The following is a 57,671-nucleotide window of genomic DNA, read 5'->3' as shown; positions in this document are numbered from 1 at the left end:
CGGCATGCCCGCGCCCAGTTCGGCCACGTGCAACGCGATTTCCCGCGCCAGGGCATCGAGGTAACGCGCGGCGCGATCGTGATGGCGCGTGATGACCTTGTTACAGGCACAGTAGTAACAGACGGAATCACAGAACGGAATGTGTACGTAGAGCGACAAGGGCTCGTTCGTACAGGCCTCGCGCCGTTGCCGCAAGGCCTGGCGGTATTCGGCTTCGGCAAAACCGGGGTGGTAGCGGTCGGCCGTGGGATAGGAGGTGTAGCGAGGACCGTTCTTGTCCAGCCGGGCCAGCAACTGGGGCGGAAAGAACGGTTCGGCCGCGGTGGCCGGCGGTTCGGCGGAGAGTGGGCGTAGGACGGCTTGCATACCCTTGATTATTCGCCTGAGGCTCCCCCCAGGCCTTGATCTTGCGCAAACGGGCTCGCAGGCAGGCAAAGGGGCGCAACAACCGAAACTGCCGGTCCCGGCGCGTGGCGGCGCCCCGCCCCGTAAAATGCGGGGATTCCCCCCATCACAAGGACCTTCCCCGTGGACACCGAACTCGACGGCCGCCTGCTCGCGCTGCGCCAGGCGCTGGCGATCGCCATCGCCCTTTCCACCCGCGGTAGCCCGCAAGCCACCGATATGGCGCTGGAGCTGCTGGACGACCTGAAGGCCAATCTGGACGACACGCCATCGGACAGCCCTTTCGACAAGCCCGAATGGGCGACCGGCGCGCACGACGAACTGGACGGCATTGCGCGCCTGGTGCGCGCCTTCACGCAGACGCCGGAACCCGATACCGGAACCTGATTCCCCGTTCAGCGAAGCGGGACGGCCGGCCGGGCCACGGACATGCGCCGCCGCTCGCCCTTCCCGTCCATCGCCACCACCCGGACGATCCCTGTCCGCGCTATTGCGCGGCATCGCCGCCGCAATCCGTGGCTGGCCGCCAGACCCGCCAGTACAGCGACGGAAACGCGGGTCCCACTGGCGCGAAGCCATCGGGCCGCGTCCGGCCCTTGCTCAATTCCAGGGCACCACACGCGGCCAGCAGGTCGGCGCCAACCCACGGGCTGAATCGCAGCTGCCCGTGGATCAATACCAACGGTTGCCCGGGCAGCCTCAACGCCAATGCGCCCGACTCCTCCCACGGCCCCGAGATCACGCGCACCGGACCGCCCAGTTCCGCGACGGCGCGCGGATGCAGCGTGTCCGCCAGGGCTTGCGCGTCGAAGTAACGCCAGTCGGAGGCGCGCCGCATCAGGCCGGCGCCATTGGGGCCGGTCAATTCCACCCGCGCCATCAGCAACAGCTGGATGAGCACGAACACCAGGACCGCCCGGCGCGGCCGGAAAGGCGCCTGCCAGGCCGATCGTGTCAGCTCCATCGCCGCCGGCACGACGAACAGCAGGAACGGCGTGCCCCAGTGCAACTGGATATGCGAACCCGAGATCAACGTCATCACGCTGACGAACAGCAGCGGGATCAGGCCGAACGACAGCAACAGCGCGCGCGCCGCGTCGCCGTCCGCGGCCGGCGCCGCGGCGCGCGCGTTGCGATCTCCACGGCCCACTACCCAGAGCGCCGCAAGGAAAACCCAGGCCGGCAGCGCGCGGTTCAGCAATTGGTCGCCCCACCATCTGGCGATCTCGTGCGCGCGCCCGCTCCATGGCAGGCCGGCGGCCAGTGACGACGACATGGCATAGCGCAGCGGCTCGAAATCGTGGTGGATCAACCAGATCAGGTGCGGCGCGAACACGGCCAGCGCGGTCAGGCCCGCGACCTGCAGGCCGAACCGGTGCATGGGGTCGCGCCAGGCTTTGCGGCGGCACCAGAACGCCAGCACCGCCAGCCCCGCGACAGCGGCCTGGTACTTGGCCAGCGCCCCCAGCCCAAGACAGACGCCAAGCACGACCCACCAGCCGATCTTGCGGGTGCTGTAGGCCTGCCAGCACGCCGCCGCGCACCCCGCCACCAATGGAATCAGGACGATCTCGTGGTTGTAGAAGTACAACCTGCCGTTGTAGAACGTGATGCACAGGCCAGCCAACGCGGCCGTCGCGGCATAGGCCTCGCCGCGCATGCCGCGCAGCATGTTCCATAACAGCGCGAACGCCCCCAGCGTGCAGGCCGCGCCCAGGACATAAGTGGCCCAGGCATTCCAGCCCAGCAGGCGCACCACCGGCCACAGCAACCAGGTCGGCAGCGGCGGATGTTTGTAGTAACCCCATTCCAGGCTGCGCACCCAGATCAATTGCTCGATGTTGTCGGTCGGCGGCGCCAGCACGATCCGGTTCGACAACCAGAGCCAGGCCAGGGCGAACACCGCCATGCCGATGCCGGTCCGCCGCAGCCCCGGTTTCCACGCCTCTCTGACGCCCGATTGCACGCCACTCTCCCGTTTCTGGCGTACGCGATGCCCCGCCCTGTCGCCCCGTTTCGAGGCGCAGGAATTATCAGATCCCGGTCCGGCTCCAACGCCGGGGGATTTGTTCGGCAATTGTTCTGAAACTGTAAAGCACGCCGCCCGCAGCCAGGCCGCACAGGCGGCTCCAACTGGCCTGACCACCGGATAGGAAGAGGGGAAATCCCTCTGATCGTTTTCCCTCTATTGGACGTTTTTTACTTTTATTTCAAGGGGAAGCTACCTATATTGGTGGCCTGACCACCTGACCAAGATTTGCAGTACCGAGATGAACACCTTCCAAGCCGTCGCCGTGACCCGCCTCTATCGCATGATCGCCGACCAGATCGCCGGGCGTATCCGCGCGGGCGATTTCCCGCGCGGCGGCCGGCTGCCGTCGGAACGGGAACTGGCCGAGCAACTGCAGGTGAGCCGGGCCTCGATCCGGGAAGCGCTGATCGCGCTGGAGATCGAAGGCTATGTGGAAGTGCGCGTGGGCACCGGCGTGTTCGTCACCGCCACGCGCGAGGCCGCTCCCGCCCTCACCGCCGGCGCACAGGCGGCCACCCAGGACGATATCGGCCCCTTCGACCTGCTCGAAGCGCGCATGCTGATCGAACCCGAGTGCGCCGCGCTGGCCGCGCAGCAGGGTTCGCCGGCGCAGATCGCCGCCATCCGCGCGGCCCACGAAGCCATGTCGCTGACCGACGCGCCGGGCTGGCACGACCGCGAATTCCACAGCGCCATCGCCGCCGCCTGCGGCAATGCGGCGCTGGCGGCGGCGGTGGCGCATTTGTGGAGCTTGAGCCTGGCCAGTCCGGTGTTCAGCCGCATGCAGGACTACTTCGTCAACACCAAGGTCTGGGCGGTCGCCCATGCCGAGCACCAGCGCATCCTGACCGCCATCCTGGCGCGGGATCCGATCCGCGCGCGCCATGCCATGCATGCGCACCTGATCGGCATCCTGGCGCGCCTGCGGGAAGACTTCGGCGACGACGACGGGAGCATCCGGCCCGACATCTAGGCTTCGCTCGCCATCCCGCCGGCGCCGCCGCGCCGCCTGCCTTGCCATGAAACCAGTCCGCGCCGGACGCGGACAGCACCTCCCCGGGAGTGTTTGCATGACGGTTGTAGCCCCCCTGCCGCGCAATGGCGGCCAGATTTTGATGCAACAGCTGCGCATCCACGGCACGCGGCGGATCTTCATGATCCCGGGCGAGAGCTACCTGCCCTGCATCGATGCGCTCAATGAACATCGCGGCGCCATCGAACCGGTGGTCTGCCGCCAGGAAAGCGGCGCCGCCTACATGGCCGAGGCGCATGGCAAGCTGACCGGCGAACCGGGCGTCTGCTTCGTCACACGCGGCCCGGGCGCCACCAATGCCAGCATCGGCGTGCATACCGCCTTCCAGGATTCGACGCCGATGATCCTGTTCGTCGGCCAGGTCGGCAACGACTTCTACGAACGCGAGGCCTTCCAGGAGATCGACTACCGCCGCATGTTCGGCCAGATGGCCAAATGGGTGGCGCAGATCGACCGCACCGACCGCATTCCGGAATTCGTGGCGCGCGCCTACGCCACCGCCACCAGCGGCCGCCCCGGCCCGGTGGTGCTGGCGCTTCCGGAAGACACCCTGTGGGGCACCGCGACAGTGGCCGACATGCCGCGCTACCAGCGCGTGGCCGCCAGCCCCGGCCAGTCCGACCTGGAACGCATGCGCCAATTGCTCGACCAGGCCGAACGGCCCGTCATGGTGCTGGGCGGCAGCGGCTGGAATGCCGACGCGATCGGGCAGATCGCCGCCTTCGCCGAACGCTTCGAATTGCCGGTGGCGACCGCATGGCGCCGGCTCGAATGTTTCGACCAGCGCCATCCCAATGCCGCCGGCCAGATGGGCTGGGGCATGACCGAGGCGCTGCGGGCCCGCATCAGGAACGCCGATCTGGTGCTCGCTGTCGGCACGCGGCTGGGCGAGGCCACCACGGAGGGCTACCAGCTGATCGAGAGCCCGCTGCCGCGGCAGGCGCTGATCCATGTCCATCCGGATCCGCAGGAACCGGGCCGCGTCTACGCCCCGACCCAGGCCATCGCGGCCAGCGTGGCCGGGTTCGCACAAGCGGTCGCCTCGCTGCGGCCTGCCCACGCCACGCCCCGCGGCGCGGCGGTGCGCGCGGCCCATGCCGAGTACCTGGATTCGCTCACGCCGCTGCCCTCGCCCGGCCCGCTGGGCCTGGACGCCGTGGCCGCGCTGGTCAACCAGCGGCTGGCGCCGGACGCCTGCATCACGGTGGGCGCGGGCAACTACGCGCTGTATCCGCACCGCTATCGCCAGTTCACCGGTCCGGGCACCAGCCTGGCGCCCACCGTGGGATCGATGGGCTACGGCCTGCCGGCGGCGGTCTCGGCCAAACTCGAATACCCCGGCAAGACCGTGGTCTGCTATGCCGGCGACGGCTGCTTCCAGATGAACCTGCAGGAACTGGGCGTGGCCCAGCAGTACCGGCTGGGCATCGTGGTGCTGGTGTTCAACAACGGCATGTGGGGCACCATCCGCGCGCACCAGGAACGCGAGTTTCCCGGACGCCCGATCGCGCTGGACTTCGAGAACCCCGATTTCACACAGATCGTGCGCGGCTACGGCGGCTATGGCGAAGCCGTCGAGCGCACCGAGGATTTCGCCGCGGCGTTCGACCGCGCGCTGGCCTACGCCGAGCGCGAACGCCGGCCCGCGCTGCTGGAAATCCGCTACGACGCCGACGGCATCGCCCCCGGCCAGACCCTCACCGCCATCCGCGACGCGGCGCTGGCCCGCCAGGCCGCCGCCTCCACCCACTAACACCGAACGAGGATCACCATGACTTCATCCCTGTCCGTCAACGGCAACCGGCTCTGGCAATCCCTGATGGATCTGGCCGAGATCGGCGCCACGCCCAAGGGCGGCAACTGCCGCCTGGCCCTGACCGCGCTCGACGGCCAGGGCCGCGACCTGGTCACCGGCTGGATGCGCGACGCCGGCCTGACGATCCGCGTGGACCAGGTGGGCAACATCTTTGCCCGCCGCGCCGGCCGCAACGACGCGCTGGCGCCGGTGATGACCGGCAGCCACATCGACACGCAGCCCACCGGCGGCAAGTTCGACGGCTGTTTCGGCGTGCTGGCCGGCCTGGAGGTGATGCGCACCCTGAACGATGCCGGCGTGCAGACCGAAGCGCCGCTGGAGCTGGCCATCTGGACCAACGAGGAAGGCTCGCGCTTCGTGCCGGTGATGATGGGCTCGGGCGTGTTCGCCGGCAAGTTCTCGCTGGAGACGGCGCTGAGCGCGCGCGACGCCAAGGGACTGGCGGTGCGCGACGAGCTGCAGGCCATCGGCTACGCCGGCACGGAACCGGTCGGCGGCCGCCCGGTGGATGCCTATTTCGAGGCCCACATCGAGCAGGGTCCGATCCTGGAGCACGAAGAAAAAGTGATCGGCGCGGTGACCGGCTCGCTCGGCCTGCGCTGGTACGACGTCACCGTGACCGGCATGGAGATGCATGCCGGCCCCACGCCCATGGGCATCCGCCGCGACGCGCTGTTCGCCGCCAGCTACCTGGTGCAGGCGGTCATCAACATCGCCAACGCGCACCAGCCGCACGGGCGCGGCACGGTGGGCGAGATCCACGCGCACCCCGGCTCGCGCAACGTGATCCCGGGCCAGGTGCGTTTCACCACCGACCTCCGCCACGAGGACGAGGCCACGCTCACGCGCATGGACCAGCAATGGCGCGAGGCCTGCCGCGAGATCGCCGACAGGCACGGCGTGCAGGTGGAGGTGAAGGACGTGCAGTACTTCCGCCCCACCCCGTTCGATCCCGATCTGGTGGAGAAGGTGCGCCAGGGCGCCGCGCGCCGCGGCCTGCCGGCCATGGACATCGTCACCGGCGCCGGCCACGACGCCGTCTACATGGCAGCCGTGGCGCCCACCGCCATGATCTTCGTGCCGTGCAAGGACGGCATCAGCCACAACGAAATCGAAGACGCGCAGCCCGCGCACCTGGAAGCCGGCTGCAACGTGCTGCTGGACGCCATGGTGGCCCGCGCCAACGCCGCGCGCTGAATCGAGGACCTCGTCATGACCCTGCATACCCTCGACTACTGGCAAGCCCGCGCCGCTGCGCTGACGCTGCGCGGCCAGGCCTACATCGATGGCGCCTACGCCGACGCCGCCGACGGCGCCACCTTCGCGGCCACCAGCCCGATCGACGGCCGCAAGCTGGCCGACGTGGCCGCCTGCGGCGCGGCCGACGTCGACCGCGCCGTGGCGGCCGCCCGCCGCGCCTTCGAAGCCGGCGTCTGGTCCCAACTGGCGCCGCGCGAACGCAAGGCGCGCCTGACGCGGCTGGCGCAGCTCATCACCGAACACAGCGAGGAACTGGCGCTGATCGAAACCCTGGACATGGGCAAGCCGATCCACGACGCGCTGGCCTTCGACCTGCCCGAAACCGCGCATTGCTACGCCTGGTATGGCGAGGCCATCGACAAGCGCTACGACGAGATCGCGCCGACGGGGGGCAATGCCCTGGCCACGGTCACGCGCGAACCGCTCGGCGTGGTGGCCGCCGTGGTTCCCTGGAACTATCCGCTGCTGATGGCGGCCTGGAAGGTCGCGCCGGCGCTGGCCGCCGGCAACAGTGTGATCCTCAAGCCGGCCGAGCAGTCGTCCCTGAGCGCGCTGCGGCTGGCGGCGCTGGCCGAGCAGGCCGGCATCCCCGCGGGCGTGTTCAACGTGGTGCCCGGCACGGGTCCGGTCGCGGGCAGCGCGCTGGGCCTGCATCCGGACGTGGACTGCGTGGCGTTCACCGGCTCCACCGCGACCGGCAAGCGCTTCATGAGCTATTCGGGCGAATCGAACCTGAAGCGCGTATGGCTGGAATGCGGCGGCAAGTCGCCGCACATCGTCTTCGAGGACTGCCCCGACCTGGACCGCGCCGCGCTGATCGCCGCGCTGGCGATCTTCTCGAACCAGGGCGAAGTGTGCATCGCCGGCTCGCGCCTGTACGTGCACGACGCCATCTACGACGCCTTCATGGAAAAAGTGGCGCACCACGCCGCCGAGATGCGGCCGGGCAACCCGCTGGATCCGGCCACGGCGCTGGGCGCCATGGTCGACGAGCGCCAGACGCGCTCGGTCATGGCGCGCATCGCGGCCGGCCAGGCCGAGGGCGCGACACTGCGCATCGGCGGGCGCCAGTTGCACGCTGAGGGCGGCGGCTTCTACATCGAGCCCACCATCTTCGATTGCGCCGACGCCTCCAGCACGCTGATCCGCGAGGAGATCTTCGGCCCGGTGCTGGCGGCGCAGCGCTTCCATACGGAAGACGAAGCCATCGCATTGGCCAACGATTCCTCGTACGGCCTGGGCGCCGGCCTGTGGACCGCCAACCTGGGCCGCGCGCACCGCCTGTCGCGCCGCCTGCGCGCCGGCCTGGTGTGGGTCAATTGCTACGCCGATGGCGATATCACCGTGCCGTTCGGCGGCGTCAAGCAGTCGGGCTTCGGCCGCGACAAATCGCTGCACGCGCTGGACAAGTACAGCGACCTCAAAACCACCTGGATCGACATCACCCAATAGCGCGCCCACCGTGCACCTCGTCTGTCGCCGCATTGGTGCGCGGCGCCGTCTCTGCACCCATACGTAGCATTGTTGTAGCAGCTCCACCCCGCAGTTCCCCGAGAAACAGGTGGCACGAGGTTTGCTTGTCATAGCCGGCACACGCCGCGTGACGCGCGGCCACCTGACAACCCTCTTCCAGCCCGGAGGCTCGCAGTGAAATCGAAGACTTGGTTCTCCCTCAGCATCGGCGCCCTGGTCCTGGCGGCCGCCTTGCCCGCCACGCAGGCGCTGGCCCAGACCAAGGGCGGCACGCTCAACATGATCGTCCAGCCCGAGCCGCCCGTGATCGTCACGGCCATCAACCAGCAGGGTCCCACCCAGTTCGTCGCCGGCAAGATCTACGAAAGCCTGTTGACGTACAGCACCGACCTCAAGCCCCAGCCCGGCCTGGCCAAGTCGTGGGAAGCCTCGAGCGACGGCCTGACCTACACCTTCCACCTGCAGGACAACGTCAAGTGGCACGACGGCAAGCCGTTCACCGCCGACGACGTGGTCTTCACGCTGTCGGACATGCTGCCCAAGACCCATGCGCGGGCCCGCGTGATTCTGAACAAGTTCGTCGATTCGGTGCAGGCCAGCGACCCGAAGACGGTGGTCATCAAGCTGAAATCGCCATTCCCGGCCTTCATGCTGATGTTCGAACCCGGCTTCGCGCCGATGATGCCCAAGCACATCTACGCCGGCACCGACTACATGACCAACCCGGCCAACCAGAAACCGATCGGCACCGGCCCGTTCGTGTTCAAGGAATGGAAACGCGGCGAATACATCAAGCTGGCGCGCAACCCCGACTACTGGAAGCCCGGCAAACCCTACCTGGATGAGCTGGTGTTCAACGTGATCCCGGACGCGGCCTCGCGCGCGGTGGCGTTCGAGCGCGGCAGCGTCGACGTATTGCGTGGCGGCGACGTCGACAACGTCGACATCAAGCGCCTGCGCGCCCTGCCCAAGGTGGAATACACCACTGCCGGCTGGGAGATGTTCTCGCCCCAGGCCTACCTGATCTTCAACATGCGCAAGCCGCCCTTCGACAACCTGAAGGTGCGCCAGGCGGTGATGGCCGCGATCAACCGCAACATGGTGGTCAACAACATCTTCTTCGGCCTGGGCAAGGTCTCGACCAGCCCGTTCGTCACCACCGAGATGTTCTACGACAAGAACATGCCGCCGATGCCCTTCGACATGAAGAAGGCGCGCGCGCTGATCAAGGAATCGGGCATCAAGCCTGGCGACTACACCATCCGCCAGTTGAGCTTCCCGTACGGCTCGACCTGGGACCGTCTGGGCGAATACACCAAGCAGGCGCTCGAGCAGCTGGGCTTCAAGGTCAACCTGGAATCGACCGACGCCGGCGGCTGGGCCAGCCGCACCGGCAACTGGGACTTCGACCTGACCACCAACTTCACCTACCAGTACGGCGATCCGGCGCTGGGCGTGCAGCGCCTGTACATCTCCTCCAACATCGTCAAGGGATCGCCGTTCGCCAACGTGCAGGGCTACAGCAACCCCGAGACCGACAAGCAGTGGGAGGCCGCCGCGTCCGAAGTCGATCCGGCCAAGCGCCAGGCGCTCTACACGCAGCTGCAGACCACGCTGGTCAATGAAGTCGCCAATGGCTTCCTGGTGGACATGGAGTTCCCCACGCTGTATCGCGCCAACGTCAAGAACCTGGTCAAGACCGCCATCGGCCTGAACGAATCGTTCGACGACGTCTACATCGAGAAGTAAACGCCGCAAGCCGCGGGCGGCGCCATCCGGCCCGCCCGCGGCGCCCGGCCGCGCGACGGACGTCCGCGCCCGTCCACGGAGGACCCAGAGCATGAAATTCCTGTCTTTCCTGGTTTCGCGCATCGGCAAGGCCCTGGTGGTCGTGCTGGGCGTGGTCATCATCAATTTCTTCCTGATCCGCCTGGCGCCCGGCGACCCCGCCGCCGTGCTGGCGGGGCAGGCCGGCGCGGGCGATGCCGCCTACGTCGAGCAACTGCGCGTCGCGTTCGGGCTGGACAAGCCGGTGCTGACGCAGCTGTTCCTGTACCTGAAGGGCGTGGTCCAGCTGGACCTGGGCTTTTCCTACCGCAACCACGTGCCGGTGCTGGACCTGATCGTCGAACGCCTGCCCGCCACCTTCCTGTTGATGTCGTGCGCCTTCGTCTTCTCGATCGTGCTGGGCGTGCTGCTGGGCGTGGTCGCGGCCAAGGCGCGCTACCGCAACAAGCGCCGCTGGATCGACAGCTCGGTCATGACCGGCGCGCTGCTGCTGTATGCCACGCCGCTGTTCTGGCTGTCGCTGATGGGCATCCTGCTGTTCTCGGTGGTGCTGGGCTGGCTGCCAGCCTTCGGCATGGAAACCGTGGGCGCCGGCCTGACCGGCTGGGCCCGCGCGGCCGACATCGCGCAGCACCTGATCCTGCCGACGGTGACGCTGGGCTGCTTCTTCATGGCGGTGTACGTACGCCTGACGCGCGCCTCGATGCTGGAAGTGATCGGCATGGACTTCGTCAAGACCGCGCGCGCCAAGGGCGTCAGCCCCGGCCGCGTGATCCGCGCCCACGTGCTGCGCAACGCACTCTTGCCGGTGATCACCTTCGCCGGCATCCAGCTCGGCCAGATGGCCGGCGGCGCGGTGCTGACCGAGACCGTGTTCGCCTGGCCCGGCATCGGCCGACTGATGTTCGACGCGCTGCTGCAACGCGATTACCAGCTGCTGCTGGGCATTTTCCTGGTGACCTCGATCATGGTGGTGGTGTTCAACCTGTTGACCGACGTGCTGTATCGCCTGATCGATCCACGCATCAGCGCGGGCGCGCAACAAGGAGCCGCGGCATGAAGCAATTCGCCCGACGCTATATGCGCAACTACGGCGCGGTGGCCGGACTGGCCATCGTGCTGGCCGTGGTGATCGTGGCGCTGGCCGCGCCGCTGCTGTACGAGGATTCGCCCTGGATGATGGTGGCCGATCCGCTGATCCCGCCCTTCACCGATGCCGCCTACCCCTTCGGCACCGACATGCTGGGCCGCGACATCACCGCCGGCCTGGTGTGGGGCGCGCGGGTCTCGCTGATGGTGGGCCTGCTGTCGACCGCCGTGGCGCTGGTGTTCGGCATCGTCGTCGGGGCCATCGCCGGCTACTGCGGCGGCCGGGTCGACGACGCGCTGATGCGCTTCACCGAGTTCTTCCAGACCATCCCGCAGCTGGCGATGGCGGTGGTGCTGGTGGCGATCCTCGGGCCGTCGATGTATTCCATCATGGGCGCGATCGCGGTGGTGTCCTGGCCGCCGGCGGCGCGGCTGGTTCGATCCGAGTTCATGACCCTGAAGCAGCGCGAGTTCGTGCAGGCCGCCATCGTCATCGGCCAGACGCCGGCGCGCATCGTCGGCACGCAGATCCTGCCGAACGCCATGTCGCCCATCATCGTCTCGGCCTCGTTCATGGTGGCCACCGCCATCCTGACCGAATCGTCGCTGTCCTTCCTGGGGTTGGGCGACCGCAACGAGATGAGCTGGGGTTTCATGATCGGCGCGGCCCGCACCATGATCCGCGAAGCCTGGTGGATGAGCGTGTGGCCGGGCGTGGCCATCCTGCTGACCGTGCTGGCCATCAACCTGATCGGCGAAGGCCTGAACGACGCCCTCAACCCGCAACTGCGCAAGCGCGGCGAATAGGAGACCGGCATGAACGCTTCCCCGCCCCTGCTGTCCATCCAGAACCTCAGCATCGCCCTGCCCCGCGGCGGCGACCGTCCGTTCGCGGTGCAGGACGTGTCATACGACATCCACGCCGGCGAGATCCTCTGCATCGTCGGCGAGTCCGGCTCGGGCAAGTCCATGAGCGCCAACGCCATCATGGGCCTGCTGCCCGACTACCTGACGCCGCAGCAGGGCCGCATCCTGCTGCGCGGCACCGACCTGCTGCGCCAGGACGAAGCCACCCTGCAAGGCATGCGCGGCAAGGACATGGCCATGATCTTCCAGGAACCGCTGTCGGCGCTGAATCCGCTGATGACGGTGGGCGAACAGATCAACGAGGTCATGCGGGTCCACAACGCCTATCCCGGACCGGAGCGCATGCGGCGCACGCTGGAACTGCTGGCCTTCGTCGGCCTGCCCGATCCGGCCACGCTCTACCATGTCTATCCCTTCCGCCTGTCGGGCGGCCAGCGCCAGCGCGTCATGATCGCCATGGCGCTGGCGCTGGAACCGGCGCTGCTGATCGCCGACGAGCCGACCACGGCGCTGGACGTCACCACCCAGGCCCAGATCCTGGCGCTGATCGCCCGCATCCAGAAGGAAAAGGGCATGGGCGTGATGTTCGTCACCCATGATTTCGGCGTGGTGGCCGAGATCGCGCACCGGGTGGCGGTGATGGAAAAAGGCGTGCTGGTCGAACAGGGCCCGGCCGAGGAAGTGCTGAACCGTCCGCGCCATCCCTACACCCAGCGCCTGATCGCCGCGGTGCCGCACCGCCGCGGCGAGGAACGCGCCGCCGCCACGCCGGAACAGCCGGTGCTGGAGGTGAAGGACCTGAGAAAGACCTACGTCGTCGGCCATGGCTGGCTGGGCGGCAAGCGCGAGGTGCATGCGGTCGACGGCGTCAGCTTCAGCGTGCGGCGCGGCGAGACGCTGGGCATCGTCGGCGAGTCGGGCTCGGGCAAGTCGACCATCGGCAAGTGCCTGCTCAAGCTGGTCGGCATCAACGGCGGCCAGTTGATCTTCAACGGCCAGGACATCGCCGCCATGCCCGAATCGCGCTTCCGGCCGCTGCGCAAGGACATCCAGATGATCTTCCAGGATCCCTTCGCCTCGCTCAACCCGCGCCATACCGTTGGCCGCATCATCAGCGACGGCCCGGTCGCCAACGGCGTGCCGCGCGCCCAGGCCGAGGCTCGCGTGCGCGAGCTGCTGTCGCTGGTGGGATTGGACCCGTCGGCGTTCGACCGCTACCCCAACCAGTTCTCCGGCGGCCAGCGCCAGCGCATCGGCATCGCCCGCGCCCTGGCGCTGGAACCCAAGGTGCTGGTGGCCGACGAATCGGTATCGGCGCTGGACGTGTCGGTGCAGGCGCAGGTGCTGCAACTGCTGCACGACCTGCAGCAGCGCCTGAAGATCGCGCTGGTGTTCATCACCCACGACCTGCGCGTGGCCGCCCAGATCTGCAATTCGGTGCTGGTCATGCACCGGGGCAAAGTGGTGGAATACGGATCGCCCAGCCAGATTTTCGACAACCCGCAGCACGCCTACACGCAACAACTCATCGCCGCCGTGCCCGGCCAGCACTGGGATCCGACCCAGGCGCAGGCCGCGGCCTGAAGCGGCCATCACAACCAGGAGACTCGCATGCAACGCCCGCCCGCCGTGCCCACCGTCCAGATCGACAACGACCAGGTCATCGTCACCGAATGGCGCTTTCCGCCCGGCGGTGAAACCGGCTGGCACCGCCACGGCATGAACTACGTGGTGGTGCCGCAGACCACCGGCCCGCTGCTGCTGGATACGCCCAACGGCCAGGTCACCAGCCAGCTCACCACCGGCGTGTCCTACTACCGGCCGGTGGGCGTCGAACACAACGTCATCAACCCCGGCGACACCGAATTCGTGTTCGTCGAGATCGAGATCAAGCAGCCGGGGCAGGCTCCGGACTCCGGCTGTTCGCACTGACGCGCAAAGGAACACCATGAAGGCGTTTTTCTCGGAAGAACAGCTGCTGCACACGCCGCAGCAGTTCATGCGGCTGGGACGCATCAGCGCTCCCACCGACCTGCCGTCGCGCGCGCACAGCCTGCAAGGCGCGTTGGCGGCCCGTGGCATCGCGGTCGAGGCGCCGCCCGACTACGGCCGCCAGCCGCTCGAGAGCATTCACAGTCCGGACTACCTGGATTACCTGGAAAGCGCGTTTTCGCGCTGGCAGGCGCTCAGGGGGCCGGGCGTGGATCCCGGCCCGGAAGTGCTGCCGAACCTGTCGCCCTACTACAGCGGCCGCATCGAAACGGCTGGCCGTGGCCCCTGCCCGTCGCCGTCGATCGTGGCGCAGACCGGCTACTACCTGAGCGACCTGTCCTGCCCCATCGGCCCGCACACCTGGCGCTCGGCGCTGCGCTCCACCCACAGCGCGGTGGCCGCGGCCGAGCACGTGGCCGCCAGCGGCGGCGCGGCCTATGCCCTGTGCCGGCCCTCGGGCCACCACGCCCATCGCGACCGCGCCGGCGGCTTTTGCTACCTGAACAGCAGCGCGGCCGCCGCGGCCCGGCTGTTGCAGAGCTGGTCCAAAGTGGCGGTGCTGGACGTCGACGCGCACCATGGCGACGGCACCCAGAACATCTTCTACCAGCGCGCCGACGTCATGACGGTGTCGCTGCATGCCGATCCCGCCAGCTACTACCCGTTCTACACCGGCTATGCGCACGAGCGCGGCCATGGCGCCGGCGAGGGCTGCAATCTCAACCTGCCGCTGCCGCACGGCGCCGGCAACGCCCCGTTCCTGCGGGCGCTGGACACGGCGCTGGCGGCGCTGGCCGGCTACGGGCCGCAGGCGCTGGTGCTGGCGCTGGGCTTCGATACCTACAAGGATGATCCCATCAGCGTGCTGCGGCTGGACATCGACGCCTACCGCGACATCGGCGCGCGCGTGGCCAGCCTGGGCGTGCCCACGGTGGTGGTGCAGGAAGGCGGCTACATGGTGCAGGCCATCGGCCAGGCGCTGGACGCATTCCTGGAAGGCCTGGCCCGCGCCTGAACCCTGCCATGAGCAACCCCGCCGCCGTTTCCTCCGTCCCGGCCCTGGCCGCCGGCTCGCGCCAGGCCGGCATCCTGCTGTTCTTCGCGGCGCTGGTGGCCTTTGCCACCTTCGATGCCGGATCCAAGCAGATGCTGGCCCGCTATCCGGCGCCGTTCCTGAACATCGTGCGCTATATCGCCGTGGCGATCCTGGCGCTGGCGCTGCTGTGGCGCCAGCGCTGGCCCGGCCTGCGCGCCGTCCCCCACAAGCCCCTGCTGGTGCTCAGAGGCGTCATGCTGGCAACGGTCGGCACCTGCTTCATGACGGCGCTGATCTGGATGCCGCTGTCCGAGGCCACGGCCATCTACTTCACCTCGCCGCTCATCATGGTGGCGTTGTCGCCCTGGCTGCTGGGCGAACGCGTGCGGCCGGTGCAATGGGCCGCGGTGGCGGCGGGCTTCGTCGGCATGCTGTTGATCGTGCGGCCGGGCGGCGACCTGCCCTGGCTGGGCACGCTGCTGATGGCGGTGTCGGCGGTCAGCTACGCCATCTTCCAGGTGCTGACGCGCAAGCTGTCGGGCAAGGTGGCCGGGCCGGTCCAATACGCCTATACGGCGTTCATCTGCCTGATCGTCACGGCGTTGCCGGCGCCCTTCTTCCTGCCGGATCCCTGGCCGGGCCCGACCGACATGGCGTTGATCGTCGGCCTGGGCGCCTGCAGCGGGCTGGCGCAGATCCTGCTGATCGCGGCATTCCAGCGGGTGGCGGCCGCCACGCTGGCGCCGCTGAACTACTTCCAGCTGCTGCTGGCGGTGGCCTTCAGCACCTTCTGGTTCCAGCGTCCCCCCGACGGGTTGGCGCTGGCCGGCATCGCGATGATCATGGCGTCGGGCATATTCCTGGCGCTGCGCCGCGCCGGCTAGCGGGCAACGGCTTCAGCTGGTTTCGCGCCGCACCAGCGTGAAGCCCAGGTCCACGTGACGCTGCGCAATGGGCTGCCCCGCCAGGTGGCGCATCAGCAGTTGCGCCGCTTCCCGGCCAATCTCGTAGCGCGGCGTGGCGATGGTCGACAGCGGCGGCGTGGTCCAGGCCGTTCCCGCAAAGTCATGGAAACCCACCAGCGCCATCTGGCCAGGCACGCTCACGCCCAGCCGGCCGCACTGGAACACCGCGCCCTGCGCCAGGTCGTCATTGCAGAAGAACACCGCGTCGCAATCGGGATGTTCGGCCAGCAGGGCTTCCAGCAGCGCCGCCCCCAGCGCGATCGAGGACTTCTCGGGCGTCATGATCTCAAGCGCCGGGTCGTGCAGGCCGGCATCGCGCAGGGCCTGGCGGCAGCCTTCACAGCGCCTGAGCGAGCGCGGATCCAGCTGGGCGCCGACGATGCCGATGCGTCGGCAACCGCGCTCGACCAGGTGCCGGCCGGCGGCGTAGCCCGACTCGAACTGCGAGAAGCCGACGCTCATGCCATCGCTGTCCTCCAGGGTTTCGATGGTATGGACCGTGGGCATGCCCTGCGCCCGCAGCAGTTCCCAGACCCCCGGGTTGTGGTCGATGCCGGTCAGGATCAGGCCGTCGGGCAGGTGCTGCAGGTACTTGCGCAACAACGCCTCCTCGGCATCGGGCGAATATCCCGTGACGCCGATCAGCAGGTGATAACCCTGCTCGTCCAGCACCTCCTTGATGCCGCTGATGATGTCCACGAACACCACGTTGCTCAACGACGGAATCAGCACCACGATGGTCTGCGAGCGCGCCGACGCCAGCGCGCTGGCGGCATGGTTGGGCACGTAGCCCAGTTCCTGGCAGACCTGGGTGATGCGCAGGCGCACCGCCTCGGCCACCTTGTCGGGGGTGCGCAAGGCGCGCGACACGGTGATCGCGCTGACCCCGGCGCGGCGCGCGACCTCTTGCATGGTCACGCGGCCGGCGCGGGTGCTGCGGGGCTTTCGGATGGACATCGGCCGTTCTGAGCGGTTGGCGAGTCCGTAGTCTGACGTAAAGATCAGGGCTTGCCAAACCAAAAATGTTAGCGCTAACATCGACACCGCGATACCCATAAAAATTCCGGAAAACGGAACGAGGAGACAAGCATGCATGGTTCCCCCCCAGGGCGGCCCGGTGCCGGCCCGATGGCGCGCGCGGCGAATTGGTGCGCTCGATTGCAGACCTGGCTGATGGCCGGTTGCCTGGCGGTCATGGTGGTGTTGCTGTTCGGCAATGTCGCCATGCGCTACCTGTTCAATTCCGGCATCAACGCCTCCGACGAAATCTCCCGGCTGGCCTTCGTCTGGCTGATCTTCCTGGGCGCGGTGCTGGCGTTGCGCGATCACCAGCACATCGGCGTCACGATGCTGGTGGAACGCTTCGGGCCGGCCGCGCGCCGTGTCTCGCACGTGGTCTGTCAGTTGCTGGTGCTGTGGATGCTGTGGCTGCTGGCCGACGGCAGCTGGGCCCAGACCCTGATCGGCCTGGATACCCGCCTGCCCGTGACCGCGATGCCGCTGGCGGTGTTCAACGCCGCCGCGCTGTACGCCGCCGTCGCAATGGGCCTGCTGACCCTGTTCGACCTGGTTCGCGTGCTGGCCGGCGGCCCGCTGCCCGCGGAATCCAGCCCCGAAGACCCGCTGGTCTGACCCCGGCCCCTTGCCTCCACGTTCGGACCCGCCCCAATGATCCTGACCATTTTCCTGCTGGTGCTGCTGGGCTTCATCGCCCTGGGAATGCCGATCGCGTTCGCGCTACTGTTGAGCGCGGTCGCCATGATGTTCCAACTCGATTTCTTCGATACCCAGATCCTGGCGCAGAACATGCTGTCGGGCGCCAACAGCTTCACGCTGATGGCGGTGCCGCTGTTCATGCTGGCCGGCGAACTGATGAATGCCGGCGGCATTTCGCGCCGCATCGTCAACCTGGCCAGCATGTTCGTCGGCCACATCCAGGGCGGCCTGGGCTACGTCGCCATCTTCGCCAGCGTGCTGCTGGCGGCCCTGTCCGGCTCGGCCGTGGCCGACGCCGCCGCGCTCGGCTCGCTGCTGATTCCCATGTTGCGCGAGAAAGGCTACGACGCCGGCCAGGCATCCGGCCTGATCGCGGCCGGCGGCATCATCGCGCCGATCATCCCGCCGTCGATCTCGTTCATCATCTTCGGCGTCGCCACCAACGTTTCCATCACCAAGCTGTTCTTCGCCGGCATCGCGCCCGGCCTGATGATGGGCCTGACGCTGGTGGCGGTGTGGACCTGGGTGGCGCGCAAGCACGGCGCCATCAAGCCCGCGCCGCGCCAGCCCTGGAGCGCCCGGCTGCGGGCGCTGCGCGAATCGGCCTGGGCGCTGCTGCTGCCCGTCATCATCATCGGCGGCCTGCGCGGCGGCATCTTCACGCCTACCGAAGCGGCGGTGGTGGCCGCCGTCTACGCGCTGCTGATCAGCCTGTTCGTCTACCGCGAGATCGGCCTGCGCCACCTGCTGCCGCTGTTCATCAACGCCGCCCGCACCACCGCCGTGGTGATGTTCCTGGTGGCCGCCGCCATGGTCTCGTCCTACATGATCACGCTGGCCGACATGCCGCAGGACCTGATCGCCCTGCTGGAACCGGTGCTGGACCACCCCAAGCTGCTGATGTTCGCGCTGCTGGTCCTGCTGACGCTGATCGGCACGGTGATGGACCTGACGCCCACCATCCTGATCCTGGCGCCGGTGCTGATGCCGGTCGTCACGCAGGCCGGCATCGACCCGGTCTACTTCGGCGTGATGTTCGTCATGGTGGGCTGCGTCGGCCTGCTCACGCCGCCCGTCGGCACCGTGCTCAATGTGGTCTGCGGCGTGGCCCGCATCAACATGGAAACCATCTGCAGGGGCGTGTGGCGCTATGTCGCGGCCTACACGCTGCTGCTGGTACTGCTGGTGATCTTCCCCGAGCTGATCACCGTCCCCGCGAGCTGGATGCACTGAGGCCCGTACACAGAGGCGCCGACCCCGCGCCATTCAGAAGAAGCCAAGGAGGAACAACCATGAACATCCGTTTCAAGACCCGTCTCGTCGTGCTGGCGGCCGCGCTGTCCTGCGCCTTCGCCGGCGCCGCCGCGGCCGCCGACGTCAAGCCGCGCCTGATCCGCTTCGGCTACGGCCTGAACGAGGACAGCGTGCAGGGCCGCGCCGCCCGCCACCTGGCGCAGGAACTGGAGAAGATCAGCGGCGGCAAACTGAAGATGAAGACCTTCGGCTCGGCCAACCTCGGCTCGGACGAGCAGATGCAGGGCGCGCTGGTCGGCGGCGCGCAGGAAATGATGGTCGGCTCCACCGCGCCGCTGGCCGGCATGGTCAAGGAATTCGGCGTGTTCGACCTGCCGTTCCTGTTCAACAGCGAAAAAGAAGCCGACGCGGTGCTCGACGGCCAGCTCGGCCAGGACCTGCTCAAGAAGCTGGAAGCCAAAGGCCTGGTGGGCCTGGTGTACTGGGAAAATGGCTTTCGCAACATGACCAACTCCAAGCACCCCATCGTGCGCGCCGAGGACATGCAGGGCATCAAGCTGCGCGTGATGCAGAACCAGATCGCGCTGGGCGTGTTCAACACCCTGGGCGCGAACGCGGTGCCGATGCCGTTCTCGGAACTGTTCACGGCGCTGGAAACGCGCACGGTCGATGGCCAGGAGAACCCCATCACCACCATCCAGAGCAGCAAGTTCTACGAGGTGCAGCCCTACCTGACGATCACCCGCCACGTCTACACGCCCTGGGTGGTGCTGGCATCCAAGAAATGGTGGGACAAGCTCTCGCCCGACGAACAAAAGCTGGTGCGCCAGGCCGCCGAGGCCTCGCGCGACTTCGAACGCAAGGACAGCCGCGCCGATTCGCTCAAGGCGATGGGCACGCTGGAAAAGGCGGGCATGAAGATCAACACCGTGTCGCCCGAGGAAGTGGCGCGGATGCGCGAGAAGGTGCAGCCCGTGGTCGACAAGTACACCCAGGAACTCGGCCCGGACCTGGTCCGGCAACTGAACGCCGAGATCAGCAAGGCACGCAATTAGGTCCCCGGCGCGCCCGCCGGCGCGCCACGCATCACCGAAGCACACGAGGCACCCATGACCGACACTCCCCGCAAGCTGCGCAGCCAGAAATGGTTCGACGATCCCGCCCACGCCGACATGACGGCGATCTACGTCGAGCGCTACCTGAACTACGGCCTGACGCGCCAGGAACTGCAATCGGGCCGGCCCATCATCGGCATCGCCCAGACCGGCAGCGACCTGGCGCCCTGCAACCGCCACCACCTGGCGCTGGCCGAACGCATCAAGGCCGGCATCCGCGACGCCGGCGGCATCCCGATGGAGTTCCCGGTGCATCCGCTGGCCGAGCAGGGCCGCCGCCCGACCGCGGCGCTGGACCGCAACCTGGCCTACCTGGGCCTGGTGGAGATCCTGCACGGCTATCCGCTGGACGGCGTGGTGCTGACCACGGGCTGCGACAAGACCACGCCCGCCTGCCTGATGGCGGCGGCCACCGTCGACATTCCCGCCATCGTGCTGTCCGGCGGCCCGATGCTGGACGGCTGGCATGACGGCCAGCGCGTCGGGTCCGGCACGGTCATCTGGCATGCCCGCAACCTGATGGCCGCGGGCAAGCTGGACTACGAGGGCTTCATGACGCTGGCCACCGCCTCCTCGCCCTCGATCGGCCACTGCAACACCATGGGCACGGCGCTGTCCATGAATTCCTTGGCCGAGGCGCTGGGCATGTCGCTGCCCACCTGCGCCAGCATCCCCGCGCCCTACCGCGAACGCGGGCAGATGGCCTACGCCACCGGCCTGCGCATCTGCGACATGGTGCGCGAGGACCTGCGCCCGTCCCGCATCCTGACGCGCGAGGCCTTCGAGAACGCCATCGTCGTCGCCTCGGCGCTGGGCGCGTCCAGCAACTGTCCGCCGCACCTGATCGCCATGGCGCGCCATGCCGGCATCGACCTGAGCCTGGAAGACTGGCAGCGGCTGGGCGAAGACGTGCCGCTGCTGGTGAACTGCGTGCCCGCCGGCGAACACCTGGGCGAGGGCTTCCACCGCGCCGGCGGCGTGCCGGCCGTGATGCACGAACTGCTGGCCGCCGGCCGCCTGCACGCCGACTGCGCCACCGTGTCCGGCAAGACCATCGGCGAAATCGCGGCCGGCGCCAAGACCCACGACGCCGACGTCATCCGCGGCTGCGACGCGCCGCTCAAGCACCGCGCCGGCTTCATCGTGCTGTCGGGCAATTTCTTCGACAGCGCGGTCATCAAGATGTCGGTGGTGGGCGAGGCGTTCCGCCGCGCCTACCTGTCCGCGCCCGGCGACGAGAATGCCTTCGAGGCCCGGGCCATCGTGTTCGAAGGACCGGAGGACTACCACGCGCGCATCGAAGACCCGGCCCTGAACATCGACGAACACTGCATCCTGGTCATCCGCGGCGCCGGCACGGTCGGCTATCCGGGCAGCGCCGAGGTCGTCAACATGGCGCCGCCATCGCACCTGATCAAGCGCGGCATCGACTCGCTGCCCTGCCTGGGCGACGGCCGCCAGAGCGGCACCTCGGCCAGTCCGTCGATCCTGAACATGTCGCCAGAAGCCGCCGTGGGTGGCGGTCTGGCGCTGCTGCGCACCGGCGACCGCATCCGCGTCGACCTGAACCAGCGCAGCGTCATCGCGCTGGTGGACGAAGCCGAACTGGCGCGGCGGCGGCAGGATCCGCCCTACCAGCCGCCGCCGGCCCAGACGCCGTGGCAGGAGCTGTACCGGCAACTGGTCGGCCAGTTGTCAACCGGCGGCTGCCTGGAACCCGCCACCCTGTACCTGAAGGTGGTCGAAACGCGCGGTGATCCCCGGCATTCGCACTGACGGCGGCGGCAACGCTCCGGCGACGCCCGCAATGTAGAGGAAAAAGATGCGTTGATTTCGGCGCGTCACGCAGGGGCCGGGCTTTCAGTCCGGCCTCAGCGACCGGCCGCCGGGCCGCTCGGCTCGTCGGTGTTTTCCTTTGAGATATCAGGCGCTTGCGGGCTAGGGCGCGTCAGCACGTAGGCGGCGCTTGCCAGGAAAAAAAGGCCGACGCCGGATGCGAGCAAAGGCGACGGATGCGCGCCCCACCAGAACAGGCCGTAGCCCACCGCCATGCCCAGCGAGGCATACAGCTTGCCTTTGCGCGACACCGCCCCCTGCTCGCGCCAGGCGCGCAGCGACGGGCCGTAGGTGGGGCTATCCAGCAGCCAGCGTTCCAGCCGTGGGGACGAACGCGAAAAGCAGGCCACCGCCAGAATCAGGAAAATCGTCGTCGGCATCACCGGCAGGAAGGCGCCGATCACGCCCAGCGCCAGCATCGCGCAACCCAGGATCAGCCAAAGTGCTTTCATCATGATGGGGTGCAGGATAACGCAGTTGCCTGCCCGGAACATTTGCGCCCTCCCTTCGGTCAGATCCCCTCCCGCCGCGACCGGCGCCCCCTCCAGGAGGCCTTCTTGACCACCGAACCGCTCAACGCCAAGACCCGCCGCCCGCGCGCAGCGCCCGCGGTGCCGCCCGCCACCGAGACGGAAGGCACGCCGCTCATGCACATGAAGAAGGCGCTGGCGCAATTGCAGGCCGGCCGCCAGACACCGGAACGGGTACAAGCCGCGGGATTGCTGGCCAGCGCCATCGCCTGGATCAACATCCTGACCTGCAGCTAGCGCGCCTGACCGCCCGCCGGACGCGGGACAGCATGGCCCGGGCATCGCGATGCGGGCCCATCGAACGCGCGGCGCCCCTGCGCGCATTCGTGCCGGGACGCGAAAATGCTCTAGTCATCTAGATGTCACTCTCGAGGCATATCTTCTCCACCGATCCACTGCCTCGAAGGTATCCACCCATGCTTACCCTGCCCATCATCCAGGACCTGTTCGCCCGCCATGGCGCCGCCTACTACGGCGGCGAAGCCATCAGCCAGACCGAACACGCGCTGCAATGCGCGCAACTGGCCGAACAGGCCGGCGAGTCCGAAGCCGTGATCGTCGCCGCGCTGCTGCACGACCTCGGCCACCTGATGCTGGCCGAGAGCATCACCACCGACATGCGCCACCAGGATGTGGCCGCCGAAGCCCTCGCCCCGCTGTTCGGCGACGCGATCACGGCGCCGGTGCGCCTGCACGTTGCCGCCAAGCGCTATCTGGGCGTGATCGAACCCGCCTATCTGGACACCCTGTCGCCCGCCTCGGTGCAGAGCCTGGCGCTGCAGGGCGGCGTGTTCACCCCGGCACAGGCCGACGCGTTCGCCGCGCAGCCACACGCCCAGGCCGCGGTGCGCCTGCGCCGCTATGACGACCAGGCCAAAGTGGTCGGCCTGTCCACGCCGCCGCTGGAACACTATATGGAAATGGTCGGGCGCTGTTTGCAGGCCCGTTGAATCCGGGGCGAGAGATGCCCCGACGCGGGAAGACTCGGACACGTCCCCGCGCTGTTCAGCAGTCCGAGATTTGGCCCGCAGCCCTAGCCGGACACTTCGAAAGAACCAATCATCTGACGCGGCGAAAAATCATTCGCCAACTTGCGGCCGGCGGATACCGCCGGCCAGACCTTTGGTTCTTCCCGGAGATAACGTGAACAGTCCCGCCATGCAAACCATGATGTACGACGCCAATCGCAAAAGCGTCGGCGTGGCCTACCTCCTATGGTTCTTCCTGGGCAGCGCGGGCGGGCATCGCTTCTATACCGGCAGGACCGGATCGGCCATCGCCATGCTCGCGCTCACCATTGTCGGCATCGCCCTCAGCGTCATCGGCGTGGGATTGGTACTGCTGGCGGCCGTGGGAATCTGGGTGATCGTCGACGCCTTCCTGATTCCCGGCTGGATCCGCAATACCAACATGCGGCTGGCGGCGACCCTCTCGACCGGCAACATCCCCCTGCCCTGAAAGCCGGATCAGCTCCGCAGCCAGCCCGCGGGCTCGGCGCGCTTGCCATGCACGTAATTCCACTCGGCACTGCAGGCCGAGCAGACGAATGCTTCGTGCCGCGCCCCGCCCTGCACCGCGGCAAGGCTGCGCACGTAGCCCAGGCTGATCAACTGGTCATGGCCCGCCGCGCCCGAGGTGGCCCGCACGATTGCCCTGCAATCTTCACAATCCGCCATCGCCCTCACCTTTCATTTGTCTTTCAATTCCTCTTGCGGGGAATCCTACAAAATGAAACGGGGCACAGTTTCATGAATTCTCACGAACTCCGGGCGCGGCGGTTTGAGCAGTCCCGGGCATCAATCGGACTCGCTCTCCTTCTTGCGCGACCGGAACGCCGCGACCTTCATCCGGTTGCCGCATAGCGCCATGCTGCACCAGCGGCGCCGATGCGACTTGGTCCTGTCATGGAACATGAGCGTGCAGTCATGCGCCTCGCATTGCCGCACAAGCGCCAACGGCGTGTCGGTCAGCAATTCGACGATGGCTCGGGCAACAGGCTCGAGCATGCCGGCCGCGTCGTCCAGGCGGCGCGGCCTGACCGCCTTGAAGGACTGGCTGGCGCCGTCCCACGCCAATTCCGTGGCCGCCCCGCCCGCCTTGAGCACGTGGTTGACCACGCTGGCGTCCGAGTCGCCGCCCGACTTGGCGGCCTGCAACAAGGATCGAGCGCTTTCGCGCAATTGCAGGGCCAGCTCCCGCAGGCCCGGGGGCGCCACGCGGGTCCCCCGCGGCAACACATCCGCCAATTTCAACCATGCGAGCACGGCGTCATCGTCGCCGAAACAGTCGTGGCGCGCCGCCCCCACCCCGTATTCAGTGTTGATGAAATCGAGTGCAAGGTCGTCGCCCACGAAAAGCGGGGGTTTTTGATTTTGTGCGGTGTCTGGCATGGGATAAATGTAACCTATAAAAATAAATTTGACCAGTTACTAAAATCCAAAGTAACCTGAAAAACCAAATTCAACGGTTACAAAGGAAATGCATCATGACTTCGAATAGCGCGACGGAAACCAGCGGCCTGCCCTCGACCCCGTTGACCGCGGGCGTATCCGCGGCCGATCTGCAGGTCCATCATCGGTTCGAACAGGTGGGAGACGTGAAGGTGTTCTACCGGGAGGCAGGCCCGCGCGATGCGCCCATCGTGCTTCTGCTGCACGGCTACGCCGCCTCTTCATTCATGTACCGCAATCTCATCCCGCTGCTTGCGGACGGGTACCGCGTCATTGCGCCCGACTTGCCCGGCTTTGGCTTCACCGAAGCCCCCGCGCGCGGGCAATATGACTACACCTTCGACCAGCTCGCCAAGACCATTGGACAGTTCACGCGGCAACTGGGGCTGGATCGCTACGCCATGCAGGTGTTCGACTATGGCGCCCCGGTGGGCTGGCGCCTCGCCGCGGAACACCCGGCGCGCATCAGCGCCATCATTTCGCAGAACGGCAACGCGTACGAAGAGGGGCTGGGGACGGGCTGGGCGCCCATCCAGAAATACTGGAAGGACCCATCGCAGGCCAACCGCGACGCCCTGCGCGAGTTCGCCACGCCGGCCTCGATCCGATGGCAATACCTCGAAGGCGTTCCGGACCAGACCCTTGTGGCCCCCGACGCGATTGCGCTCGAAGGCCACCTGGTTTCCCGGCCCGGCAATACCGACGTCCAGCTCGACCTGCTGCTAGACTACGCCTCCAACGTCCAGAAGTATCCGGAGTTCCAGGCGTACTTCCGCAAGCACCAGCCGCCGCTGCTGGCCGTGTGGGGCAAGAACGATCCCTTTTTCCTGCCCGCCGGCGCCGAGGCCTGGAAGCGGGATATCCCGGGCGCCGACGTGCGCTTCTACGACACCGGCCATCTGGCGCTGGAAACCCACGGAGCCGAGATCGGCGCGGTCATCCGGCGGTTTCTGGATAAGAACGCGAAGTGAAGCGCGGCCGGTATGTCTCTTTGACATACCGCGCCAATTCCAGCTCCACCTGTGACATGGGCGACAAGTTACTTTCCGGGTACAGGAGCCGCTGTGCAGCCGCTAGCGTACTCCGTGCACATCGTTCGGCTTTGGTGACGGCCGGCGCCGTCGGGGCATGGGAGTCAAACACGACAAGGGACATTGCAGCTTCTCCTGGAAAGAACATACGCACTGGCGGCAAGCCCTGAGCAAGTAGCGTACCTGCATGAGTCCGTCCCGCATTCGACATGAAGCGCATACAGGCGCACGCCCTCTCCGGAAAGATGGGTGGCGTGTGCCCATCGGTACGCCAAAAAAATAAAGCCCGCTTTCGCGGGCCGCAAATGGTCCGGTCGCTCGACAACAGGCTATTCAGCCAGCATCGCTTCCAGATAATGCTGTGCCTTGATGGATGTGAACCTCACGATTTCGAGGCCATTGCGCTCCGCAAATGCGACCGCTTCGGCCGCGGAATAGCGATAAGCGAACGTGGGGTGATACCAATCAAAATTGATCAGATCACAATGCTCGCTGGAGAAATTCTTGTTGTGCCAACATTTCAGGAAATGATCGTAGATGAACTCCTGAATTGAATACGTGCCCGTCTTGATGCCAAGGAACGGCAGATCCTGGGTTATCCTGATCTCCCCCGCGCAAGCCTGCAGGTCGGCCCCCAGCCTTGTAAACTGATTCGCCACAGCGAATGCCTCGTCGTTCCCCATGGGAACAATTGCGGCACGGAAAGCATCGTCAAGCGCTTCTCGCATCGGGGCTTTCTTTGCGTACACCGACACGGCGACCTTTCCGCCTGGCTTCAGTTGGGACACCAACGATGAGTAGGTCTTGGCCGGATCCGGCGTGTGGTGCAGGGCTGCTCGACAGATCACGTAGTCGAATTTCTGGCTTCCTGGCAGCGGATTGGAGATATCCCACTGGACAAACTTGGCCTCGGCAGGCGCATCGATCGTATCGAGCGAGCCATGGATATCCGCTCCCACATATTCGAGGTGAGCTGGCATGGGTGATTCATACAGACGCCGGGTCACGTCGCCAAAGCCACAGGCAGCATCCAACACCGAAATCGGCCCGACACTCGCGCGGGCCCTGATCTCGTCGAACAAATCCGCCCAACCAAGCTGGCGTCCGGGCATGACCATGGCAGCCTCGGGGTTCGCCTCGACGAATCCCTGATAGTTCAGATCCTTCCCCCATTGCTTGGAATAGTGGTCGGCAGTGCGCTTTGTGCTCTGATCGTCTTGATTGGCAGCAGTCATGATGGGTCCCCATTGGCTGGAATTTTCGCCGCCATCTTACCGCACCATCGGAGCATGTTCGGGGGCGAACAATGGGCTCAATACAATGGACTTCCAAGGGAAACTACCCAAAAAGCGCGAAATGCCCCGCGCGAAACCCAAAGCAAAAAGCCGCGAAGTCCAGGACTGTCGCGGCTTTTCAGGGTGATGCCTGACTAGCTCTATCAGGCATTCACTTTGCAGGAATTTGGTAGGCGGTATTGGAATCGAACCAACGACCTCCACGATGTCAACGTGGCGCTCTAACCAGCTGAGCTAACCGCCTGCAAAGAAGAAGAATTATATAGTGCTTTTTTAAACTGTGCAAATCGTCTTTTCAGATTTTTTGCTGTTTTTATTTCGTTGCTTTTTCGTTGCTTATCAGGCTTCAAAAATTATCTGGCTTCAGAAAATGCCGCGAATCGTCTGGATCATGCGTTTTTGCCGCATGTTGTGGCACATGCGCATTTGGCAGATACCTTCGATTCACTAAATTCTTCAGCCGCAACGGCCGGGTTCGTGGTTTTCACCTTCCCTGCCAGCACTGCTTTTCCCTTCTATTTCTTCGCGTCTGCGGCATGCACCGCAGCAACGAAGAACGAGATTCTATCAGAACTTTTTATTCCTTGCTCGACCTCGACGCCACTGCTCACATCGACCGCCCACGGCCGCACCGATTGCACCGCCGCGGCAACGTTGTCGGGGTTCAGACCGCCCGACAGGATCAGCGGGCGCGACACGGGATCGGCCGCCACGTCGGCGAGCAAGGCATGGTCGAAACCATGGCCGCTGCCGCCGTAGCCCGCGCTGTAGCTGTCGAACAGCCAGCCGGCGGCTTCGCCGAAGGCGCGGCAGTACGTCGCCAGGTCTTCCGGCGTATCCAGGCCGGGCGCGCCGGCACGGAATGCACGCAGGTAGCGATGGCCATAGCGCGCACAGTCCGGCGGCGTTTCGTCGCCATGGAATTGCAGCAACTCCGGTCCCACCTCGTCGAGCACCGCCTGCACCTGCGACGGATCCGGGTTCACGAAGAGCGCCACCACGTCCACGAAGGCCGGCACCGCGCGGCGCAGTTGCGCCGCGCGGGTCGGCGTGACGTAGCGCTTGCTCTTGGGATAGAAGACAAAACCGATGGCATCGACGCCGGCCGAGACGGCGGCGTCGATATCTTCTTCGCGGGTCAGACCGCAGATCTTGATGCGTGTGCGCATGGAATTCACCGCTTGTGTCGCTCGGCGCGACAGGTCCGATCAGTATAAGGGAACGCTCTCCGGCCCCGGCGCGCCGGCCCGGCCAGGCGCGTTCAGGCGGCCGGCTGGCCCAGCGTGGCCATGAGCGAATCGAAGCTGCCCTCGGCCACGCGGAACCAGGGGATTTCCTTGTCGCGAAAGGCGGTCATGCTTTCGTACAGCTTCTTGAACATGGGATCCTTGCCGCTCAACTCCTGGTAGAGCTTGAGCGCGGCCTCGTGGGCGGCTTGCAGCATCGGCCTGGGGAAAGCCTTGAGCTGCGCGCCGCGCTGCACCAGCCGGCGCAGGGCGTCGGGATTGCCGGCGTCGTACTTTGCGATCATGTTGGAAGTGGCCATCCGCGAGGCCAGCTCCAGCGCCGCCTGGTAGGACTTGGGCAATTCGTCGTGCGCGTCCTGATTGACGTACAGCGACAACTGCAACGTGCCCGCCCACCAGCCAGGAAAATAGTAGTTCCGGGCGACCTTGTAGAGCGCGAGGCTCTCGTCATCGTGCGGACCGATCCAGGCCACCGCATCGACGCCGCCCTGCTCCAGCGCCGCATAGGTATCGGCGATCGGCAGGTCCACCGGCGCGGCGCCCATGCGGGCCAACACCTGGCGGGCGAAACCGCCGGCCTTGACCTTCAGGCCGCGCAGGTCGTCCACCGTCTTGACCTCGCCGCGAAACCAGCCGCCCATCTGGGCGCCGGTAAAGCCGCAGGGAAAGTTGAGGATGTTGTATTTGTCGAACAACACGCGGGTCAGCGCCAGCCCCTCGCCCTGGATCATCCAGGCATTCATCTGCCGGGTATTCAGGCCGAATGGCACGCCAGCATCGAAGCACAATGCGGGATCGGTATCGAAGAACCGGGTCGACGCGGTGTGGCCGCATTCGACGACGCGCTGTTGCACCGCGTCCAACACCTGGCCGGCGTCCACCAGATCACCGGCGGAGAATATCTCGATGCGGAACTTGCCGTCGGTGACGTCGCCGACATAGCGCGCCACGTCCTCGGCGCCGGCGAACAGCGTCGGCGACTCGTTGGGGAAGCTCGATGCCAGCCGCCACGAAACCGCCGGCGCATCCTGCGCATACGCCGGCGCGGCGATCACGGCGCCGCTCGCGGCCCCCAGGGCGGTTCGTTTCAAAAACGCGCGGCGTTGCATGAGACAGGCCTCCATTGGGCGCCGGCCGGCGTCCGGCTAGGGCGGGTTGCCCGACGGTCGGGTGAAGGGCGACAGCAACAGGGCTCCGCCATCCAGCTCGTCCAGGCCGAACTCGTCCGGGTAATCGATGGCCGACAGATACAGGCCATCGGGAGAAAACGTGGGCGCGCCGCGCCGGCGGTCGCGCCATGAAAGCAGTTGCGCCATCCAGTCCACCGACTCGCGCCCCTGCCCAATCTGCAGCAACGCGCCCATGATGTTGCGCACCATGTGATGCAGGAACGCGTTGGCCCGCAGCGTGAACACCAGGAACGGACCGCGCTCGTCGATGTCGAGCCGATGCATGATGCGCACCGGGTGTTTGGCCTGGCACTGCGAGGAACGAAAACTGGAAAAATCGTGCTCGCCCAGCAAGGCGTTCGCTGCGCCGCGCATGGCATCCACATCCAGGGGCTGGTAGCACCACCCGGCGCGGCCGGCCCAAAGAGCGGGACGCACCCGGCCTCGCCACAGCAGGTAGACGTAAGTCCGGGCGCGGGCCGAAAACCGGGCGTGGAACGCGTCCGGCACCGCCTTGGCCCATTGTACGGAAATGCTGGAGGGCAGGAAGGCATTCACGCCGCGCACCCAGGATTCCATGCGGCGATCGAGCGTGGTGTCGAGATGGATAACCTGCATCGCGCCATGCACGCCGGTGTCTGTGCGGCCGGCGCAGATGGTGGGGACCGCGTCCGTCACGCCACAGAACTGCGCCAGCGCGGCCTCCAGTGTGTCCTGCACCGTCTGCCGGTGCGGCTGGGTCTGCCAACCCTGCCAGGCGGAGCCGTCGTATGCCAGCCCCATTGCAACTCTAGGCATCGTTCAAATCCGGGGACCGCCAACCGGGCGCGGTTCGTCCGTGGGCGGTTCGTCCAGGTCGAGGCTGATGGAATCGAGCTTGCGGTTCAGCGCCGCGGTGTCCAGCACCGGCTCGTTATAGGCGTAGGTTTCCTCGTCGTCATCGCCGCGCCGCGCGCCCGCGCGTCGCAGCACCCAGGCGATGGCGAAAGCGATCAGCGCCAGCACGGCGGTGACGATGACGAGAAGGTTGTCGGCCAACCAGGCCGGCATCGAAGAAGTCAAATCCTTATCCTTGTTCTTGTCGGCCGACGCCTGCGCGGCGGCCTTGTCCTGTTGCGCAGCGGCCGTCGACGGACCGGCGGCGCCGGGCGTGCCGGAGAGGCCCGGCGCTCCCGTGGCGCCGACGGCGCCAGGGGTGCCCGGTGCGCCTGCGGCACCCGTTGCGCCGGGCGAGCCCGATGCGCCCGCCGCGCCAGTCGCGCCAGGCGTGCCCGATGCACCCGCCGCGCCAGTCGCGCCAGGCGTACCCGATGCGCCCGCCGCTCCGGTCGCGCCAGGCGTGCCCGATGCACCTGCCGCGCCAGTCGCGCCAGGCGTACCCGATGCACCCGCCGCGCCAGTCGCGCCAGGCGTACCCGATGCACCCGCCGCGCCAGTCGCGCCAGGCGTACCCGATGCACCCGCCGCGCCAGTCGCGCCAGGCGTACCCGATGCACCCGCCGCGCCAGTCGCGCCAGGCGTACCGGATGCACCCGCCGCTCCGGTCGCGCCAGGCGTACCGGATGCACCCGCCGCTCCGGTCGCGCCAGGCGTACCGGATGCACCCGCCGCTCCGGTCGAACCAGGCGTGCCCGCAGCCCCCGCAGCGCCAGGAGTGCCAGTGGCGCCCCCCTGCCCCGCGACGGCCTTGTTCAATTCATCGACATTGCTCTGCAACTGATTCACGCGGCCCTGGGCATCCGCCATGGCTCGTGCGTCGGAGGCGCGCTGATCAGCCTGCGCATCGGCCTGGGCTGTCGCGCCGCCTTGGGCCTGGCCGGAGGACAGGCGCACCCGGTCCTGCGGCTGGGACGCCGTGGCCACGCCCGTGTCGCCGGGACGGGCCACCGTGCCGGAAGCGGCATCCTGGCCCTTGACCACCGAGGGGTTGGCGCCGGCCGCCGCGCCCAGACGGGCCCGGTAGCGGGCGAACGCTTCGGCGTGCTCGTTGAAAATACGGCGCGCCTCCGCCGGATCGACGGCGCGCACGGTCGCCGCGTCGGGAATCGCCAGTTTCTGCCCGGCCCGCACCAGATTCATGTTGCCCTGGATGAACGCATCGGGATTGGCGCGCCACAACGCCACCAACATCTGGTAGATCGAGGCGTTCGGCACCGCATTGCGCTGGGCAATCGCAAACAGCGTGTCGCCCGACTTCACGTTGACCGACCCCGCCGTGCCGCTGGCGCGGCTCGGCGTGCCAACGGCCGCGGGCGAAACCTCGGCGCCCGCGCCCCGCAACGGCACCAGGATGCTGACCTGCACCTGCCGCTGGCCCGAGCTGGAGCTGATGTCCAGCAGCAGGTCGACCGCGCCGCCGGACGGCGCCTGCGTCGACCGCACCCGCAGGTTCTTGCGGGTCGGATCCATCCCATCCTCGACCCTCACCACCAGGCTGGCCAGCGGCGCGGGCGGTTTCAGGCCCGCGCGTTGCCACGAAGCCTCGTCGGCCACCGACACCCGCAGCGACGCGATTTCGTCGGGTGTGAGTTCCTGCAATCCCACCAGCGCCTGCAAGGGCGCGCCCGGGGCCGAGACCACCCGCGAATGCCCGACCCGCATGGCCAACGCCGGGCTGCAAGCGCTCGCGCCGATCGCCAGCGCGATCGCCCACTGGAGGGCCTTCAAACGGCGGGCATGCTTCACTTGGCGCGAACGCTGGGTCATAAGCTGGAATTCCGTTCTTGTCGTCGAATGGTCGGGCGGAGGCTGTTCGCGGCGAACGCGTGAGAACAAGCCTCAATTCACCGGAAAAGTGTAATGGATCGAGCGCGTTTCACAAACCTGAAAGGCGCATCGGCGTTGGCTGGCCGGCACATTGCCGGCCGCGTCCGATGCGCTGATGACCCGGCGCAAACGACAAAGGCACCCGAAGGTGCCTTTGCGATACGGCCTCGTCGCGAGCGGGCGGCCACGCCGCCCGCCAGGCCTCAGGCTTCGGCCAGCGCGATGCGCAGCATGCGGCGCAGCGGCTCGGCGGCGCCCCACAGCAGCTGGTCGCCGACGGTGAAGGCGCTGAGGTATTGCGGGCCCATCGACATCTTGCGCAGGCGGCCCACCGGGATGTCCAGCGTGCCGGTGACCGCGACCGGGGTCAACTCGCGGATGGTCTCTTCCTTGCTGTTGGGGATGACCTTGGCCCACTGCGTGCCCTGGGCGATCAGCGCTTCGATCTCGTCCAGCGGCAGGTCGCGCTTGAGCTTGATGGTCAGCGCCTGGCTGTGGCAGCGCATCGCGCCGATGCGCACGCACAGGCCGTCGATCGGGGTGGCGGCGGTGCCGAAGGCGGCGCCACGGCCGAGGATCTTGTTGGTCTCGACCTCGCCCTTCCACTCTTCCTTGGACATGCCGTTGCCCAGGTCCTTGTCGATCCAGGGAATCAGGCTGCCGCCCAGCGGCACGCCGAAGTGCTCGTGGGGCAGCGCGGCGTCCTTCTGCTTGGCCAGGATGCCGCGGTCGATTTCCAGGATGGCCGAGGCCGGATCGTCCAGCAGCGGCTTGACGGCGTGGTTCAGCTCGCCGAACTGGGTCAGCAGTTCGCGCATGTGCTGCGCGCCGCCACCGGAAGCGGCCTGGTACGTCATGGTGGTCATCCACTCGACCAGGTCGTTGTTGAACAGGCCGGCCAGGCCCATCAGCATGCAGCTGACCGTGCAGTTGCCGCCGATGAAATTGCGCACGCCGCGCTTGAGCGCCGCGTCGATCACGGGACGGTTGACCGGGTCCAGCACGATAATGGCGTCATCGGCCATGCGCAGCGTGCTGGCGGCGTCGATCCAGATGCCGTTCCAGCCCGCGCCGCGCAGCTTCGGGTAGACCTCGGAGGTGTAGTCGCCACCTTGCGCCGTCACGATGATCGGCAGTTTTTTCAGAGCGTCAATGTTGTAGGCGTCTTGCAGCGGGCCCGCGCCAGTCGCCCAAGTGGGGGCGGCGCCGCCGGCGTTGCTGGTGGAGAAAAACACCGGTTCGATCAGTGCGAAGTCGTTCTCGTCGCGCATGCGTTGCATGAGCACCGAGCCGACCATACCGCGCCAGCCGACAAGGCCTACTGCTTGATTCATTTCAATCGCTCTTTAAAGGTGGGGACAAGGTGTGGTGAAAAAACGTGCAAGAACCCAACAATTTATCAGAATGCACGCATGGATGTTGCGGCGCAGCTTGAAAAAACGGGGCCGCAATCAAAGCCACCCTGCTTTCGCGGCGCCGCGGCAACATCGACATGAAAAAGGGCCGCCCCTGCGGGCAGCCCCTGGAATCGGGACAGCGCCGCAAGAGCGCGTCCCTTGCAGGCATCAGGCCAGGGCTTTGAGGACGGCGTCGCCCATGCCCGAGGTGCTGACCTTGGTGGTGCCGGGTTCGAAGATGTCGGCGGTGCGCAGGCCATCGGCCAGCACGCGGCGCACCGCGGCTTCGATGCGGTCGGCCTGCGGCGCCAGGTTCAGCGAGTAGCGCAGCAGCATGGCGGCCGACAGGATGGTCGCCAGCGGATTGGCGATGCCTTGGCCGGCGATGTCGGGCGCCGAGCCGTGGCTGGGCTCGTACAGGCCCTGGCCGCCGGCGTTCAGCGAGGCCGACGGCAGCATGCCGATGGAGCCGGTCAGCATGGCGGCCTCGTCCGACAGGATGTCGCCGAACAGGTTGCCGGTGACGATCACGTCGAACTGGCGCGGGTTGCGCACCAGCTGCATGGCGGCGTTGTCGACGTACATGTGCGACAGCTCGACGTCCGGATACTCGCGCGCCACTTCGATGACGATGTCGCGCCAGAACTGCGAGGTCTCGAGCACGTTGGCCTTGTCGACGCTGCACAGCTTCTTGTTGCGCTTCTGGGCGGATTCGAAGCCGATGCGGGCGATGCGGCGCACTTCCGATTCGGCATAGCGCATCGTGTCGTAGCCTTCGCGTTCGCCGGCAAAAGCGCCGTCCGGCGACGAGCGCACGCCGCGCGGCGTGCCGAAATAGATGTCGCCGGTCAATTCGCGGATGATCAGGATGTCCAGGCCGGACACGATCTCGGGCTTGAGCGACGAGGCGCTGGCCAGCTCGGGATACAGGATGGCGGGACGCAGGTTGGCGAACAGGCCGAGCGCCTTGCGCAGGCCCAGGATGGCCTGCTCGGGGCGGAATTCGCGCGGCAGGCTGTCGTACTTCCAGTCGCCGACGGCGCCGAACAACACGGCGTGCGATTCCTTGGCCAGCTTCAGCGTGGCCGGGGGCAGCGGGTGCTCGAACTCGTCGAAGGCGGCGCCGCCGACGGCGGCCTGCTTGATATCGAACGGCACGTCCAGCGCCTTCAGGACGCGCACGGCCTGTTCGACGATTTCGGGGCCGATGCCGTCACCCGGCAAGACTGCGATGTTGTGAGTCATGGAAAAAACGGTCCTGTGATCGGTATGAAGGGAGCTGTCAGGCGATCGGCCGGCTTTCCAGCCAGGGATGGCGGGCCAGGCGCTCGGCCTCGAAGGCGCGGATCTTGTCGGCGTGGCGCAGGGTCAGGCCGATATCGTCGAAGCCGTTCAGCAGGCAGTACTTGCGGAACGGCTCGATGTCGAACTTCATGGCGCGGCCGTCGGCCGCCACCACTTCCTGGCGCTCCAGGTCGATGTTGAGCTTGTAGCCGGGGAAGGCCTTCACTTCGTCGAACAGGCGCGCCACTTCGAGCTCGGACAGCACGATGGGCAGCAGGCCGTTCTTGAAGCTGTTGTTGAAAAAGATGTCGGCGTACGACGGCGCGATGATGGCGCGGAAACCGAACTGGGTCAGGGCCCAGGGCGCGTGCTCGCGGCTCGAGCCGCAACCGAAGTTCTTGCGCGCCAGCAGCACCGAGGCGCCCTGGTAGCGCGGCTGGTTCAGCACGAAATCGGGGTTGAGCGGGCGCTTGCTGTTGTCCATGCCCGGTTCGCCGTGGTCCAGGTAGCGCAATTCGTCGAACAGGTTCGGGCCGAAGCCGGTGCGCTTGATGGACTTGAGGAACTGCTTGGGGATGATGAGGTCCGTGTCGACGTTTTCGCGGTCGAGCGGAGCCACCAGGCCTTCGTGAGTGGTGAATGCTTGCATGATGTCGGTACTCGGTGGGCGCTTAACGGAACGTGCGGACGTCGACGAAGTGGCCGGCCACGGCGGCGGCCGCGGCCATCGCCGGGCTCACCAGGTGGGTGCGGCCACCCTGGCCCTGGCGGCCTTCGAAGTTGCGGTTCGAGGTCGAGGCACAGCGCTCGCCCGGCTCGAGCCGGTCGGCGTTCATGGCCAGGCACATCGAGCAGCCCGGCTCGCGCCATTCGAAGCCGGCCTCGATGAAGATCTTGTCCAGGCCTTCGCGCTCGGCCTGCTGCTTGACCAGCCCGGAACCCGGCACCACCATGGCCTGGCGCACGTTGGAGGCCACGTGCTTGCCGCGCGCCACGACGGCGGCGGCGCGCAGGTCCTCGATGCGCGAGTTGGTGCAGGAGCCGATGAAGACGCGGTCCACGCGGATGTCGGTCAGCGGCGTATTGGGCTTGAGGCCCATGTATTCGAGCGCGCGTTCCATGCCGCTGCGGCGCACGTCGTCTTTTTCGCGGTCGGGGTCCGGCACGCGCGAGTCGACCGGCAGCACCATTTCGGGCGAGGTGCCCCAGGTGACCTGCGGCTTGATGTCGCGGGCGTTGACTTCGACCACGGTGTCGAACTTGGCGCCTGCGTCGGTATGCAGCGTGCGCCAGTAGGCCACGGCGTGGTCCCACAGCACGCCGGACGGCGCGAACGGACGGCCGCGGAAGTATTCGATGGTCTTGTCGTCGACGGCGACCATGCCGGAGCGGGCGCCGGCCTCGATGGCCATGTTGCAGACCGTCATGCGGCCTTCGACCGACAGCGCGCGGATGGTGCTGCCGGCGAATTCGATGGCGTGGCCGGTGCCGCCGGCGGTGCCGATGATGCCGATGACGTGCAGCACGACGTCCTTGGCCGTACAGCCGAACGGCAGTTCACCTTCGACCTTGATCAGCATGCTCTTGGCCTTCTTCATGAGCAGCGTCTGCGTGGCCAGCACGTGTTCGACCTCGGACGTGCCGATGCCGAACGCCAGCGCGCCCAGCGCGCCGTGCGTGCTGGTGTGCGAATCGCCACAGACCACGGTCATGCCCGGCAGGGTGGCGCCCTGCTCCGGCCCGATGACGTGGACGATGCCCTGGCGCAGGTCGTTCATGCGGAATTCGGTGATGCCGTACTTGTCGCAGTTGGCGTCGAGCGTGTCGACCTGCAGGCGCGAGATGGGGTCGTCGATGCCCTGGGCGCGGTTCATCGTCGGCACGTTGTGGTCGGCGACCGCCAGGTTGGCGCCGTTGCGCCACGGCTTGCGCTCGGCGATGGCCAGGCCTTCGAACGCCTGCGGGCTGGTCACTTCATGCAGCAAGTGGCGATCGATATAGAGCAGACAGGTGCCGTCTGATTCCTGGTGGACGATGTGGGCGTCCCAGAGTTTGTCGTAAAGGGTTTGGGCCATGGATGCGCTCTGCAAATAGACAATCCGGCTGGTGCCTGGCGCGAAGAAACCAAACGTTCCCGCGCCGGCCGCTGCGGCATGGAAGAATTATGCACAGCGACCAAACCTAGTACAAGCACACCGGCAATACTAGTACATGCAATACCACCATGCCTCGATCCTCGACATCGGTTCACGGTTTCCGCGCGTGGATTCCGGCGAAAAGCGGCAGATAATCGGCGAGCGCAATATAAAAACAATTTAGATACAAAAGACGCAAGCAGGTATAATCAAGTTTCAATGTGGCAAAGCAGAAACCGAAATAATGCGACATAAAACGCATTAATAGTTTTTGATTAATCCGTCCATGTTGAATTTCGCGCAAATCACGTCAATTGTCGTGATTTACGTGAAACAAATCCCGACGGGCCGGCAAACATCCGTCAAGAATTAACAAATCTTGACTCGTCAATTCTGACATTTGCACACAATATGCCGGCTACTAATCCCAAACTTGACTCGCGAATAATCCCTATGTCTTCGTTTCTGCTTAAGACCTCGGTTTCCGCCCTGGCGTTGGCATTCGTTCCTGTCACCTTTGCCCAGCCCGCCGCGGCGGATTCCAGCACTGCGGCGCCCGCCCCGGGCGTCACGACGTTGAACCAGATTGTTGAACAGACCCTGCTCAGCAACCCCGAAATCCAGGCGAAATACCACGATTTCCAGGCGTCGCTGGAAGGCCAGGCAGTGGCGCGCGGCGCGTTCTTCCCGCAAGTCAACGCGTTGGGCTATGTCGGCCGCGAATACCGCAACAACGTCCCCGGCGTCGGCTCGCAGAACTGGAACCGCCCCGGCTACAACTTCGAACTGCGCCAGCTGATTTTCGACGGCTTCCGCACCAGCAACGACGTCAAGCAGGCCGGGTTCGACAAGCTGGCGCGTTTCTATGACGTGCTGGCCACCAGCGACAGCACCGCCCTGGCCGCCGTGCAGGCCTATATCGACCTGCAGCGCTACCGCGACATGGAACTGCTGGCCCGCCAGAATTATTCGCTGCACGAGGAAACCCTCAAGCAGATCGGCCAGCGCACGGAATCCGGCGTGGGCCGGCGCGTCGACCTGGAACAGGCCGGCGGCCGCCTGGCGCTGGCCCAGACCAACCTGATGACCGAAACCACCAACCTGCTGGACGTGCAGCAGCGCTTCCAGCGCGTGACCGGCGCCCTGCCGCCCGAGTCGATGCAGCCGGTGCCGGACATCTCCGACAAGCTGCCGACCAAGCCCGGCAACTTCAACGAGTCGCTGCGCCGCAACCCCAGCTTCCTGTCCAAGCAGGCCGCCCTGCAGGCGGCGGAAGCGGGCGTGGCCTCCTCCAAGGGCGCGTTCTCGCCCAAGTTCGAATTCGTCGCCGCCACCGGCCGCGACCAGAACGACCCGACGCCGGAAAACCGCAACATCCGCAGCTCCAGCGTCCAGGTGGTCATGAACTACAACCTGTACCGCGGCGGCGCCGATTCGGCCCGGGTGCGCCAGACGGCGGCCCAATCCTACGCGGCCCGCGACGTGCGCGACTATACCTGCCGCAACGTGCAGCAGGACCTGGCCGTGGCCTGGAACAACATCACCAGCCTGCAGGAAAAGCTGCCCTTCCTGCGCGACCACGAAATGGCCACGGCCAAGGTGCGCGATGCCTATCGCCAGCAGTTCCAGATTGGCCAACGCACCCTGCTCGACCTGCTCAACACCGAAAACGAACTGTTCGAATCGCGCCGGGCCCTGACCAACGCGGTCTATGACCTGAGGCTGGCCCAGTATCGCTGGCTGGCGCTTTCGCATAAGCTGCTGCCGGCGCTGACGCTGCAGCCCGCGCGCAACGAAATGCCCGAGGAAAATGGCAAGCTGGTGGTGTCCGACGATGTCATCCGCCTGTGCAATTCCACGGTGCCCGATTCGGCGCGGCTGACGCCAGTGCGTGTGCAATACAACGAAGGCACCCTGCCGCCCACGCTGGTGCCGCTGAACGCGCCCGCCGCCCAGGCCCGTCCCTGACGAGGCGCGCGCAAGGAGGCCATATGGCTACAGAGGACAACGACTTTTCACGGTTGGATGCGGACTTCGTCCGCGTGTTGGAAGACTTGATCGACGCCTTGATCGCCAATGGCACCTTGCGCATGACGGACCTGCCGATACAGGCCCAGCAAAAACTCACCCAGCGCAAGCAACAGCGCGCGCGACTCTCGGAGCATCTGGACCTGCTGGATGACGATGATGGACAAGTTATCTGACGCCGCCGCCCGGGAATGGCGCGCCGACGCGCGCGCCGCGCATGACGACCCGCTGCTGGACTGCCTGGTCGAGATCACCCGGCTGCACGGCGTGGCGGCCACCGCGCAGGCGCTGTCCGCCGGCCTGCCGCTGGAATCGCATCGCCTGACCCCGGCCCTGCTGCCGCGAGCGGCGGCGCGCGCGCAGTTGTCGGCGCGCGTGGTCAAGCGCCCGCTGGACGGCCTGCCGTCGGACCTGTTGCCGGCCATCCTGCTGCTGAATGGCGAGCGGGCCTGCCTGCTGCTCAAGAGGGATGGCGACAAGTGCGTGATCAGCCATCCCGAGCTCGGCGGCAGCGCGGTCGAGATGAGCGCGGCCGAGCTGGACGCGCAATACACTGGCCTGGTCTGTTTCGTGCGGCCGCAGTTCCGCTTCGACGCGCGCGCGCCGGAAGTGGCCAAGGTGCGCGAACGCCACTGGTTCTGGGCCGCCATCATGGAAAACCGGCGCCTGTACCGCGACGCGCTCATCGCCGCGCTGCTGATCAACATCTTCGCGATGGCGATGCCGCTGTTCACCATGAACGTGTATGACCGCGTGGTGCCCAACAACGCCGTCGAGACGCTCTGGGTGCTGGCGCTGGGCATCACCCTGGTGGTGATCTTCAACATGATCCTGAGCACGGCGCGCTCGCACGTGGTCGACAGCGCCAGCAAGCGCGTCGACGTGCGCCTGTCGGCGCAGATCATGGAACGGGTGCTGGACCTGCGCATGGAAGGCCGCCCGGTGTCGGTCGGCTCGTTCGCCGCCAACCTGCGCTCGTTCGAATCGATCCGCGACTTCATCGCCTCGGCCACCATCACCACGCTGGTGGACCTGCCCTTCATCCTGCTGTTCCTGGCCGCGCTGGCCTGGATCTCGCCATGGATGGTGCTGCCGCCGGTGGTGGCGATCGTGCTGATCCTGGTGGTGTCACTGGCCGCGCAGGCGCGCATGGAAGCGCTGACGATGGCTTCTTTCCAGGCTTCGTCGCAGCGCAATGCCACCCTGGTCGAGGCCCTGACGGGGCTGGAAGCGGTCAAGACCCTCAACGCCCAGGGCGCAATCCAGCGCAACTGGGAGCGTTCCACCGAGTTCATCGCGCAGACGGGCGGCAAGCTCAAGCTGATCTCGTCGTCCACCGTGGGCTTCGTGCAGGCGGTGCAGCAGCTGGTGTCGATCGCGGTCGTGATCATCGGCGTGTACCTGGCGCAGGATTCGGCCCTATCGATGGGCGGCATCATCGCCGCCTCGATGATCGCCGGCCGCTGCCTGGCCCCGCTGGGCCAGGTGGCCGGCCTGCTGATGCAATACCAGAATGCCCGCACCTCGCTGGGTTCGATCGACAACTACATGAAGCTGCCGATCGAACGCCCGGCCGAGGCCGAGTTCCTGCACCGCCCGGTGTTCCATGGCGGCCTGGAATTCCGCGACGTCAGCTTCACCTACCCGGGCAGCACCCAGCCGGTGCTCAAGAAGGTGTCCTTCAAGCTCAAGCCGGGCGAAAAGGTCGGCATCATCGGCCGCATCGGCTCAGGCAAGACCACGCTGGAAAAGCTGGCCTTGGCGCTGTTCCAGCCGACCGAGGGCGCGGTCCTGCTGGACGGCGTGGACGTGCGCCAGATCGACCCGGCCGACGTGCGCCGCGCCATCGGCCACGTGCCGCAGGACCCGCTGCTGTTCTACGGCAGCCTCAAGCACAACCTGGCGATGGGCGCGCCCTACGCCGACGACGCCAGCATCCTGGTGGCGGCCAACATGGCCGGCGTGACCGAGTTCGCCAACCTGCACCCGAACGGCTTCGACATGCTCATCGGCGAGCGCGGCGAGTCGCTGTCGGGCGGCCAGCGCCAGTCGGTGGCGGTGGCGCGAGCGCTGATCAACGATCCGCCCATCCTGCTGCTGGACGAACCCAGCAGCAACATGGATCACCAGAGCGAGGCCCAGCTGCGCCGCCGCCTGGGCGAAGCCAGCGCCAACAAGACCATCCTGCTGGTGACGCACCGCACCGCCCTGCTGGAACTGGTCGATCGCCTGATCGTCATCGATAACGGCCACATCGTGGCCGATGGCCCCAAGGAACAGGTCGTCGAAGCCCTGCGCCAGGGGCGCGTCGGACGCGGAAGCTGAGAGCCGCATGGACAACACCACCGCCATCCCGAAACCCGCCCTTGCCCGGCCCGGCCTGCTCAAGCGGCTGTGGCTGCGCATACGCGGCGTCTTCATTTACTTCTTCGACCGCCTGCTCGACGGCGCCGAGAAAGGCAAACCCAAGGCGCGCACCGACTACGTCGGCAACGCCGAATGGGTCATCCACGAATCGCAGGCGCGCGGCGCCCGCGTGCTGCTGTGGACCAGCCTGCTGGCCGTCTTCCTGCTGCTGCTGTGGGCGGCCTTCGGCTATATCGACGAAGTCGTGCGCGGCGAAGGCAAGGTCGTGCCCTCGCGCCAGGTACAGATCATCCAGAGCCTGGACGGCGGCATCGTCGAGGAAATCCTGGTCAAGCCCGGCCAGGAGGTCGAGGCTGGCCAGATCCTGCTGAAGATCGATTCCACCCGCTTCGCCTCGTCGCTGGGCGAAAACAATGCCGAATACCTGTCGCTGCTGGCCAAGTCGGCGCGCCTGAAGGCGCTGGCCACGGGCGAACCCTTCGTCGCGCCCGAAGAAGTGCTGAAGCAGGCGCCCGGCCTGGCCGAAATGGAGCGCAACGCCTGGCAGGCCCGCACCACCGAACTGAACGCCACCGTCAACGTCGCCCGCGAACAGCTCAAGCAGCGCCAGGAAGAACTGCGCGAGACCATCGCCAAGCGCGACCAGGCGTCGGCCAGCTGCGGCCTGACCTCGCGCGAATTGCAGGTGACCCGGCCGCTGCTCAAGAGCGGCGCGGTGTCCGAGGTCGACCTGCTGCGCCTGCAACGCGACGTGGCCCGCTACTGCGGCGAACAGAAAGGCGCCGAGGCCCAGATCGACCGCATCCAGGCCTCCATCAAGGAAGCCCAGAGCAAGCTCGAGGAATCCGAGCTGAACATCCGCAACCAGGCCCGCAACGAGTTGTCCGAGACCAACACCAAGCTGTCGACCCTGCGCGAGGGCAAGCTGGCCCTGGCCGACCGCGTCAAGCTGGCCGAAGTGCGCGCCCCGGTGCGCGGCACGGTCAAGACGCTGTTCAACAACACCGTGGGCGGCGTGGTCCAGCCGGGCAAGGACATCATCGAGATCGTGCCCAAGGACGACACCCTGCTGCTGGAGGTGCGCATCCTGCCGCGCGACATCGGCTTCCTGCACCCCGACCAGAAGGCGGAGGTCAAGTTCACCGCCTACGACTTCGCCATCTATGGCGGGCTGGAAGGCAAGGTCGAGCAGATCGGCGCCGACACCGTGACCGACGAGAAAGGCAATTCCTATTACGTGGTGCGGGTCCGCACGGACCGCAGCACGGTGGGCGACAAGAACCTGCCCATCATCCCCGGGATGGTGGCCGAGGTCCACGTCCTGACCGGCAAGCGCACCGTGTTGCAGTACCTGCTCAAGCCGGTGCTGCGCGCGAAGGCCAACGCCTTTACCGAGCGTTAGAGGAGAGCGAGAAGGCTTTATGAAATCCGTTCCCGTCTTGTTGATTACGCACGACGACCTGTTGTGGCAGCACTGGCGCGCCCTGGATCCGGCGCGCTGGCTGGCGGCCCGCGGGCGCGGCCTGGCGGACCTGCAGCGCTGGCGCGAGCAGGGCCGCGCCCTGGCGGTGGTGGACACCGACCTGCCGCGACTGCCGTCCTGGCAGGACCCCGCCTGGAATGCCCAGCTCGCCGGGCTGCAGGTGGTGGTGGCCAGCGCCAGCCCCAACGACGAACAGGGCGCCCAGGCGCTGGGCGCCGGCGCTTTGGGGTATTGCCACAGCTACGCCCCGGCGCCGGCCCTGGCGCAGGCGCTGGAGGTAGTCGCCTCCGGCGGCATCTGGATGGGTCGTTCGTTGGTGACGCGCCTGCTGCGGCTGGTCACGGAGCGCGCGCAGGACAGCCGGTCCTGGGACAACGGCACCCTGACCGAGCGTGAAACCACCGTGGCGCGCTACGCCGCCAGCGGCCAGTCCAACGCCCAGATCGCCGACGCGCTCGGCATCACCGAGCGCACCGTCAAGGCCCACCTGTCGGCGGTCTTCGAAAAACTCGAGGTGACCGACCGCCTGCAACTGGCGCTGCGGGTGCACGGCATCTCGGCGCCGGCCGATACGCGCAGCAAAATCCCCTCGTGAACCTGTCCTCGAGGACAATACCGCCGCGCGGCGGCCCCCTCTAGTATCTAGGCCATCTTGGATAACTCCCTGAAACGGAACCAACATGGCCAACTCCTCCCCCGCAGTCGTCAACGAAATCACCGGTCGCGCGTGGATACGCAATAGCGACGGTTCCCTGACCGAGCTGCACCAAGGCAGCAAGGTGCCCGCCGGCAGCGACATCGTCACGGCATCGGGCGCCACGGTGGCGCTGCAGGTGGAAAATGGCATGCCGATCGTGATCGGCGAAGGCCGGGCGGTGGCGGTCACCGAGGACATGGCCGGCCCGCTGGCCGACCCGACCGAAGCGGCCGTGGCCGCGCCCAAGGGCACCGACTCCGACCGCCTGCTGGCGGCCTTGCAAGCGGGCCAGGATCCGTTCGACGTGCTGGATCCGACCGCCGCCACCCTGACCGGCGGCAGCGGCGACGACGGCGGCGGCAGCTTCGTGCGCCTGGCCCGCATCCTGGAAACCACCAGCCCGCTGGACCTGGCCTACCCCAATCCGGGCCGTGGCGCCGACACGATCGACCGCGCCTCCAGCGGCGCCGGCGGTGATGGCGCCGCCGCGGGCGACAACAACAACGCGCCCCTGGCCATCAATGACGTTGCCCGCACCGATGAAAAGAGCGCCGTGCGCGGCAACCTGCTGATCAACGACAGCGATCCCGACGGCGATCCGTTGAGCCTGGTCTCGATCAACGGCCGGCCCATGACGCCGAATGGCGTCGCTGTCACCGGCTCCAACGGCGGCACCTTCATCGTGCAGCCGGACGGCAGCTACGTGTTCGTGCCGGGCACCGGCTTCCAGCATCTGCCGGAGGGCCAGACCACGACCACCACGATTTCCTACGTGGTCACCGACCCCAGCGGCGCGACCTCCACCGCCACCGTGGAAGTGACCGTGGTCGGCGTCAATGACCCGGCCCAGATCACCGCCGCCAAGCCGGGCGACGACGCCGGCACGGTCAAGGAAGACGAAGTCTCCACCGCGAATGGCAAGCTCAATGTCGTCGACGCGGACGATGGCCAGTCGTTCTTCGTGGCCGTGGCCGACCGCGCGGGTGTGCACGGCACGTTCTCCATCGACGCCAACGGCAACTGGGTCTACAACCTGAACCAGGCCGACCCGCGCGTGCAGGCGCTGGCCGTGGGCGAGAAGCTGACCGAGACCTTCACCGTCACCACCGCCGACGGCACCACCGGCACGGTCACCATCACCATCAATGGCACCAACGACGCCCCGACCATCAGCGGCGAAGCGGCCGGCGACGTCAAGGAAGACGGCGCGCAGGAAGTCTCGGGCCAATTGGCCAAGCAGGACGTCGACACCAGCGACACCCATACCTGGTCCGTCAACGATGGCGGCAAGGGCCAGTACGGCACCCTGACCGTCGACCAGAACGGCAAGTGGACGTACGTGCTGGACAACAACAGCGACAAGGTCCAGGCGCTGGCCGAGGGCCAGAAGGTCACCGATACCATCACGGTGACCGTCGATGACGGCCACGGCGGCAAGGCCACCCAGGTCATCACGGTCACGGTCACGGGCACCAACGATGCCCCGACCATCAGCGGCACCACGGTCGGCGAGATCCGCGAAGACGACACCAGCGACACCGTGTCCGGCCAGTTGACCCAGCACGACGTCGATACCAACGACACCCACACCTGGACCGTCAACGATGGCGGCAAGGGCCAGTACGGCTCGTTCACGGTCGACGGCAGCGGCAAGTGGACCTACACGCTGGACAACGGCAGCGACAAGGTCCAGGCCCTGAAGGAAGGCGAAACGGTCACCGACACCATCACCGTGACCGTCGATGACGGCCATGGCGGCAAGGCGACTGAAACCATCACCGTCACCATCACCGGCACCAACGACACGGCCGTCATCACCCCGAGCAAGCCGGGCGACGATGCCGGCAACGTCAAGGAAGACGGCAACCTCGTCACCGGCGGCAAGCTGGACGTGACCGACAAGGACGCGGGCGAAGCCACCTTCAACCCGCAGACCGACGCCAAGGGCGAGCACGGCAAGTTCTCGATCGACGCCAACGGCAACTGGAAGTACGAACTCGACAACAACGATCCCAAGGTCCAGGCCCTGGCCGTGGGCGAGAAGCTGGTCGAGACCTTCACCGTCACCACCGCCGATGGCACCAAGAGCACCATCACCGTCACCATCGACGGCACCAACGATGATCCGACGCTGAGCGGCAAGACCGACGGCGCCGTGGCCGAGGACGGCACCACCAGCGCCACCGGCAAGCTGGACGTCACCGACGTCGACACTTCCGACACGCACACCTGGACCGTCAGCAACAACGGCGACGGCCAATACGGCAAGTTCACCGTCGATGCCAATGGCAATTGGAAGTACGAGCTGGACAACACCAGCGACAAGGTCCAGGCGCTGAAGGATGGCCAGAAGGTCACCGACACCATCACCGTGACTGTCGACGACGGCCATGGCGGCAAGGCGACTGAAACCATCACCGTCACCATCACCGGCACCAACGACACGGCCGTCATCACCCCGAGCAAGCCGGGCGACGATGCCGGCAACGTCAAGGAAGACGGCAACCTCGTCACCGGCGGCAAGCTGGACGTGACCGACAAGGACGCGGGCGAAGCCACCTTCAACCCGCAGACCGACGCCAAGGGCGATCACGGCAAGTTCTCGATCGACGCCAACGGCAACTGGAAGTACGAACTCGACAACGACGATCCCAAGGTCCAGGCCCTGGCCGTGGGCGAAAAGCTGGTCGAAACCTTCACCGTCACCACCGCCGACGGCACCAAGAGCACCATCACCGTCACCATCGACGGCACCAACGATGATCCGACGCTGAGCGGCAAGACCGACGGCGCCGTGGCCGAGGACGGCACCACCAGCGCCACCGGCAAGCTGGACGTCACCGACGTCGACACTTCCGACACGCACACCTGGACCGTCAGCAACAACGGCGACGGCCAATACGGCAAGTTCACCGTCGATGCCAATGGCAACTGGAAGTACGAGCTGGACAACACCAGCGACAAGGTCCAGGCGCTGAAGGATGGCCAGAAGGTCACCGACACCATCACCGTGACTGTCGACGACGGCCATGGCGGCAAGGCGACTGAAACCATCACCGTCACCATCACCGGCACCAACGACACGGCCGTCATCACCCCGAGCAAGCCGGGCGACGATGCCGGCAACGTCAAGGAAGACGGCAACCTCGTCACCGGCGGCAAGCTGGACGTGACCGACAAGGACGCGGGCGAAGCCACCTTCAACCCGCAGACCGACGCCAAGGGCGATCACGGCAAGTTCTCGATCGACGCCAACGGCAACTGGAAGTACGAACTCGACAACGACGATCCCAAGGTCCAGGCCCTGGCCGTGGGCGAAAAGCTGGTCGAAACCTTCACCGTCACCACCGCCGACGGCACCAAGAGCACCATCACCGTCACCATCGACGGCACCAACGATGATCCGAAGCTGAGCGGCAAGACCGACGGCGCCGTGGCCGAGGACGGCACCACCAGCGCCACCGGCAAGCTGGACGTCACCGACGTCGACACTTCCGACACGCACACCTGGACCGTCAGCAACAACGGCGACGGCCAATACGGCAAGTTCACCGTCGATGCCAATGGCAATTGGAAGTACGAGCTGGACAACACCAGCGACAAGGTCCAGGCGCTGAAGGATGGCCAGAAGGTCACCGACACCATCACCGTGACCGTCGACGACGGCCATGGCGGCACCGCCACCAAGACCATCACGGTCGATATCACTGGCACCAACGACGCAGCAGTCATCACCCCCAGCAAGGATGGCGATGACCAAGGCAACGTCCAGGAAGACGGCAACCTCACCACCGGCGGCAAGCTGGACGTGACCGACAAGGACGCGGGCGAAGCCACGTTCAACCCGCAGACCGACGCCAAGGGCGACCACGGCAAGTTCTCCATCGACGCCAACGGCAACTGGAAGTACGAACTCGACAACGACGATCCCAAGGTCCAGGCCCTGGCCGTGGGCGAAAAGCTGGTCGAGACCTTCACCGTCACCACCGCCGACGGCACCAAGAGCACCATCACCGTCACCATCGACGGCACCAACGATGATCCGAAGCTGAGCGGCAAGACCGACGGCGCCGTGGCCGAGGACGGCGCCACCAGCGCCACCGGCAAGCTCGACGTCACCGACGTCGACACTTCCGACACGCATACCTGGACCGTCAGCAACAACGGCGACGGCCAATACGGCAAGTTCACCGTCGATGCCAATGGCAACTGGAAGTACGAACTGGACAACACCAGCGACAAGGTCCAGGCCCTGAAGGATGGCGAGAAGGTCACCGACACCATCATCGTGACCGTCGACGACGGCCATGGCGGCACCGCCACCAAGACCATCACCGTCGACATCACCGGCACCAACGACGCTGCCGTCATCACCCCCAGCAAGCCGGGCGACGACAAGGGCACCGTCCAGGAAGACACCACCCTGACCGCCAACGGCAAGCTGGACATCGTCGACAAGGACGCCGGCGAAGCCACGTTCAAGCCGCAGACCGACTTCCATGGCCAGTACGGCACGTTCTCGATCGATGCCAACGGCAATTGGAGCTTCAAGCTCGACAACGACGCCAAGGCCATCCAGCAGCTGGGCGCCAAGGAAAGCCTGACCGAGACTTTCACGGTCACCAGCGCCGACGGCACCACGGGCCAGGTCGTCATCACCATCAACGGCACCAACGACGCGCCGACCATCACGGGCGCGGCCACCGGCGACGTCACCGAAGACGGCGCCAAGGCAGTGTCGGGCCAGTTGACCCAGCACGACGTCGACGTCAACGACAAGCACACCTGGTCGCTGGACAAAGACGGCAAGGGCCAGTACGGTTCGTTCACGCTCGACCAGAACGGCAAGTGGACCTACACGCTGGACAACGACAGCGCCAAGGTGCAGGCCCTGGCCGAAGGCCAGAAGGCCACCGAAACCATCACCGTGACCGTCGACGACGGCAACGGCGGCAAGGCCACCCAGGTCATTACCGTGACGGTCACCGGCACCAACGACGCCCCGACCATCACCGGCACGGCCACTGGCCAGATCCAGGAAGGCAGCAACCAGGACGTGAGCGGTCAGCTGACCAAGCACGACGTCGACACCAACGACACGCACACCTGGTCGCTGAACAATGACGGCAAGGGCCAGTATGGTTCGTTCACGCTTGACCAGAACGGCAAGTGGACCTACAAGCTCGACAACGCCAATCCGGACGTCAAGGCGCTCAAGGATGGCGAACACCTGACCGACACCATCACCGTGACCGTCGACGACGGCCATGGCGGCAAGGCCACCCAGGTCATCACCATCACCGTCGATGGCACCAGCGACGGCGCCGTGATCACCCCGAGCAGGCCGGGCGACGACAAGGGCACGGTCCAGGAAGACACCACCCTGACCGCCAGCGGCAAGCTCGACGTCGTCGATCCGGATGCCGGCGAGGCCGTATTCCGTCCGCAGACCGACTTCCAGGGCCAGTACGGCAAGTTCTCGATCGACGCCAACGGCAATTGGAGCTTCAAGCTCGACAACGACGCCAAGGCCATCCAGCAACTGGGCGCCAAGGACCATCTGACCGAGACCTTCACCGTCGTGACCGCCGACGGCACCACCGGCCAGGTCACCATTACCATCAACGGCACCAACGACGCCCCGACCATCTCGGGCGTGGCCACGGGCGCGGTCAAGGAAGACGCGGCCGACACCACCGTGTCCGGCCAGTTGGCCAAGCAGGACGTCGATGCCACCGACAAGCACACCTGGTCCGTCAACAATGAAGGCAAGGGCCAGTACGGCACCTTCACCGTCGACCAGAACGGCAAGTGGACCTATGTGCTCGACAATGACAGCGCCAAGGTCCAGGCGCTGACCGAAGGCCAGAAGGTCACCGACACCATCACCGTGACCGTCGACGACGGCAACGGCGGCACGGCGACCCAGGTCATCACCGTCGACATCACCGGCACCAACGATGCCGCCGTCATCACCCCGAGCAAGCCGGGCGACGACAAGGGCACCGTCCAGGAAGACACCACCCTGACGGCCAACGGCAAGCTGGACATCGTCGACAAGGACGCCGGCCAGGCTTCGTTCAAGCCGCAGACCGACTTCCAGGGCCAGTACGGCAAGTTCTCGATCGACGCCAACGGCAACTGGAGCTTCAAGCTCGACAACGACGCCAAGGCCATCCAGCAGCTGGGCGCCAAGGAGCACCTGACCGAGACCTTCACGGTCACCAGCGCCGACGGCACCACGAGCCAGGTCGTCATCACCATCAACGGCACCAACGACGCCCCGACCGTCAGCGGCACGGCCACCGGCGCCGTCGCCGAAGACGGCACCACGACCACGTCCGGCCAGCTGACCAAGACCGACGTCGACATCAACGACAAGCACACCTGGTCCGTCAACAATGAAGGCAAGGGCCAGTACGGCACCTTCACCGTCGACCAGAACGGCAAGTGGACCTATGTGCTCGACAATGACAGCGCCAAGGTCCAGGCGCTGACCGAAGGCCAGAAGGTCACCGACACCATCACCGTAACCGTCGACGACGGCAACGGCGGCACGGCGACCCAGGTCATCACCGTCGACATCACCGGCACCAACGACGCCGCCGTCATCACCCCCAGCAAGCCGGGCGACGACAAGGGCACCGTCCAGGAGGACACCACCCTGACCGCCAATGGCAAGCTGGACATCGTCGACAAGGACGCCGGCCAGGCTTCGTTCAAGCCGCAGACCGACTTCCAGGGCCAGTACGGCAAGTTCTCGATCGACGCCAACGGCAACTGGAGCTTCAAGCTCGACAACGACGCCAAGGCCATCCAGCAGCTGGGCGCCAAGGAGCACCTGACCGAGACCTTCACGGTCACCAGCGCCGACGGCACCACCGGCAAGGTGGTCATCACCATCAATGGCACCAACGACGCCCCGACGATCAGCGGCACGGCCTCCGGCGCCGTCAAGGAAGATGGCACCCAGACGGTGACTGGCCAGCTGGCCAAGGCAGACGTCGACGTCAACGACAAGCACACCTGGTCGTTGAACAACGACGGCAAGGGCCAGTACGGCACCTTCACGCTCGACCAGAGCGGCAAGTGGACCTATGTGCTGGACAACAACAGCGCCAAGGTCCAGGCCCTGGCCGAAGGCCAGAAGGCCACTGACTCCATCACGGTGACCGTGGACGACGGCAACGGCGGCAAGGCCACGCAGGTCATCACCATCGACATCACCGGCACCAACGACGCCCCGACCATCGGCGGCACCGCCACCGGCACCGTCAAGGAAGACGGCACGCTGGTCACCACCGGCCAACTGACCAAGACCGATGTCGACACCAACGACACGCACACCTGGTCCGTCAACAACGAGGGCAAGGGCCAGTACGGCACCTTCACCGTCGACCAGAACGGCAAGTGGACCTATACGCTGGACAACGCCAGCACCAAGGTCCAAGCCCTGAAGGAAGGCGAAACCGTGACCGACACCATCAAGGTCACGGTGGACGATGGCCATGGCGGCACGGCGGTCAAGGAGATCACCGTTACCGTCACCGGCACCAACGACATCGCCAAGATCACCGGCCAGTCCACCGGCGCCGTGATCGAGGACAAGACGCTGGTCACCACCGGCAAGCTGACGGTCTCGGACGCCGACGCCGGCCAGAGCGCGCTGATCGCCCAGGCCAACGTGGCGGGCAAGTACGGCACGTTCTCGATCGACGCCAACGGCAACTGGACCTACACGCTGAACAACAGCCTGAAGGTGGTCCAGGATCTGCCGCCGGGCGCCGTGCTGAAGGAAACCTTCGAGGTCGTCTCGGCCGATGGCACCGGCAAGCAGCTGATCACGGTCGACGTGATCGGCACCAACGACGCGCCGGTGGCCGCCGACAACGCCACCAGCGTCGATGTCGGCAGCAGCCACACCTTCACCGCCGCCGAGTTCAACTTCAATGACGGCGCCGAGGGCAACCAGCTCGACAGCGTTATCATTACGCGCCTGCCGACGGACGGCACTCTGACGCTCAACGGCCAGGCAGTCTCGGTCAATACCGTGGTTTCGGCCGCGGACATCGCCGCGGGCAAACTGGTCTACACGCCTTCGGCCTCGGGCCAGGACACCTCGTTCGGCTTCCAGGTGCGCGACGATGGCGGCACCGCCAACGGCGGCAAGGACACGTCGGGCGACTACAACTTCGCCATCAAGACCAACAACTTCATCTCGGGCGACAACGACGGCAGCGGCACCGGCACCAAGCCGCCCATCAACGGCGGCAGCGGCGACGACGTCATCCTTGGCGACAAGGGCGGCACCGTCACCACGGTCGAACCGGGCAAGAACTACAACATCGCGATCGTGGTGGACACGTCGGGCAGTATGTCGGAAGCCTCCGGCACCAAGGGCCTGACGCGCATGCAGCTGACCATCGACGCGCTCAAGAACCTGGCGAACACCCTCAAGGGCCATGACGGTATCGTCAACGTGGCGCTGATCGGCTTCGAATCGACGGCCAGCACCAAGTACACGATCAACGGCTTGAACGCGAGCAACGTCGGCGACCTGATCAAGGCCATCGAGAAGCTCAGCGCCAGCGGCGGCACCAACTACGAAGGCGCGTTCGACGAAGCCGTGAAGTGGTTCAACAAGCAGCCGACCTCCTCCAACGGCCAGGCCTTCGAGAACGTCACGTACTTCCTGACGGACGGCGATCCGACCTTCAGCAACCGTGGCAGCAACGGCGACTGGTGGTCGGGCGGCAGCACCACGAACTACTACGACATGAAGGACGCGGTCGACAAGTTCAAGGGCCTGAGCGGCAAGAGCACCGTGCACGCCATCGGCATCGGCACGGGGGTCAACGAGGCCTACCTGAAGTTCTTTGACAACTCGAGCACCACGGGAACGGGCACGGTCCGGATCGAAGGCACGAACATCACCGGCGCTGTCGGCCAGCCGCAGATCGTCAACACCGCCAAGGACCTGGCCGCGGCACTGCAGGGCGGTTCGTCCAGCACCGATCCGGCCGCCGTCGGCAACGACATCATCAACGGCGGCGCGGGCCACGACATCATCTTCGGCGACACCCTCAACACCGATGGCAACGTGCTGAACTGGGCCTCGGTGGGCGGCCGCCCCGCCGACCTGGTGCAGGGCTCGGGCCTGAAAGCGCTGCAAGTGTTCCTGGAGATGCGCGACGGACATGCGCCCACCAACGGCGACCTGTACCAGTACATCAAGGACCACCACGCCGACTTCAACCTGGCCGACGACCCGCGCGGCGGCGATGACACGATCCACGGCGGCACCGGCGACGACATCATCTACGGCCAGGGCGGCAACGATACCCTGTACGGCGACGATGGCAACGACATCATCTATGGTGGCGCCGGCGACGACAAGCTGTACGGCGGCGAAGGCAACGACGTGCTGCATGGCGGCTCGGGCAACGACACGCTGGAAGGCGGCAACGGCAACGACCTGCTGATCGGCGGCAAGGGCGACGACACGCTGATCGGCGGCGCCGGCAGCGATACCTTCAAGTGGGAACTGGGCGACCAGGGCACGACCGCCAAGCCGGCCGTCGACACCATCAAGGACTTCTCGCTGGACAAGCCCGCCGATGGCGGCGACGTCCTGGACCTGAAGGACCTGCTGGTCGGCGAAAAGGATGGCACCCTGACGCAATACCTGAACTTCCACAAGGAAGGCAACAACACGGTCATCGACGTCAACACCCAGGGCAAGCTTGGCACCCAGGGCGCGGACCAGAAGATCGTGCTGGAGAACGTCGACCTGACGCAGGGCGGCCAGCTGAACAACCAGGCCATCATCAATGACCTGTTGCAGAAGGGCAAACTGAACGTCGACCACAGCTAAGCAGCCTGCGGGCAGGGCCATTGCGCGGCCCTGCCCGTTCGGATGACAAGGTATGGCGACGCGGCGCGCAGGCGGCGCGGGGTTTTTTTCCGGATATCGACTGGATCACCCGGAAAAATGTGAAAATCCGTTTCATGCGATCAACCCGCCGTTTCCGCGCCACGCTGAATCTGTGCCGACTGGTTTTGCTCTGCCTGGCTTGCGGCTGGGGCGGAAGTTCCGCCCTGGAGATCAACGCCGAGAAGCTGCAAAGCCTGTCGGCCAGCCGCTATGGCGCGCGCGGCGCAAAGGCGGTAACGAACTGGCTGCAATTGCTGCGCGGCGCGGCGCCGCCGCTGGAAAAGGACCGGCTGACGCTGGCCAACGATTTCTGGAACCGCGCACTGCTGTCCGGCGAGGACATCACGATCTGGGGCAAGGATGACTACTGGGCCACCCCGCTCGAATCGCTGGGCAAGGGCGCGGGCGATTGCGAAGACTATGTCATCGGCAAGTATTTCACCCTGCTGTCGATGGGCGTGCCGGCCAACAAACTGCGCTTCATCTATGTCCGCGCGCGCGTGGGCGGCCCGGCCAGCAGCAGCCAGATCGCCCACATGGTGCTGGGCTACTACGAAACACCCAATGCGGTACCGCTGGTGCTGGACAGCCTGGTCTCGACCATCCTGCCGGCGTCGCAACGGCGCGACCTGACGCCGGTCTTCAGCTTCAACGCCGATGGCGTCTACGTCGACGGCAAACCCGCCGCACCGGTTGACCGTCTCAGCCGCTGGCGCGATCTACTCCAACGCATGGAACGGGAAGGCATACGCCCCTGACGTCCGGAACCAAGACTATGTCCATACTTCGACAGCTACTGCTCAGCGTAACCCTCGCGATCGGCGTCATCCTGCTGGGCACCCTGGCGCTCAGCGTCAACGCCGCGCGCGAATACCTGTCCGGGCAATTGCAGGTGCAGGCCACCGACGCCGCCGTGTCGCTGGCACTGTCGCTGTCGCAGCCGGCCAACAATGACCCGGTGGTGCAGGAACTGCTGGTGTCGGCGCTGTACGACGGCGGCCATTTCTCGCTGGTGCGGCTGGCCGACCCGGAAGGCAAGGTCCTGATCGAACGCCAGTCGACCGCCACGGCGGCCTCGGTGCCGGCCTGGTTCCGCGCGCTGGCGCCGCTGGATGCGCGCTCGGCCTCGCACGCGGTCAGCGACGGCTGGCGCCAGATCGGCGAAGTGACGCTGGTGGCCAACGACGCCTACGCCTGGGAAGCCCTGTGGCGCAGCAGCCTGCGCATGATCGCGCTGGTGCTGGGAGCCGGCCTGATCTGGGCGCTGTTCGCCTTCGCGCTGGTGGGATGGATCAAGAACCGCTTGTTGCGCGAGGTCAGCGACCACGTCCGCAGCATCGGCCAGGACTCGCCGCCGCAGCAGATGGAAGCGCGCGTGCCCGAGCTGTCCGGCGTGGTCCAGGCGCTGAACCAGACCCGTGAACGGGTCTACGCCAGCGTCGAGGAACAGAACGCCAAGATCGAATCCCTGGAACTGGAACTGAACCAGGACCCCGTCACGCGCCTGCCGAATCGCAAGTATTTCGTCAACGAATTCCGCCGCGCGCTCGACGCCGGTCCCGCCGCCGGCCCGGCATCGGCCCGCACCGGCATCGACGGCGGCCACGTGCTGGTGTTCCGCCAGCGCGACCTGGCCGACCTGAACCGCCACATGCCGCGCGAATTCATCGACCAGTGGCTGCGCACCGCCTGCGAACGCATCCAGGCCTCGCTCAAGTCCCTGCACGTGGCCGATCCGCTGCTGGCACGCCTGAACGGATCGGATTTCGCTTTGCTGCTGCCGGGCTGCGCCGCGCCGCAGGCCATGATGATCGCCGAGCAGTTGCGGGCCGACCTGCACGCCTCGCGCATCCCGGTGGGTGAAGGCCACCTGTGCCGCTGGGCCCAGGCCATGGCCGACTACAGCCGCGGCAACCAGGCCGGCCCGGTGCTGTCACGGCTCGATTTCGGCCTGATGCGGGCCGAGAGCGCCGGCAATGATCAGGTCGTGATCGCCGGCGCGGCGGATGCCCAGTCGCCGTCCGAGTCGGGCGAACGGGCCTGGAAGGATGCCATCCTGTCGGCCCTGGAAGCGCACCGTTTCGAGCTGGCCACCGAGCCGCTGTGCGACGCCGGCGGCGCGCCCATCCGCACGGAAGCCATGCTGATGTTGCGCATCGCCGCCGACCAGGCGCCGATCCCCGCCACGCTTTTCATTCCGCCCGCCGTGCGGCTGGACCTGGTTGCCGACTGCGACCTGGAGGCGGTCGCCCTGGGGCTGGACTGGCTCGCCAGTCACGATGGCGAGTTGACGTTGCGCGTCGCCCTGCCCTCGCTGCGCGGCCAGAAGTACTTCCGCCAGTTGGCCTTGTTGCTGACCGAACGCAAGGCGCTGGCGCGCCGCCTGTTTCTCGAAATCGACGCGCACGGGCTGGTCGAATGCCACGAACAGATCGCCACGCTGGCGCGGGTGGCGACCGAGTTCGGCGCGCATATCGGCGTGCGCCGCCTGGCGCAGCAGTTCGGCGCGGTGGCGCAACTGCACACCCTGCCCCTGTCCTATGTGAAGCTGGGCGGCGGTTTCGTCGGCGGCATGTCGCAAAGTCCGGGCAGCCAGCAATTGACTGCCTCGGTGCTGGAAACCGCCCGTAAACTGCGCATCGACGTCTACGCGGAAGACGTGCCGGACAGCGAAACGCGACGCATCCTGGCCGACCTGGGCATCCGCGTGATGCGCGGCCCCGGCGTCAAACTGCCGGCCTCGCCGGCAATGCACTAATGTGCTGTCCCGCAGATACGCCCGCACGAAATCCACCCCTTGAAGCCATGGCGTCGTTGCAAATCCTCGCGATACCTACGGGTAGCACTGCGGTTTGCGCCTAGCCCTGACGCCAAGGGATGGATTTCGTCATACGCACGCATCTACGGGACAGCACACTAGCGCGCCGCGCGCCCCTTCGATTGCTCGTACAGCGGCAGCACCTGCTGGGCCGCCCCTTGCAGGTCGGTGATGCGCGAGGCCGCCGACGGGTGGGTCGACAGGATCTCGGGCGGCGCGCTGCCATTGTCGGCGGCCCCCATCTTCTGCCATAACGTGACCGCCGCGCGCGGATCGAAGCCGGCGCGCGCCGCCAGCTCGACGCCCATGCGGTCGGCCTCGGTTTCATGCGTGCGGCTGTTGGGCAGCGTGAACATCACGTCGCTGAGCTTGCCGCCCAGGTCCGACGCGGCGCTCGAGCCGGTGGCGATGGACAGCACTTGCAGGCCCAGGTTGGTGGCCATCTGCTGCGACACGCGCTCGCGCGCATGTTCACGCAGCGCATGGGAGATCTCGTGCCCCAGCACCGCCGCCAGTTCATCATCGGTAGGTTTGATCTTGTTGATCAGGCCGGTATAGACGGCGATCTTGCCGCCCGGCATGCACCAGGCATTGACCTCGTCGCTGGTCAGCACGTGCACTTCCCATTTCCAGGCGGACGCATCGGGGCGGAACACGCCGGTCTGCGCGATCAGGCGCTGCGAGATGGCGCGCACGCGCGCCACCTGCTGCGCATCGCGATCGAGCAGGTTCTTGGCCTGCGCCTGCTTGATGATGTCGGCGTACTGCTGGTTTGCTTCCTGCTCCAGCGCCTGCGACGGCACCATGCTCGACATGTACTGGGTGCGGTTGACGCCGATGGCGCCCGACTGGGTGGTGTTCATCCCCGTGCAGCCCGCCAGGGTCGCCAGGGACAGCGCGGCCACCATGCGGCGCAACGGATAGCGGTCTAGGCTCATGCCAGCCTCCTACAAACGGTCAGGAACTCGGTAATGCGGCCGGTATCAGGCCGGCTCGCCGCACTGGCCGCGATGGCGCAGCGCGTGGTCGATCAGCACCAGGGCCAGCATGGCTTCGGCGATGGGCGTGGCGCGGATGCCGACACAGGGATCGTGACGACCCAGTGTCTGCACCATGACCGGTTCGTTGGCGCGGTTGACCGAGCGGCGCTCGACCCGGATGCTGGAAGTGGGCTTGATGGCCAGCGATACCGTCACCGGCTGGCCGGTCGAAATGCCGCCCAGCACGCCGCCGGCGTGGTTGGTCAGGAAACCGTCCGGCGTGATCTCGTCGCCGTGCTCGGAGCCGCGCTGCGCGATGCAATCGAAGCCGGCGCCGATCGAGACGCCCTTGACCGCGTTCAGGCCCATCATCACGTGGGCGA

45 protein-coding genes and 1 tRNA gene (2 of these 46 cut by a window edge) are annotated in these 57,671 nt (G+C 66.5%); 28 read left to right on the top strand and 18 right to left on the bottom strand.

The window, feature by feature from the left end; genetic code table 11:
• A protein-coding gene (gene hemN / locus AT699_RS10250; protein ID WP_006387986.1) for an oxygen-independent coproporphyrinogen III oxidase crosses the window boundary here: on the bottom strand, window positions 1-366 show its beginning. It extends 1,062 nt beyond the left edge of the window; 366 of the gene's 1,428 nt are visible here — the first part of the coding sequence; it begins with the start codon at window positions 364-366; the stop codon falls past the left edge of the window.
• A gap of 162 nt (window positions 367-528) precedes the next feature.
• On the opposite strand from hemN, the gene AT699_RS10245 reads away from it, so the two are divergent.
• Window positions 529-792, top strand: a complete 264-nt coding sequence (locus AT699_RS10245; protein WP_006387985.1) for a hypothetical protein — start codon at window positions 529-531, stop codon at window positions 790-792.
• 100 nt (window positions 793-892) lie between these two features.
• Here the strand turns inward: AT699_RS10245 and AT699_RS10240 are convergent, their stop codons facing one another.
• Window positions 893-2,371, bottom strand: coding sequence for a glycosyltransferase family 39 protein (locus AT699_RS10240; RefSeq protein ID WP_006387984.1), 1,479 nt, complete (start codon window positions 2,369-2,371; stop codon window positions 893-895).
• A 304-nt stretch (window positions 2,372-2,675) separates the two neighbouring features.
• Between AT699_RS10240 and AT699_RS10235 the strand changes: the two genes are divergently transcribed.
• From AT699_RS10235 to AT699_RS10185, 11 genes are all read left to right on the top strand, one after another.
• Window positions 2,676-3,410, top strand: coding sequence for a FadR/GntR family transcriptional regulator (locus AT699_RS10235; RefSeq protein WP_006387983.1), 735 nt, complete (start codon window positions 2,676-2,678; stop codon window positions 3,408-3,410).
• A gap of 97 nt (window positions 3,411-3,507) precedes the next feature.
• A complete protein-coding gene (locus AT699_RS10230; protein WP_024068402.1) occupies window positions 3,508-5,223 on the top strand; it encodes a thiamine pyrophosphate-binding protein in 1,716 nt (571 codons plus the stop codon).
• 18 nt (window positions 5,224-5,241) lie between these two features.
• Window positions 5,242-6,483: a Zn-dependent hydrolase gene (locus AT699_RS10225; RefSeq protein ID WP_024068401.1), complete on the top strand. Its 1,242-nt coding sequence runs from the start codon at window positions 5,242-5,244 to the stop codon at window positions 6,481-6,483.
• Window positions 6,484-6,498: 15 nt separating this feature from the next.
• A complete protein-coding gene (locus AT699_RS10220; RefSeq protein ID WP_024068400.1) occupies window positions 6,499-7,998 on the top strand; it encodes an aldehyde dehydrogenase in 1,500 nt (499 codons plus the stop codon).
• Between the two features lie 195 nt (window positions 7,999-8,193).
• Window positions 8,194-9,768 (top strand): ABC transporter substrate-binding protein, encoded by a 1,575-nt coding sequence (locus tag AT699_RS10215; RefSeq protein WP_006387979.1) that lies wholly within the window; start codon window positions 8,194-8,196, stop codon window positions 9,766-9,768.
• A gap of 91 nt (window positions 9,769-9,859) precedes the next feature.
• Window positions 9,860-10,867, top strand: a complete 1,008-nt coding sequence (locus AT699_RS10210) for an ABC transporter permease (RefSeq protein WP_006387978.1) — start codon at window positions 9,860-9,862, stop codon at window positions 10,865-10,867.
• Window positions 10,864-11,703 (top strand): ABC transporter permease, encoded by an 840-nt coding sequence (locus tag AT699_RS10205; RefSeq protein WP_006387977.1) that lies wholly within the window; start codon window positions 10,864-10,866, stop codon window positions 11,701-11,703. The genes AT699_RS10210 and AT699_RS10205 overlap by 4 nt, the downstream gene beginning before the upstream one ends.
• A gap of 9 nt (window positions 11,704-11,712) precedes the next feature.
• Window positions 11,713-13,347 (top strand): ABC transporter ATP-binding protein, encoded by a 1,635-nt coding sequence (locus AT699_RS10200; protein WP_020927033.1) that lies wholly within the window; start codon window positions 11,713-11,715, stop codon window positions 13,345-13,347.
• 27 nt (window positions 13,348-13,374) lie between these two features.
• Window positions 13,375-13,695 carry a cupin domain-containing protein gene (locus tag AT699_RS10195; protein WP_024068399.1) on the top strand — a complete coding sequence of 107 codons (321 nt, stop codon included), beginning with the start codon at window positions 13,375-13,377 and terminating at the stop codon, window positions 13,693-13,695.
• 16 nt (window positions 13,696-13,711) lie between these two features.
• Window positions 13,712-14,770 (top strand): histone deacetylase family protein, encoded by a 1,059-nt coding sequence (locus tag AT699_RS10190; RefSeq protein WP_024068398.1) that lies wholly within the window; start codon window positions 13,712-13,714, stop codon window positions 14,768-14,770.
• 8 nt (window positions 14,771-14,778) lie between these two features.
• Window positions 14,779-15,675 (top strand): DMT family transporter, encoded by an 897-nt coding sequence (locus AT699_RS10185; RefSeq protein WP_024068397.1) that lies wholly within the window; start codon window positions 14,779-14,781, stop codon window positions 15,673-15,675.
• A 12-nt stretch (window positions 15,676-15,687) separates the two neighbouring features.
• Here AT699_RS10185 and gntR read toward each other — a convergent pair whose 3' ends face one another.
• The gene (gene gntR, locus AT699_RS10180; RefSeq protein ID WP_006387972.1) at window positions 15,688-16,713 is read right to left on the bottom strand and encodes an HTH-type transcriptional regulator GntR; all 1,026 of its coding nucleotides are present in this window, start codon (window positions 16,711-16,713) and stop codon (window positions 15,688-15,690) included.
• A gap of 132 nt (window positions 16,714-16,845) precedes the next feature.
• On the opposite strand from gntR, the gene AT699_RS10175 reads away from it, so the two are divergent.
• The 4 genes from AT699_RS10175 to AT699_RS10160 are packed head-to-tail and all read left to right on the top strand — an operon-like array spanning window position 16,846 to window position 21,617.
• A complete protein-coding gene (locus tag AT699_RS10175; RefSeq protein WP_006387971.1) occupies window positions 16,846-17,388 on the top strand; it encodes a TRAP transporter small permease in 543 nt (180 codons plus the stop codon).
• A 36-nt stretch (window positions 17,389-17,424) separates the two neighbouring features.
• Window positions 17,425-18,705, top strand: coding sequence for a TRAP transporter large permease (locus AT699_RS10170; RefSeq protein WP_020927028.1), 1,281 nt, complete (start codon window positions 17,425-17,427; stop codon window positions 18,703-18,705).
• Between the two features lie 59 nt (window positions 18,706-18,764).
• Entirely contained in the window at window positions 18,765-19,781 is a 1,017-nt protein-coding gene (locus tag AT699_RS10165; RefSeq protein WP_006387969.1) for a TRAP transporter substrate-binding protein, read from the top strand.
• 54 nt (window positions 19,782-19,835) lie between these two features.
• Entirely contained in the window at window positions 19,836-21,617 is a 1,782-nt protein-coding gene (locus tag AT699_RS10160; RefSeq protein ID WP_024068395.1) for an IlvD/Edd family dehydratase, read from the top strand.
• Between the two features lie 95 nt (window positions 21,618-21,712).
• Here the strand turns inward: AT699_RS10160 and AT699_RS10155 are convergent, their stop codons facing one another.
• A complete protein-coding gene (locus tag AT699_RS10155) occupies window positions 21,713-22,132 on the bottom strand; it encodes a YbaN family protein (protein WP_081247877.1) in 420 nt (139 codons plus the stop codon).
• A 102-nt stretch (window positions 22,133-22,234) separates the two neighbouring features.
• Here AT699_RS10155 and AT699_RS10150 point away from each other — a divergent pair, with 102 nt between their 5' ends.
• The 3 genes from AT699_RS10150 (at window position 22,235) to AT699_RS10140 (ending at window position 23,665) form a co-directional block, all read left to right on the top strand.
• On the top strand, window positions 22,235-22,444 hold the full coding sequence (locus AT699_RS10150; protein WP_024068393.1) for a hypothetical protein: 210 nt from the start codon (window positions 22,235-22,237) through the stop codon (window positions 22,442-22,444).
• Window positions 22,445-22,623: 179 nt separating this feature from the next.
• Window positions 22,624-23,157 (top strand): phosphonate degradation HD-domain oxygenase, encoded by a 534-nt coding sequence (locus tag AT699_RS10145; RefSeq protein WP_024068392.1) that lies wholly within the window; start codon window positions 22,624-22,626, stop codon window positions 23,155-23,157.
• Between the two features lie 193 nt (window positions 23,158-23,350).
• On the top strand, window positions 23,351-23,665 hold the full coding sequence (locus tag AT699_RS10140; RefSeq protein ID WP_006387962.1) for a TM2 domain-containing protein: 315 nt from the start codon (window positions 23,351-23,353) through the stop codon (window positions 23,663-23,665).
• A gap of 8 nt (window positions 23,666-23,673) precedes the next feature.
• Here the strand turns inward: AT699_RS10140 and AT699_RS10135 are convergent, their stop codons facing one another.
• A complete protein-coding gene (locus tag AT699_RS10135) occupies window positions 23,674-23,883 on the bottom strand; it encodes a hypothetical protein (RefSeq protein WP_035183331.1) in 210 nt (69 codons plus the stop codon).
• Between the two features lie 120 nt (window positions 23,884-24,003).
• Window positions 24,004-24,597, bottom strand: coding sequence for a CGNR zinc finger domain-containing protein (locus tag AT699_RS10130; RefSeq protein WP_054444183.1), 594 nt, complete (start codon window positions 24,595-24,597; stop codon window positions 24,004-24,006).
• Between the two features lie 95 nt (window positions 24,598-24,692).
• Here AT699_RS10130 and AT699_RS10125 point away from each other — a divergent pair, with 95 nt between their 5' ends.
• Entirely contained in the window at window positions 24,693-25,628 is a 936-nt protein-coding gene (locus tag AT699_RS10125; protein ID WP_024068389.1) for an alpha/beta fold hydrolase, read from the top strand.
• Between the two features lie 389 nt (window positions 25,629-26,017).
• Here AT699_RS10125 and AT699_RS10120 read toward each other — a convergent pair whose 3' ends face one another.
• The 10 genes from AT699_RS10120 to leuC all read right to left on the bottom strand — a co-directional run bounded on the left by AT699_RS10120 (window position 26,018) and on the right by leuC (window position 36,921).
• The gene (locus AT699_RS10120; protein ID WP_054444185.1) at window positions 26,018-26,923 is read right to left on the bottom strand and encodes a class I SAM-dependent methyltransferase; all 906 of its coding nucleotides are present in this window, start codon (window positions 26,921-26,923) and stop codon (window positions 26,018-26,020) included.
• A gap of 227 nt (window positions 26,924-27,150) precedes the next feature.
• Window positions 27,151-27,227 (bottom strand) — tRNA-Val (locus AT699_RS10115).
• Window positions 27,228-27,498: 271 nt separating this feature from the next.
• On the bottom strand, window positions 27,499-28,152 hold the full coding sequence (locus tag AT699_RS10110; RefSeq protein WP_006387957.1) for a phosphoribosylanthranilate isomerase: 654 nt from the start codon (window positions 28,150-28,152) through the stop codon (window positions 27,499-27,501).
• Between the two features lie 92 nt (window positions 28,153-28,244).
• Window positions 28,245-29,339 carry a TRAP transporter substrate-binding protein gene (locus tag AT699_RS10105; protein WP_006387956.1) on the bottom strand — a complete coding sequence of 365 codons (1,095 nt, stop codon included), beginning with the start codon at window positions 29,337-29,339 and terminating at the stop codon, window positions 28,245-28,247.
• 36 nt (window positions 29,340-29,375) lie between these two features.
• Window positions 29,376-30,197: a tRNA pseudouridine(38-40) synthase TruA gene (gene truA, locus AT699_RS10100; protein ID WP_045953095.1), complete on the bottom strand. Its 822-nt coding sequence runs from the start codon at window positions 30,195-30,197 to the stop codon at window positions 29,376-29,378.
• Between the two features lie 3 nt (window positions 30,198-30,200).
• Window positions 30,201-32,105 carry a type IV pilus assembly protein FimV gene (locus AT699_RS10095; RefSeq protein WP_058207281.1) on the bottom strand — a complete coding sequence of 635 codons (1,905 nt, stop codon included), beginning with the start codon at window positions 32,103-32,105 and terminating at the stop codon, window positions 30,201-30,203.
• Between the two features lie 263 nt (window positions 32,106-32,368).
• Window positions 32,369-33,499 (bottom strand): aspartate-semialdehyde dehydrogenase, encoded by a 1,131-nt coding sequence (gene asd / locus AT699_RS10090; RefSeq protein ID WP_006387952.1) that lies wholly within the window; start codon window positions 33,497-33,499, stop codon window positions 32,369-32,371.
• A gap of 231 nt (window positions 33,500-33,730) precedes the next feature.
• Entirely contained in the window at window positions 33,731-34,807 is a 1,077-nt protein-coding gene (gene leuB / locus AT699_RS10085; RefSeq protein WP_006387951.1) for a 3-isopropylmalate dehydrogenase, read from the bottom strand.
• A 37-nt stretch (window positions 34,808-34,844) separates the two neighbouring features.
• Window positions 34,845-35,495 carry a 3-isopropylmalate dehydratase small subunit gene (gene leuD / locus AT699_RS10080; RefSeq protein WP_006387950.1) on the bottom strand — a complete coding sequence of 217 codons (651 nt, stop codon included), beginning with the start codon at window positions 35,493-35,495 and terminating at the stop codon, window positions 34,845-34,847.
• Between the two features lie 22 nt (window positions 35,496-35,517).
• Window positions 35,518-36,921 (bottom strand): 3-isopropylmalate dehydratase large subunit, encoded by a 1,404-nt coding sequence (gene leuC / locus AT699_RS10075; RefSeq protein ID WP_006387949.1) that lies wholly within the window; start codon window positions 36,919-36,921, stop codon window positions 35,518-35,520.
• 513 nt (window positions 36,922-37,434) lie between these two features.
• On the opposite strand from leuC, the gene AT699_RS10070 reads away from it, so the two are divergent.
• From AT699_RS10070 to AT699_RS10035, 8 genes are all read left to right on the top strand, one after another.
• Window positions 37,435-38,949: a TolC family outer membrane protein gene (locus tag AT699_RS10070; protein ID WP_024068383.1), complete on the top strand. Its 1,515-nt coding sequence runs from the start codon at window positions 37,435-37,437 to the stop codon at window positions 38,947-38,949.
• A gap of 23 nt (window positions 38,950-38,972) precedes the next feature.
• Window positions 38,973-39,185, top strand: coding sequence for a hypothetical protein (locus tag AT699_RS10065; protein WP_006387947.1), 213 nt, complete (start codon window positions 38,973-38,975; stop codon window positions 39,183-39,185).
• Window positions 39,169-41,334, top strand: coding sequence for a type I secretion system permease/ATPase (locus tag AT699_RS10060; protein WP_024068382.1), 2,166 nt, complete (start codon window positions 39,169-39,171; stop codon window positions 41,332-41,334). Before AT699_RS10065 ends, AT699_RS10060 begins: the two co-directional genes overlap by 17 nt.
• 7 nt (window positions 41,335-41,341) lie before the next feature.
• A complete protein-coding gene (locus AT699_RS10055) occupies window positions 41,342-42,778 on the top strand; it encodes an HlyD family type I secretion periplasmic adaptor subunit (protein WP_006387945.1) in 1,437 nt (478 codons plus the stop codon).
• Between the two features lie 19 nt (window positions 42,779-42,797).
• The gene (locus AT699_RS10050) at window positions 42,798-43,454 is read left to right on the top strand and encodes a helix-turn-helix transcriptional regulator (RefSeq protein WP_049053714.1); all 657 of its coding nucleotides are present in this window, start codon (window positions 42,798-42,800) and stop codon (window positions 43,452-43,454) included.
• Between the two features lie 85 nt (window positions 43,455-43,539).
• Entirely contained in the window at window positions 43,540-53,430 is a 9,891-nt protein-coding gene (gene artA / locus AT699_RS32175) for an RTX adhesin (RefSeq protein ID WP_058207280.1), read from the top strand.
• 134 nt (window positions 53,431-53,564) lie between these two features.
• Window positions 53,565-54,248: a transglutaminase-like cysteine peptidase gene (locus AT699_RS10040; protein ID WP_085941773.1), complete on the top strand. Its 684-nt coding sequence runs from the start codon at window positions 53,565-53,567 to the stop codon at window positions 54,246-54,248.
• A 17-nt stretch (window positions 54,249-54,265) separates the two neighbouring features.
• Window positions 54,266-56,248: a bifunctional diguanylate cyclase/phosphodiesterase gene (locus tag AT699_RS10035; protein ID WP_024068377.1), complete on the top strand. Its 1,983-nt coding sequence runs from the start codon at window positions 54,266-54,268 to the stop codon at window positions 56,246-56,248.
• 158 nt (window positions 56,249-56,406) lie between these two features.
• Here AT699_RS10035 and AT699_RS10030 read toward each other — a convergent pair whose 3' ends face one another.
• Together AT699_RS10030 and aroC are read right to left on the bottom strand one after the other, a co-directional pair.
• A complete protein-coding gene (locus tag AT699_RS10030; RefSeq protein ID WP_006387937.1) occupies window positions 56,407-57,246 on the bottom strand; it encodes a M48 family metallopeptidase in 840 nt (279 codons plus the stop codon).
• 45 nt (window positions 57,247-57,291) lie between these two features.
• Window positions 57,292-57,671: the 3' portion of a chorismate synthase gene (gene aroC, locus AT699_RS10025; protein ID WP_024068376.1), read on the bottom strand. Its footprint extends 688 nt past the window's final position; only the last 380 of its 1,068 coding nucleotides appear in the window; its start codon lies off the right edge, out of view; its stop codon occupies window positions 57,292-57,294.

The organism is Achromobacter xylosoxidans (genome assembly GCF_001457475.1).
Classification (GTDB): Bacteria; Pseudomonadota; Gammaproteobacteria; order Burkholderiales; family Burkholderiaceae_B; genus Achromobacter; species Achromobacter xylosoxidans.
The sequence above is the reverse complement of the archived record's forward strand: the minus strand, read 5'-3'. Positions and strand labels throughout refer to the sequence as shown.

What these genes read in the sequence shown, in the direction of transcription:
- AT699_RS10235 (WP_006387983.1), top strand. Translation starts at nt 2,676, where the DNA reads ATGAACACCTTCCAAGCCGTCGCCGTGACCCGCCTCTATCGCATGATC.
- AT699_RS10230 (WP_024068402.1), top strand. Translation starts at nt 3,508, where the DNA reads ATGACGGTTGTAGCCCCCCTGCCGCGCAATGGCGGCCAGATTTTGATG.
- AT699_RS10225 (WP_024068401.1), top strand. Translation starts at nt 5,242, where the DNA reads ATGACTTCATCCCTGTCCGTCAACGGCAACCGGCTCTGGCAATCCCTG.
- AT699_RS10220 (WP_024068400.1), top strand. Translation starts at nt 6,499, where the DNA reads ATGACCCTGCATACCCTCGACTACTGGCAAGCCCGCGCCGCTGCGCTG.
- AT699_RS10210 (WP_006387978.1), top strand. Translation starts at nt 9,860, where the DNA reads ATGAAATTCCTGTCTTTCCTGGTTTCGCGCATCGGCAAGGCCCTGGTG.
- AT699_RS10205 (WP_006387977.1), top strand. Translation starts at nt 10,864, where the DNA reads ATGAAGCAATTCGCCCGACGCTATATGCGCAACTACGGCGCGGTGGCC.
- AT699_RS10200 (WP_020927033.1), top strand. Translation starts at nt 11,713, where the DNA reads ATGAACGCTTCCCCGCCCCTGCTGTCCATCCAGAACCTCAGCATCGCC.
- AT699_RS10195 (WP_024068399.1), top strand. Translation starts at nt 13,375, where the DNA reads ATGCAACGCCCGCCCGCCGTGCCCACCGTCCAGATCGACAACGACCAG.
- AT699_RS10190 (WP_024068398.1), top strand. Translation starts at nt 13,712, where the DNA reads ATGAAGGCGTTTTTCTCGGAAGAACAGCTGCTGCACACGCCGCAGCAG.
- AT699_RS10185 (WP_024068397.1), top strand. Translation starts at nt 14,779, where the DNA reads ATGAGCAACCCCGCCGCCGTTTCCTCCGTCCCGGCCCTGGCCGCCGGC.
- gntR (WP_006387972.1), bottom strand. Translation starts at nt 16,713, where the DNA reads ATGTCCATCCGAAAGCCCCGCAGCACCCGCGCCGGCCGCGTGACCATG.
- AT699_RS10175 (WP_006387971.1), top strand. Translation starts at nt 16,846, where the DNA reads ATGCATGGTTCCCCCCCAGGGCGGCCCGGTGCCGGCCCGATGGCGCGC.
- AT699_RS10170 (WP_020927028.1), top strand. Translation starts at nt 17,425, where the DNA reads ATGATCCTGACCATTTTCCTGCTGGTGCTGCTGGGCTTCATCGCCCTG.
- AT699_RS10165 (WP_006387969.1), top strand. Translation starts at nt 18,765, where the DNA reads ATGAACATCCGTTTCAAGACCCGTCTCGTCGTGCTGGCGGCCGCGCTG.
- AT699_RS10160 (WP_024068395.1), top strand. Translation starts at nt 19,836, where the DNA reads ATGACCGACACTCCCCGCAAGCTGCGCAGCCAGAAATGGTTCGACGAT.
- AT699_RS10155 (WP_081247877.1), bottom strand. Translation starts at nt 22,132, where the DNA reads ATGATGAAAGCACTTTGGCTGATCCTGGGTTGCGCGATGCTGGCGCTG.
- AT699_RS10145 (WP_024068392.1), top strand. Translation starts at nt 22,624, where the DNA reads ATGCTTACCCTGCCCATCATCCAGGACCTGTTCGCCCGCCATGGCGCC.
- AT699_RS10135 (WP_035183331.1), bottom strand. Translation starts at nt 23,883, where the DNA reads ATGGCGGATTGTGAAGATTGCAGGGCAATCGTGCGGGCCACCTCGGGC.
- AT699_RS10130 (WP_054444183.1), bottom strand. Translation starts at nt 24,597, where the DNA reads ATGCCAGACACCGCACAAAATCAAAAACCCCCGCTTTTCGTGGGCGAC.
- AT699_RS10125 (WP_024068389.1), top strand. Translation starts at nt 24,693, where the DNA reads ATGACTTCGAATAGCGCGACGGAAACCAGCGGCCTGCCCTCGACCCCG.
- AT699_RS10120 (WP_054444185.1), bottom strand. Translation starts at nt 26,923, where the DNA reads ATGACTGCTGCCAATCAAGACGATCAGAGCACAAAGCGCACTGCCGAC.
- AT699_RS10110 (WP_006387957.1), bottom strand. Translation starts at nt 28,152, where the DNA reads ATGCGCACACGCATCAAGATCTGCGGTCTGACCCGCGAAGAAGATATC.
- AT699_RS10105 (WP_006387956.1), bottom strand. Translation starts at nt 29,339, where the DNA reads ATGCAACGCCGCGCGTTTTTGAAACGAACCGCCCTGGGGGCCGCGAGC.
- truA (WP_045953095.1), bottom strand. Translation starts at nt 30,197, where the DNA reads ATGCCTAGAGTTGCAATGGGGCTGGCATACGACGGCTCCGCCTGGCAG.
- AT699_RS10095 (WP_058207281.1), bottom strand. Translation starts at nt 32,105, where the DNA reads ATGACCCAGCGTTCGCGCCAAGTGAAGCATGCCCGCCGTTTGAAGGCC.
- asd (WP_006387952.1), bottom strand. Translation starts at nt 33,499, where the DNA reads ATGAATCAAGCAGTAGGCCTTGTCGGCTGGCGCGGTATGGTCGGCTCG.
- leuB (WP_006387951.1), bottom strand. Translation starts at nt 34,807, where the DNA reads ATGACTCACAACATCGCAGTCTTGCCGGGTGACGGCATCGGCCCCGAA.
- leuD (WP_006387950.1), bottom strand. Translation starts at nt 35,495, where the DNA reads ATGCAAGCATTCACCACTCACGAAGGCCTGGTGGCTCCGCTCGACCGC.
- leuC (WP_006387949.1), bottom strand. Translation starts at nt 36,921, where the DNA reads ATGGCCCAAACCCTTTACGACAAACTCTGGGACGCCCACATCGTCCAC.
- AT699_RS10070 (WP_024068383.1), top strand. Translation starts at nt 37,435, where the DNA reads ATGTCTTCGTTTCTGCTTAAGACCTCGGTTTCCGCCCTGGCGTTGGCA.
- AT699_RS10065 (WP_006387947.1), top strand. Translation starts at nt 38,973, where the DNA reads ATGGCTACAGAGGACAACGACTTTTCACGGTTGGATGCGGACTTCGTC.
- AT699_RS10060 (WP_024068382.1), top strand. Translation starts at nt 39,169, where the DNA reads ATGGACAAGTTATCTGACGCCGCCGCCCGGGAATGGCGCGCCGACGCG.
- AT699_RS10055 (WP_006387945.1), top strand. Translation starts at nt 41,342, where the DNA reads ATGGACAACACCACCGCCATCCCGAAACCCGCCCTTGCCCGGCCCGGC.
- AT699_RS10050 (WP_049053714.1), top strand. Translation starts at nt 42,798, where the DNA reads ATGAAATCCGTTCCCGTCTTGTTGATTACGCACGACGACCTGTTGTGG.
- artA (WP_058207280.1), top strand. Translation starts at nt 43,540, where the DNA reads ATGGCCAACTCCTCCCCCGCAGTCGTCAACGAAATCACCGGTCGCGCG.
- AT699_RS10040 (WP_085941773.1), top strand. Translation starts at nt 53,565, where the DNA reads ATGCGATCAACCCGCCGTTTCCGCGCCACGCTGAATCTGTGCCGACTG.
- AT699_RS10035 (WP_024068377.1), top strand. Translation starts at nt 54,266, where the DNA reads ATGTCCATACTTCGACAGCTACTGCTCAGCGTAACCCTCGCGATCGGC.
- AT699_RS10030 (WP_006387937.1), bottom strand. Translation starts at nt 57,246, where the DNA reads ATGAGCCTAGACCGCTATCCGTTGCGCCGCATGGTGGCCGCGCTGTCC.